The following is a 56353-nucleotide window of genomic DNA, read 5'->3' as shown; positions in this document are numbered from 1 at the left end:
AATTCACCGAGGTAGAAATCGAGCACTTTGTCGGCCTGCGTCTGCAGGGTGCTGCGCAGGATGTCGGCCGTGACAAAGGGATTGCCGTCGCGGTCGCCACCTATCCAGCTGCCGACCTTCATGAAATTGGGCAATTCCGCATCTTCCCAGCGGGCATCGCGCTGGGCCAGCATCGTTTCCAGCGAGGAATACAATTTCGGCAGTTCGCGCAGGATGGTGTGGTCGTAGAACGACAGGCCATTGGCCACTTCATCCATGACGGACAGTTTGCTCGTACGCAGCAAGCGCGTCTGCCACAGCGTGACGATGCCGCGGCCCAGCGCTTCTTCGTTTTGCTCCGCCTCTTCCGGCGTCATTTGCACGCGGTCGCGCTCGCTCAACAGGCGCGCGATGGCCATCTGGCAATTCTGGATACTCTTGCGCTGCACTTCCGTCGGATGCGCCGTGAAGACGGGGCTGACGAAGGCATCTTCAAAGAAGGTTTCCAGCGCATCGGCCTTGCCCGCGTCAAATACGTTGCCGACGGCATGGCTGAGGCTACCCTGGCGCGGCGGCGAACCGGCGATCAAATGGGCGCGCGTGCGGCGGATGTGATGTTGATCTTCCGCAATATTGGCCAGCAGCGAGAAATAGCTGAAAGCGCGCGTCAGTTGCGTGGTTTCTTCCTGCGACAGCGCTTGCAGCGCGTCCGACAGCTGCGCGCGCGCCGCTTCATCATTGTCGCGCCGGAAACGAATGGCCAACTGGCGCACATGTTCGATGCGCTCGAAGGCGGGGTCGCCCAGGTGGCTGCGGATGGCGTCGCCCAGCAGACGGCCCAGCTGGCGGATATCGCTGCTCAGCAGCTCGTCTTTCACTTCATTCATTTGCATGGTATTCATTTCCCGGGGCGGCCACGGCGGCACCGCACAGATTGCGTAGTACGCGCTTCCCGGCCCGGGAAACGCCCATCATCCATTTTGTAGTAAATTTACCTTATTGTCTCACCATCCTCTTGATTTTCATCAATAAAAGCCACGCCCAAAGGGTCGCGAAGGGCCTACAAGCTGTTTAGCAGGGCAATAATATGAAAATTTACTACGCATTTACGCGAAAGGCAATCAACTTTTGTCTTTCCAAGCTGAAAAAGTGATGGCGCAAGTCACATGGCGGTGGCAATGGCCAGGCACTCTCCTGTATGCTGGCGGCTTGAAACAAGGATGTAATCCACATCTTTACAAGCGAACCTCATGCGACTGACTGCCTATACCGACTATACCCTGCGCACCCTGATGTATCTGGGCGTGCACCGCGACCGCCTCGTGACCATCCAGGACATCGCCGACCTGCATGCGATTTCAAAGAATCACTTGATGAAAGTGGTGCACCAGCTGGGCCTGTCAGGCATTGTGGAAACGGTGCGTGGAAGGAATGGCGGTCTGCGCCTGGCGCGCGATCCGGCCGAGATCAATATCGGCACGGTGGTGCGCGAGACGGAAAACGATTTTTTCATGGCGGAGTGTTTTAACAAGGAAAACAATACCTGCCCGCTGACGCCAGATTGCCTGCTGAAAGCCAAGCTGGGCCAGGCCACAGCTGCCTTCCTGGCCGTGCTCGACACGGTGACCCTGGCAGCCATCCTGGAGCCCGCAGGCAATGCGCCGGCAGCAGCGGTGGGCGTGATTCCCCTGCACCTGGCAAAGTAAGCCCGAAGGCAAGCACGCCAGGCGGTGCGCTAAAACAACAATGCCCGGCAAGCCGGGCATTGTTCATTTCTAACGCGACAGGATCAGTTTAGTGCGCGCTGGCACCGGAGGCGCCGATACCCGTTTCCGAACGCATTTGCTGCGCTTCATAGCCGGCGCGGTCGATGCGCGCGCGCGGGCTCTTGTCGAGCACCGAGAACAGCCAGATGCCGACAAAGCCTGCCGTCATCGAGAACAGCGCCGGCGAGGCGTACGGGAACAGCGCTGCCGGATGACCCAGCACGTCGACCCACACGGACTTCGACACCACCGTCAGCGCGACGGCCGTGGTCAAGCCCAGGAAGCCGCCTATGGTGGCGCCCCGGGTAGTGCAGTCTTTCCACAGCACCGACATGAACAGTACGGGGAAATTGGCCGAGGCGGCGATGGCGAAGGCCAGCGAGACCATGAAGGCGATGTTCTGCTTTTCAAAGGCGATACCCAGCACCACGGCGATAATGCCCAGCACGATCGTCGTCACGCGCGACACTTTCAATTCATTGGCGCCCGTGGCCTTGCCCTTCTTGATGACGGTGGCATACAGATCGTGCGATACGGCCGATGCACCGGACAGGGTCAGCCCCGCCACGACGGCCAGGATGGTGGCAAACGCGACAGCAGACATGAAGCCGAGGAACACATTACCACCCACGGCCTTGGCCAGATGCACGGCCGCCATGTTATTGCCACCCAGCAACTTACCGGCAGCATCCTTGAACTCGGGATTGGTACTCACCAGCACAATGGCGCCAAAACCGATGATGAAAGTCAGGATGTAGAAGTAGGCGATCCAGGTGGTGGCCCAGAACACGGACTTGCGCGCTTCCTTGGCGCTAGGCACCGTGAAGAAACGCATCAGGATGTGCGGCAAGCCGGCCGTACCGAACATCAGCGCCATGCCGAAGGAAATGGCCGAAATCGGGTCCTTGATGAAGGAACCGGGGCCCATGATGGCTTCCTTGGTGGCATGCACGTCCACCGACTTGGCGAACAGCGCTTCCGGGCTAAAGTTGAATTGCGCCAGCACGGCCACGGCCATGAAGGTGGCGCCGCCCAGCAACATCACGGCCTTGATGATCTGCACCCAGGTGGTGGCCGTCATGCCGCCAAACAGCACGTAGATCATCATCAATGTACCGACCAGGACGACGGCGATCCAGTATTCCAGGCCGAACAGCAGCTTGATCAGCTGGCCTGCGCCCACCATCTGCGCGATCAGGTAGAACGCCACCACGACCAGGGTGCCGGACGCCGAGAAAATGCGGATCGGCGCCTGCTTGAAGCGATAGGCGGCCACGTCGGCAAAGGTATAGCGCCCCAGGTTACGCAAGCGCTCTGCCATCAGGAAGGTGATGACGGGCCAGCCGACGAGAAAACCGATGGCGTAGATCAAGCCATCGTAGCCGTTCAAGAAGACGGCGGCGGAAATGCCGAGGAAGGAAGCGGCCGACATGTAGTCGCCCGCAATGGCCAGGCCATTCTGGAAGCCCGTGATGCCGCCGCCGGCCGTGTAGAAATCGGAGGCCGACTTGGTCTTCTTGGCTGCCCACTTGGTGACGAACAGGGTAAAGATGACGAAGGCGGCGAACATGGTGATCGCCGTCCAGTTGGTGGGTTGCTTGACTGCCTGGCCCAGGTCGGCGCCGGCCGCCAGCACGCTGTTGCTGGCGCCAGCCAGCAAGGTCAGGGCTGCGAGGCAGGCGAGCTTGCGTTGCGTCAATGGAGCGCTGTTCATGCTTGCACCCGTGCCTGGATGGCGCTGGTCAGATCGTCGAATTGCTTGTTGGCGCGGCGCACATAAATGCCGGTGATCACCACGGTAAACACGATGACGAACAGGCCGATCGGCATGCCCCAGGTCATCACGCCAGTGCCCGTTTTAGTGGCAAGAAATTCCTTGTTGAAGGCGATGAGCAGGATGTAGCCGTAGTACACCAGCATCATCAGGCCCGTCAGCGCCCAGCCGAAGCGTGAGCGCACCCTGAGCAATCGATGATAATTAGGGTCGCTCTTGAGTTTTTGTACCAGATCGTCATGCATGTGTTGCCTCCTGTTATGTGAGCGTGCTCTTTTCTTTTCGAGCTTGCATTCACAATACGGCGCGAGACTTACCCGCCCCTTACGGCAGCGTTTTTTTCTCGCAGGAGCAACACGGGGCAGGCAAGGTCAATTCAGCGCGGCGGCCGGTCCGAAGAACTCATGGTGCGTCTGCTGTTCCGGCACGCCCAGCTCGCGCAAGTATTGTTTGACGGCGCGCATGAACGGCTGCGGCCCCAGGAAATAGGCATCGACGTCGCGCGAGGCCGGCAGCCAGTGCGCCAGCTGCTCTTTATCGAGCAAGCCGACGGCGTCCGGCGCGACGGCGCCCGGCACATCTTGCTCGCTGCCATGTTCCGCGTAGCAATAATAACGCTGCAGCTGCGGGTGCTGTGCAGCCAGTGCGTCGATCTGCGCACGGAACGCATGCACGCCCTGGTTGCGCGCCGCATGGATGAAATGCACGGGGCGCTTGCCGCGCAGGGCCGCCGTCAGCATGGCCAGGGTCGGCGTGATGCCCACGCCGCCACTGATCAGTACCAGAGGTTTTTCGCTGTCGCGCAGCACGAAGTCGCCCGAGGGCGGCGTCAGCTGTACCGTGTCGCCCGCCTGCACATGGTCGTGGAAGAAATTGGACACCTTGCCGCCCGCTTCCCGCTTGATGCTGATGCGGTACGTCTGGCCGTTGCTGGCGGCCGACAAGGAGTACTGGCGGCGCATGGGCACGCCATCGACGCTGGCCAGTACGCCGATATACTGGCCTGGCGCAAAGTCGAGCACGGGCTGGTCATCGGCGGGCGCCAGCAGGAAGGAAGTGATCTCGCCGCTTTCCACCGTCTTGCTGCGCACGGTAAAGTCGCGTGCGCCGCTCCAGCCGCCGGGCGCGGCCGCCTGCGCCTTGTAAATGCGCCCTTCCTCGCCGGCCAGGATGTCGGCCAGCTGGCCATAGGCCGCGCCCCAGGCGTCGATGACGGCGTCGCTGGCCACCTCGGCGCCCAGCACTTCTCGGATGGCTTGCAGCAGGCTGGCGCCCACCAGCGGATAGTGCTCGGCGCGGATCTGCAAGGCCACGTGCTTGTTGACGATGGTGGCCACCAGGTCGCCCAGCGCAGCGAGTTTATCGATATGTTTGGCATACATCAGCACGCCATTGGCCAGCGCGCGCTGCTGGTCGCCGCTGTGCTGGTGCGCCTGGTTAAAGTACGGCAGCACTTCGGGATGGTCGCGGAACAGATTCTTGTAGAAATGGCGGGTCAGCGCTTCACCGCCCTGTTCGAGGATGGGGACGGTGGCCGTGATGATGGCGCGTTGTTCTTGGGTCAGCATGTAAAACTCCTGTATGTCTATTAATTAGTAAGCGGTCTCAGGCCAGCGTTTCAACGGCTGGATATAACTCGGTGTCTTCGCGCCGCATGCGCTGGTACAGCGCGTGCAGCACGGTATTGGCTTCGCTGCGGAACGCTTCCGGCTCGGCGGCCAGGCGCACGGGCGTATTCCAGCGACCGGCAAAGTCCAGGTAGGCACCGGCGATGCCGTGCATTTCATGTTCGTACTGGCGCCCCAGCCGTGCCACCTTGGCCACACCGCAGGCCTGCGCGGCCGGATACAGGTAGCGCTGCTCGACGGCCAGGTGCAGCTTGATCAAGCCGCTCATGGCGATGATCTGTTCGGCAATCGCCTGCGCACGTGCGGCGACACCGCCGCGCGCCAATTGGCGCAAGTCATCGATGGCGGCCAGGATGGCCAGGTGCTGCTGTTTGAACTTGTCGATATTCATGGCGTATTTTTCTTGTTGAGAGTTGCCAGTGTAGCGGAGTTCGTTTAAACATGCAAATTATATGCATGTTTAAAACTTCCGTGTTTCCTGCGGGAATCTGGATCGACATGCGCCACTATGTGCGGCACAGAACACAAGCCACGGCCCTCCCTGCCTATAATTTATTCATCACAGCGCGTGCCCGTTTGCGGCCGTGCCGCACCCTCCACTCCAGCCAAGGACGAGCATGAAAATCAAGACGGGCACGGGCCAGGCGCAGCAACTGGCCGGCATCATCAACGAGCACCACACGGAACTGCTGGAAGGCTGGATGGCCGGCCTGATCGCCCGTCTGGTACGACGCGACAAGATCGCGGAAAACGAGCTGCGCCAGCAGGCAGCGCAATTGCTGCCGCTGCTGGCGGGTGCGCTGGAAAGCGGCGACTCTTTCGACATCGAAGGCGGCGCCTGGGACGACACGCGCGCGCTGCTCGCCGAAATATCGCAATCACGCGTGCGCCAGGGCTATTCGCCGATCGACACGGCCAGCTTCATGTTCGCCCTCAAGGAGCCGCTGTTCGCTTACCTGCGCAAGGAAATCACGGCGCAACCGCAGGAACTGGGGGACGCCATCGTCAGCACCAGCAAATTATTCGACGAGCTGGGCCTGCTGACCATTGCCATTTACCAGAAGGCGCGCGAACAGGTGATCTTGCGGCAGCAGCAGGAATTGCTGGAACTGTCCACGCCCGTGGTGCAGCTGTGGCAAAACGTGCTGGCCCTGCCCCTGATCGGCACCCTCGACAGCGCCCGCACGCAGGTGGTGATGGAAAGCCTGCTGCAAAAGATCGTCGACACGGGCGCCCTGATCGCCATCATCGACATCACTGGCGTGCCCACCGTCGACACCCTGGTGGCGCAGCACCTGCTGAAAACCATCGCCGCCGCGCGCCTGATGGGCGCAGACTGCATCATCAGCGGCATCCGCCCGCAGATCGCGCAAACCATTGTGCACCTGGGCGTCAACCTGGAAGACGTGATCACCAAGGCCACCCTGGCCGACGCCTTTGTCGTGGCCCTGAAACGCACGGGCTCCAGCATCACCTACCAGCAGCAACAACACTGAGGCGCCTATGGAAAGAATCCCCATTTTACGCATGGGCCGGCTGCTGCTGGTGACGATCCAGGTGGACATGCATGACCGCCTGGCGATGACCTTGCAGGACGACCTGACCACGCGCATCGTGACGGACCGCGCCACGGGCGTGCTGATCGACATTTCCGCGCTCGACATCGTCGACTCCTTCATCGGCCGCATGATCAGCAACACGGCGGCGATGGCGAAAATCCTCGACGCGCGCACTGTGGTGGTGGGCATGCAGCCGGCCGTCGCCATCACCCTGGTGGAGCTGGGCCTGGCGCTGGAAGGCGTGAGCACGGCGCTCAACGTGGAACGGGGAATCAAGCTGCTGGAACGGGGCGGCACATGCGCGTGACGGGGGCGCCGTGCTAGGCGCGCAAGCACAGGAACGCGCGCAGGCAGTGGCGCAGATCCTGCCCCTGCACAGCGATGAAGATGTCGTGCGGCTACGCAAGCAGGTACGCGACAGCATGGTCGCCATGGGTTTTGGACTGATCGAACAGACCAAGATCATCACGGCGGCGAGCGAACTGGCGCGCAACACCCTGCGCTACGGCGGCGGCGGCGAAGCGCGCATCGCGCGCGTCAGCGATGGCGCGCGCCAGGGCCTGGAACTGCGTTTCATCGATGCGGGGCCGGGCATCGACGATATTCCCCTGGCGCTGACCGATGGCTATACCAGCGGCGGCGGGCTGGGACTGGGGCTGGGTGGCGCCAAGCGCCTGGCCGACGCCTTTCACATCGACACGGCGCCCGGCGTGGGCACCACCGTCACCATCGCGAAATGGAAGCTGTTTTGAACCACCTTGACCAAGCCCCTGACATTGCCAGGCAACGCAGTTTTCCCATCGGCGAACCGAGCGAGATCGCTGCGGCCCGCCGCGCCGGCAACGAACTGGCGCGCCGCATCGGTTTCGACGACGTGCGCACGGGCCAGCTGGCCATCATCATCAGCGAAGCGGCCACCAACATCGTCAAGCACGCGCAGCGCGGCGAAATCCTGCTGCGCAAGGTGCTGCGCGGCGGCACCAGCGGCATCGAAGTGCTGGCCATCGACAGCGGTCCCGGCATGGCCAATGTGCGCCAGCACATGCAGGATGGTCATTCCACCACGGGCACCTACGGCGTGGGACTGGGCGCGATACGCCGCCTGGGCCAGGAATTCGACCTGTACACGGCGCCCGGCAAGGGCACTGTGCTGATGGCGGTGGTCTGGGGGCAGCATGCCAGCAGCGCCATTCCCGCTCATCCGAACTGGCGGATCGGCGCCGTATGCCTGCCGCTGGCGTCGGAACAGGTGTGCGGCGACGCCTGGAACGTGGTCTGCGAGGGCCATGAATTGAGCCTGATGGTGGCCGATGGCCTGGGCCACGGCCCCCTGGCTGCGCGCGCCTCGGAATGTGCCAGCGCGCTGCTGGAACACGACACGCCCGGCCTGCCGCCCCTGCCCGCGTCCTTCATCGAACTGGCCCACGGCGCCCTGCGTACCACGCGCGGCGCAGCGCTGGCGGTGGCGCATATCGATAGCGCGCGCCGCGAATTGCGCTATGCGGGCGTGGGCAACATCGCCGCCTGCGCCTTCGATATGCAGGAGCGCTGGCATTTGCTGTCGCATAACGGCATCGTCGGCAGCAACCTGCGCAAGGTGCAGGAATTTTGCTATCCGTGGCAACTGGGCGCGACACTGATCATGCATACCGACGGCCTGCATACGCGCTGGGATCTGGAACAGTATCCGGGTCTGATGCACTGCCATCCCAGCATCATCGCCGCAGTGCTGTACCGCGATTTTTCGCGCGGGCGCGACGACGTCACGGTGGTGGTGCTGCGCGAACATGAGGACCACCAGGCTGTTACAGCAGAAGGGACAGGTGCGGCATGACACAACGCATATTGACAGCCCATATCGGCAGCGAACTCGATGTGGTGGGCGCTCGCCAGCGCGCGCGGCAGATTGCCGCCCTGTGCGGCTTCGGCGCGCAAGACCAGGTGCGCATCGCCACGGCCGTGTCGGAACTGGCGCGCAACGTCTACAACTACGCCGGCAGCGGAAAGGTGCATTTCGCCATCGATGGCCTGACGGCGCCGCAGGTGCTCAGCATCCGCATCGAGGACCAGGGCCCCGGCATCGCACAGCTCGAACAGATACTGGCCGGCACTTACCGCTCGCACACGGGCATGGGGCTGGGCATCCTGGGCGCTCAGCGATTGATGGACCGCTGCCACATCCGCAGCGCGCCGGGCGATGGCACGCACATCACCTTGCAAAAGCTGTTCCCGCGCGACGCGCCCCTGCTCGACGGGCAGGGCATCGGCGCCCTGTCCGGCAGCCTGCAGGCGCTGCCATCGGACATCACACTCTCCGAAGTGCAGCAACAGAACCGCGAGCTGCTCGCCACCCTGGCCGAACTGAAGACGCGCCAGGACGATTTATTACAGCTGACGCGCGAACTGGAAGACACCAACCGGGGCGTAGTGGCGCTGTTCGCGGAACTGGATGAAAAAGCCGACCACCTGCGCCGCGCCGACCAGATGAAATCGCGCTTCCTGTCGAACATGAGCCATGAATTCCGCACGCCGCTCAGCTCCATCCGTGCCCTGTCCAAGCTGCTGCTCGACCGCATCGACGGCGAACTGTCGGAAGAGCAGGAAAAACAGGTGCTGTTCATCCTGCAAAGCGCCGTCAGCCTGAGCGACCTGGTGAACGACTTGCTGGACCTGGCCAAGATCGAGGCGGGCAAGGTCGACGTGCATGCCAACAATTTTCAGGTCGCCGATCTGTTCAGCGCACTGCGCGGCATGCTGCGCCCACTGCTGGTGTCCGATTCCCTCTCGCTCACCTTCATCGACCCCGATCCGGCGCTGCACATTCATACGGATGAAGGCAAGCTGTCGCAAATCCTGCGCAACTTCATCTCCAACGCCCTCAAGTTCACGGAAGCGGGCGCCATCGTCGTCAGCGCCACGCCGCTGCCAGAGCAGAATGCCATCCGCTTTTCCGTCTCCGACACGGGCCTGGGCATCGCCGCCGAAGACGTGCAACTGATTTTCGAGGAATTCAGCCAGGTGGAAAACCACATGCAGCGCAAGGTCAAGGGCACGGGCCTGGGCCTGCCCCTGTGCCGCAACCTGGCCACCCTGCTTAATGGCACCGTGTCCGTGGAAAGCACGCCGGGCCAGGGTTCGCTGTTTTCCGTCGTCCTGCCCGCCAGCTACCATGCGCCCGAAGGCAGCCTGCCGCCGTGCGCGCCGGCAAACGACAACGGCAATGACCAGCGCATCGGCGTGCTCGTGGTGGAAGACAATCCGCCCATCCGCCTGCTGTATGAAAAATTCCTGGCCGGCAGCGAATTTCGCGTGATCCCCGCGCGCAGCGTGCGCGAGGCGCAGGAGCGCTGGGAACAGCAGCGCCCTGCCGCCGTCATCCTCGACATCCTGCTACACGGCGAAACGGCATGGCACTGGCTGGCCGAGCTGAAAAACGATCCGCTGCGGCGCCAGGTGCCCGTCATCGTCGCCACCGAGATCGACGACGTGCGCAAGGGCCTGGCCCTGGGCGCCGACGCCTACTATGTCAAGCCGCTGCTGCGCCAGCAATTGCTGGCGACCCTGCGCGCGCTGATAGGCAATCCACACCACCGGCAAGAGCCGGTTCCGCCGCAAGGCACAACCACCTGGGACAATGCGCATGCTACCGGATAACAATAGCGATGCTCTGATCCTGAACGTCGATGACAGCGACGGCGCCCGCTACGCCAAGTCGCGCATCCTCAAACGCGCCGGCTTCAAGGTAATCGAAGCCTCGAACGGGGGCGACGCGCTGCTGCGCGCCCGCCAGGACCGGCCCAACCTGATCCTGCTGGACGTCAAGCTTCCCGACATCAACGGCCTGGAAGTGTGCCGCCAGCTGAAAGCCGGCGCCGAGACAAACACCATCCTGGTGCTGCAGACGTCCGCGTCCTGTATCGGCACGGCCGACAAGATCCGCGCCCTGGACGGCGGCGCCGACAATTACCTGGTCGAACCGATCGAGGCGGATGAACTGATCGCCAACGTCAAGGCACTGCTGCGCCTGGGCCGCGTCGAGCGCGCACTGCGCGACGTGGACCGCCGCAAGGATGAATTCCTGGCCACCCTGGCCCACGAACTGCGCAACCCGCTGGGTCCCATCCGCACGGCGCTGGCCCTGCTGTGCAAGCTCGATCCCGTCGTGCCGGCCATGCAGGATAACGCGCGCCGCACCATCGGGCGCCACACGAGTCACCTGGTGCGCCTGGTGGACGACCTGCTCGACGTGTCGCGCATTTCGCAGGGAAAAATCTCGCTGCAATGGGAAAGGGTGAGCATGGCAAGCGTCATCCGCAGCGCGCTGGAAACGAGTTCGCACAGCGTCGAAGCGCGCGGCCATGCGCTCGATGTGAGCCTGCCCCGGGAAGAACTGTGGGTCTGCGGCGACGCCGTGCGACTGTCGCAGATCGTCGCCAACCTGCTGCTCAACGCAGCCAAGTTCACGGCGCCGGGCGGGCGCATCACGATTTCCGCCGCGCGCGAAGACGACAAGGTGCGTATCCGCCTGAGCGACAACGGCATCGGCATCGCCGCCGCCAGTATCGACAGCATCTTCGACCTGTTCGAGCAGAGCGGCCACGCGCCCGACCGGGTGCAGGATGGCCTGGGCATCGGCCTGTCGCTGGTGCGCAAGCTGGTGACCTTGCACGGCGGCCAGGTCAGCGTGCACAGCCCCGGCGTGGGGCTGGGCAGCACCTTCGAGGTCGTTCTGCCGCTCGACGCCCAGGTGCCGCCTCCGGCCATCGCGCCAGTGCCGGAGACGGCCAGCGGCGGCAGCCAGCGCATCCTCGTTGTCGACGACAACTGCGATGCAGCCGACACCCTGGCCGAATTGCTGGAAATGTACGGCCACACGGTGCGCACCGCCTATACGGGCGCGCAAGCAATCGAGCGCACCCTGGAATTCACGCCCGACATCGTCTTTCTCGACATCGGCCTGCCCGACATGAGCGGCTACGAGGTGGCAGGCAAGCTACGCCAGTTGCCGATACCGCAGCAATTCCTGCTGGTGGCCCTGACCGGCTATGGCCAGGAACACGACCGCCAGACGGCCCTGCAGGCCGGTTTCAATGAGCACTTCGCCAAACCCGTCGATTTCGGCAAGCTGGCCATGCTGGGACTGCATATCGGGCCATGACGCTGGACTGGCAGCGAGTTGGTCTTTTATATAACGCTTCGGCTATAATCGGCAGTGCGAAACGCGACTGTTTCGGGCCACCTGGGATGAACAATTGCGGCAACAACCGATGTGTAACGGCGCTGCTGTGCCTTTTCTTCCATGGCTGCGCCCCCGTGCTTGGGTGGCCGCCTTGGCCGCCACGGCCTTGTTGGCGGTGCCCGCCAGCGCCGAAGAAGGCTTGCCGGCCAGGCTGGTATGCCATGACGATCTCTTCGTACCTTACTTCATGCAGAAGCACGGCCGCCTCGAAGGATTGAACGTGGATGTGCTGCGTGAGGCGGCAGCCCGCCTGGGCATCGCCATTGAATTTCGCGCCATGCCATGGCGCCGGCTCGAAAGTGAGCTGGCCAGGCCGCAGGGCACGGTCGATTGCGCCTTCGCCATGAGCCGCACGCCGGCACGCGAGCAGTACCTGGAATTTGGCAAGGTAGCGCTGCAGCCGACCGAATATGCGCTGTTCGTGCGGCGGGACGACACGCTGCCGGCCGTGGGCAAGCTGGACGACCTGGCCGGCAAAGTGATAGGCGTGCGCGCTGGATTCCGCCTGCCCGAAGCCATCGCCGCCGGCGTCGCGCAGGGCCGCTGGAGCATCGCCGAAGTACCGACGGATGCCGCCAATTTCCAGAAACTGGCGCTGCGCCGCATTGATGCCGTGCTGGCGGACGGCGTCGTCGGCCAGTACACGGTCAAACAGCTGAAACTGCAAGGCATCGTCCGCGTGGCGCCGCAACTGGCCCGCTTCGACACCTATATCGTGTTTCGCAAGAATAAAGGCTCGCCCGCGCTGGCCGCCGCCTTCGACCGCGCATTCCGGCGCATGCGCCAGGATGGCAGTTTCACGCGCATCACTTCCGCCTATCTGGGCGCACCGCTTCTGGAACCTTGACATGACAACCCGCACGCCGCTGCTGCGCATCACGATGATACTGGGCGCCCTGCACGCCCTGCTGGGCTGGCTGCTACTGCCTGCGCTGCCCGTCGGCCTGGCCGGCTGGCTGCTGGGCGGCCTGGCCTTGCTGGCTTCGACCATGTTGATGCCGATGACCATCTTCGCCCGCGCCGTCACGGCCGATGCGCGCCTGGCCGACCGTTTGAGCTGGGCCGGATCGCTGTGCATGGGCTTTTTTTCCTCGCTGTTCGTGCTCACCGTGCTGCGCGAACTGCTCATGCTGATTCCCGCCAGCCGCCCCCACGCGCAGGCGTCCGCCATGGCGGCCCTGGCCCTGGCGCTGCTGGCTACCATCCTTGGTTTCATCAACGCCCGCAAGGTGGCGCGCGTGCGCGAGGTCGACGTGCCCATCGCCGGTTTGCCGGCCGCCCTGCAGGGTTACACCATCGTGCAGCTGAGCGACATCCATGTGGGCGCCACCATCAAGCGCGCCTACGTGGAGGCCATCGTCGCGCGCGCCAACGGCCTGCAGGCGGACCTCATCGCCATCACGGGTGACGTGGTCGACGGCACGGTGGCCCAACTGGGCGCGCACACGGCGCCGCTCGGCGACTTGAAGGCGCGCCATGGCGTCTACCTCGTCACGGGCAACCATGAATACTATTCGGGCGCCGCGCCCTGGGTGGTGGAATTTCGCCGACTTGGCTTGCGCGTGCTGATGAACGAACATGCGGTCCTCGAACACGGCGGCGCGCGCCTGGCCCTGGCCGGTGTCACCGACTACAATGCCGCCTCCTTCGATACCGCCCAGGCTAGCGACCCGCAGGGTGCCATCGCCGGCGCGCCAGCCGGAATCCCGCGCATCCTGCTGGCGCACCAGCCGCGCAGCGCGCCCGAAGCCGAAGCGGCTGGTTACGACCTGCAATTGTCGGGCCACACGCACGGGGGACAATTCTGGCCGTGGAATTTGTTCGTGCCGCTGCAGCAACCGTACGTGGCAGGCCTGCACCGGCGCGGCCGCCTGTGGATTTATGTCAGCCGCGGCACAGGCTACTGGGGTCCGCCGAAACGTATAGGCGCGCCGGCGGAAATTACGAAGCTGAGGCTAGTAGCGGCTTAAGCTTCACTCCTCCCAGCTGGCCATCCATGCCTCGAAACGCGCTACCACCGCCGGTGGATTCAAGCGCGCCAACGCGCCTTCCACTGGCTCGCTGTCGCTGACATCTAACAGCAGCACGGATTCGTCGCGCCGCGCGCCCGTGCCGAACACGCCTTCGGCGTCAACCTGCGCCAGCGCCGCGATGCAGGCGTCGAACACGCCCGTGCGGAAAGTGGCGAAATCTACATCGAATGGCAAGTCGCGGTGCGCCTGCAACAACAGGCGGTAGGCGCTGTCGAAGTAGGCGCCGCCGTCGTCATGCGCCCATTCGGCCGGATTCCACAGCATCTCTTCTGCATATTCCGAGGCGGCCAGCGCTTCGCGGCTGTTGGCCATGGGGCCGATGGTCATGGCGCTGTCGTCGCTCACCAGTGCGAAAGCGTTGATATGCTGTTCCGGATGCGCACGGCGTACGGCATCGACGGCCAGGCGCACGGCACCCGCCACCAGTGTTTGCAGCAGCACGTAATCAAACACGGCCGGGTCGATGACGCTCTCGCGCGCCAACGTATAGCCATCAGCCAGAGCGCTGCGGCAATGCACCTGGTAGGCGGCATGCGCTCCAGCGACACTGGCGTAGTCCTTGCGCGTCTCTTCGCCCCATGTCTGGACCGCGCCGGCTGCCGTCCATACGGTCGCGCCAAACACGCGCGCTTCCTGGAAGCGGGCCGGCTGATCGCCGTCAAAGGTGTAAAACAGGCTGTAATTGCTATACATAAGTGCTTCTTATTGTTTAATCGGGCCGCATCTGCGCGGCGAAATCGCGCTGGCGGAACTGCTCCAGCAAAAACTCGACGAACACGCGCGTCTTCGCCGGCAAGAGCTTCTTGCTGGCATAGTACACGGACAGGGGGCCTGAATCGGCATGCCAGCCGGGCAGCAAGCGGATCAAGGCGCCGCTGCGCAAGTGCTCCAGCGCGTGCGCCATGGGCAGCAGCGCCACGCCGACGCCCATGACGGCAGCCTGCGCCATCGCGTCCGGGTCGTCGAAGATGGCGCGCGGGCGGTATTCGGCCACGCCTTCGCCGCCCGAGCCATTACGCAATATCCAGCTGCGCAGTCTCCCGCTGCCGGCCGAGCGGCGCGCCACGCCGTCGAAGTGCGCCAGGTCCGACGGATGCACGGGCATGACCTTGCCCTGCATGAAGGCGGGCGACGCCGTGGCGACGACGTGGACGTGGCCCAGTTCGCGCGCCACCACGCCCGGCGCCAGCTCGATGCCGCCGCCGATGGCCACATCAAACCCTTCGCCGATCAAGTCCACTTGCCGGTTATCGAAATGGCAGTCGGGAACCACGCCCGGGTAGCGGGCGATGAAGTCGCCCAGCAGCGGCACCACGTAGCTGCGCCCGAACGACGGCGCCATGCTGATCTTCAGGATGCCGGCCGGCTGGCCGCCCTCTTCGGCCACGCCAGCGATCGCCTCGCGCAAGGTGGACAGGGCGCCACCGATCTGCTGTAGGAAGCGCTCGCCCCCTTCCGTCAGGGTCAGGCGGCGCGTGCTGCGCTGGAACAACCGCAGTTCCAGGCTCGCTTCCAGCCGCGCCACGTTCTTGCTGACGGCCGCCGGCGTCAGTCCCAGGCGGCGCGCGGCCGCTGAAAAGCTGCCCAGCTCGGCAGACAGCACGAAGGATTGCAAGTGATTCAGGGCGTCCATGCACCTATTTTACCCGCTCATTCGATAGTTATGGTTGAAAGTGATTGTAGCGATTCATGGCTACCGCGCAGGCAATGGAAGGCAGATACTAACCTTCTCGACTCCTCACACAGAAAGCACATCATGCAAACCCAAGCTACCAGCAGCACTTCCCTGCCACTGCAAAACAAGATCGCCTTCGTCACGGGCGGCTCGCGCGGCATCGGCGCCGCCATCGTGCGCCGCCTTGCCAGCCAGGGCGCCAACGTCGTCTTCACCTATCAAAGCTCGGCCGCCGAAGCGCAGGCGCTGGCCGCCACGGTGGAAGCCAGCGGCGGCCAGGCGCATGGCGTGCAGGCCGATGCGGCCAATGCCACAGCCCTGACGGCCGCCATCGACAAGGTGGCCGCGCAGTTTGGCAAGATCGATATCCTGGTCAACAACGCGGGCGTGTTCCTGCCCGGCGCCATCGACGACTTTACTCTGGCAGACTTCGACAAGACCTTGAACGTCAATGTGCGCGCCGTGTTCGTGGCCATCAAGGCAGCCGTGGCGCACATGCAGACGGGTGGGCGCATCATCAATATCGGCAGCACGAATGCGCACCGCATGCCGTTCGGCGGCGCGGCTGCCTACGCCATGAGCAAATCGGCGCTGAGCGGCCTGACGCAAGGCCTGTCGCGCGACCTGGGCCCGCGCGGCATCACCATCAACAACGTGGAACCGGGCCCCGTCGCCACGGATATGAACCCGCCCACGGGCGACTTCGCAGACCTGATGCACGGGCTGATGGCCCTGCCCCGCCACGGCACGGCCGATGAAATCGCCGGCATGGTGGCTTACCTGGCCAGCGCAGAAGCGGCATTCGTCACGGGCGCCGGGCTGAAGATCGACGGCGGTTTTGCCGCCTGATCCAGTCCGAGCATCAGCGAGCGGTGTGCCGCTATGCCCGCCATGGCGCCATCAGCCACCGCGAACGCCACGCTGCCGGCCATGCGCCCCGCATCGCCACAGCAAAAGACGCCGGGCACGCTGCTGGCCTTTTGCTCGTCGGTGCGCACGAACGGGCCCGTGGCTCCCTCTTCCAGCAAGCAGCCCAAGTCGCCAGCCAGGGAACTGGCCAGGCGGGTACGGGTCGCCACGAAAAAGCCGGCCATCACGTGGCGGCTGCCGTCCGCCATCAGCACATCGGCCACCCCGTCGATCTGCGCCACAGGCGTGCGCACCAGCTTTACGCCACGCGCATCCAGTTGCGCCAGCTGCGCCGCGTCGGGTTCGAAGGCGCCATTCAGAAAAAAGGTGACCGTGCCCCAGTCCGGCAGCATCAGGGCATGGTGCATGGACAGGGGCCCGGTGGCCAGCACGCCGATGGCGCCCTGCTCCAGCTCATAGCCGTGGCAATACGGGCAGTGAAAGACGCTGCTGCCCCAGCGTTCGGCCAGGCCTTCGACGGTCGGAAATTCGTCGATCACGCCGGTCGCCAGCACCAGGCGGCGGCCGTGCACGACACTGCCGTCCGCCAGGCTCACGTCAAAGCCATCGCCGCTGGCCACCGCCTGCCAGGCCGTGCCGTCCAGCCATGTGACGGTGGCATACGCCAGCAATTGCGCCTTGCCTTCGGCCGCGATGGCGGCCGTCCCGCTGCCGTCGCGGGTCAGGAAACCGTGGGAATGGCTGGCGTAGCGGTTGCGGCGCTGGCCGCCATCGATCACCAGTACGCGGCGGCGGGCGCGCGCCAGTTGCGTGGCGGCGGACAGGCCAGCATAACTGCCGCCGACGATGATGGCGTCGAACGGGGCGCAGGTCGTGGCGCCGTTCGCGCCCTGGGGTTCAGAAATGTGCATGAGGTGCTCCTAGGTGTATGGCGTATTGTTGGCTGAAACGTTCGGCCAGGTCGGCCAGGGTGACGGCGCCGAAGCGCTGGATCAGCAACGCCTCGGCTTCATCAAAGGCGCCGGCCAGCGACTGGTTGACCACTTGCTCCACCAGGCAGCCCGGCTGATCGACGCGATTGCCCATGGCGAAGATGGTGGGCGAACCCACGGCCACGTAAATGTCTTGCAGGGTCACGCCGTGCAAGTCGCAAACGATGCGCCAGCCGCCGCCATGGCCCTTGACCGACGCCACGTAACCGCGCTCGCGCAAGCCGGCCATTACGCGCCGCACCAGCACGGGGTTGGTGTCCAGATAGCCGGAGAGTTCATCGGACGTCATCGGGCGTCCCGCGTGGGCCATGTGCAGCAGCACATGGAGGATGGATGATAGTTTGCTGTCGCGTCTCATGTAACTAATGATAGTACATAATCCTCACACATGCAAACGAGTTGCAATACCGGGGCAAAAAAAGGGGCCAGACCCTGTCAGATCTGGCCCCCAGCCTTTGCCATGGTTTCAGGCTTACACCGCCTTGCTCCGCCGTCCCCGCCACCACAGCAGCAAGGCCAGCAGCACCAGCACGCCGACGATGATGCCCGCGCGGGCAAGGCCGATCAGGTTGGACGGCACCCCGCCGTTGCGCAAAGTCGTCACCTGTTCCGCCGTCACCTTGACGTCGGGATTGCCGTACATCTTCTGCACGTAATTGCCCAAGGTGACGATCTGCTCGTCCGACAGGGTCTGGCGGAAGGCGGGCATCAAATGTCCCGCAGTATGACTACCCTTGCCATCCTGCCGTTCCACGCCATCGAGGATCGCCATCACCAGGTTGTTACTGTTGCTGCGGCCGGTCACCGAGTTGTGGAACAACGGCGGCAAGCTGCCGTCGAAACTGCCCTCGCCCCTGGCCTGGTGACAGCTGGCGCACTGCGCATCGTACAGCTGCGCACCCGACATCTTGTTCAGGTTTTGCGGCAACGGCACGCCACGGATCGCGTTCAAATCGTCGCCAGCCTTGCCCCATTGCGTCACCGCTTGCGTGTCCGCCTTGTCGCGGATGGCGGGTACGGTTTTCAGGTAATGCGCCACGGCGTTCAAATCCGCATCGCTCAGGTGCTTCAGGCTATGGTCGATGGCTTCGGCCATCGGTCCGGCAGCCTGCGCCCTGTTGACCGCGCGCCCCGTGCGCAGGTAGCCGGCCAGCTCATGCTGGCTCCAGCGGCCGATGCCGCTGTTGACGTCCGAGGTGATGTTCGGCGCGTACCACGTGCCCAGGTCCGCGCCACCCAGCTCTTTCGACAGCTGTTCTGCCATCAGCACATTGCGCGGCGTATGGCAGGTGGTGCAGTGGGCCAGGCCTTGCGCCAGGTAGGCGCCGCGGTTCCACTCCATGCTTTTCGACGCATCGGCCACGAACGGCTTGGTATCGAGGAACAGCAAATTCCAGCCCGCCATCGACTGGCGGATATTGAAGGGAAACGGCAAGTCCGTCTGCGTTGCCGGTGCCGTATCCACCGCTGCCACGCCATGCATGAAATAGGCGTACAGGGCTGCCGTGTCGTCATCCGTCACCTTGGCATAGGCCGTGTAGGGCATGGCCGGGTACAGGTGTGCGCCATCGGCCCGCACGCCGCGGCGCAGCGCATCGGAAAACTGCTGCAAGGTATAGTTGCCGATACCATGCGTTTTCGATGGCGTGATGTTGGTGGCAACGATGGCGCCCAGCGGCGTGGCCAGGGCCAGGCCGCCCGCCATCGGCTTGCCGCCTGGTACGCTGTGGCAGGCGATACAGTCGCCCGCCGTGGCCAGGTAGCGGCCACGTTCGACTGCCTGCACATCGGCGCCGGGGGCGTCCGCCGCCAGCACCGGCAAGGCCACGAGGGACAGCAAGGCGGCACTGGCCGCCAGTCGGAAGCTTGCCATCATGCTGCCACCCCCTGTTCGTCGAGAATGTGCTTGACGGTGCGCAAGGCTACGGCCAGGCCGTTTTCCGTCGAATTGCAGGTGCCGGACGTGGGCAACACGCCGGTGCTGCACAGGAACAGGTTGGCGTGATCAAAGGTGCGGCCCCATTGGTCGCACACGGCCTTGGCCGGATCGGAACCCATCGACAAGGTGCCGCAGATATGCTGGTTGTTGGCAAACACGCCTTCCTTGCTGTGGCGCAAATTGGTGCCGCCCATCAGCTTGGCGATCTGCTCGAAATCCTGCTTCGAGCGTTCGTGGCCCCGCTTTGTGTAGTCATCGATCGCATAATGCGCCTGCGGCTTGGGGATGCCCATGGCATCCTTTTCGCTGCTCAAGGAGATGCGGTTTTCCGGGTTCGGCAGCACTTCCAGCACGTTTTTCAAGCTCATTTCGCGCGCCGAGCGGAAACGCAGCTGTTGCTCGAACTCGGCGCCAAATACGCCCTTGCCGATCAACTCCCTGGTCGCGCCATCCACGCGCGAGATGTTGGTGAAATCCAGGCGGTACGGCGAATGCTGGCTGCGGAAGTCGCCGTCACGCATGCTGTTGATGGAATTGGGGCTTTGCGGGCCCCGGCCCAGCCACAGGTCTTCATCGGCGTCGAAAGTGATCGAAGTGCTCGGGTGATCCATCAGGTTGCGGCCTACCATGTCGCTGCTGTTGGCCAGGCCGTTCGGGTATTTGTCCGAGGCGGAAACGAGCAGCAAACGGGGACTTTCGATGCCGTTGGCCGCCAGAATGAAGGTCTTGGCCGTGACTCGATGACTGTTCTTGTCGACGTCGTAGTACAGCGCGGCCGTGATGCGGCCCTGAGCGTCGTGTTCCAGCTTGTAGACGTTGGCATTGCACAGGATCTTGACGCCCGCGTCTTCGGCCTGCTGCGCGGCGATGCCGCCGTGGTATTGCGCGTCGATGGGGCAGATCGGCTGGCAGCTGTTGTTACCGCAGCAGGCCGGGCGGCCACCGTAGCTGACGCTGTTGCGCGCCACCGTGTTGCCGACCACCTTGAACGACGGGTCGAGACGCTCGCGGATGCGGCGCATGGCGTACGGCTCCGTCACGGACTCCATCGGAAATGGCTGCTTGCGCGGCGAACCCGTGTTCTCGGCACCCGAGACGCCCATGATGTCTTCCGCTTCCTGGTAGAACGGCTCCAGGTCGTCGTAGCTGATGGGCCAGTCCACGCCTACGCCATACAGCGTATGGATGCGAAAGTCGTTCGGCACATTGCGCCAGGCCTGCGCGGCCCAGTGCCACGAGGTGCCGCCGAACTGGCGGATGTATTCGGCCGGATACGGGTACGGGCCGGCCTGTACCAGGTAACCGTTATCCTTCGGCTGGTAGATAGGGTGCGGTGCCGTGGCCACCGAGGGATAGGGCGACATCCAGTCGCTGCGGCGCGTCGTGTTGCGGAAACGGGCGACGATTTCGCCGCGCGACACGCGCGGGCCCGCTTCGAGGATCAGCACCGAGGCGCCGGCCAGCGCGAGTTTGCGCGCGGCCAGCGAGCCGATGATGCCCGAGCCGATTACGAGGTAATCGGCAGTAAGTTGTTCAGCCATGATGGCTCCTTAAATTGGTTTTCTGGCCCAGCTGCCGTAGGCGCCGTAGGAATACGTGGGAGGTTTCAGCACATCGGCTACGACGGCGGCGTTCAGCGCCTGCTCGTAGGCGACGCAGACGGCCGCCTCGCCCGTGCCGACGATGCCCAGGTACCAGGCGCTGGCGATCTGGCGCGGCAAGGCCGCCAGCGGCAACTGCACCGGATCGAGCGCATCGAGCGCTTCCTGCAGGCCGGCCGCCTGCAAGCCCTGCGCATTGATCAGGGTCAACAGCGCGCGCACCTTGGCGGGAAAGGCGGCGTCCTGCGCCACCAGCGCGTCATACAGGCGCTTGGCCAGTACGGGGTTGAGCACCTGGCGCCCGACCAGCATGGCCGACACGCCCAAAAAGGCGCCCTGCTCCGCATTGGCGACCGGCTCGGCCAGCGCCCAGGGAATCAGTGCCGCGGCTGATGCCGACAGCAAGCCGGCCAGCACCATGCGGCGGCCGGGATTGAGAGGGCCGCGGCCCTCCTTGTTATGTGTAGCGTCCAATTGAAGCTCCCGTGAGTTCAGCAACCGTTCAGAAAGAATGCTTGAGACCGACCATCACCACTGTCTGGCCGCCATTCGACGATGGCGTGCCGTTTTGCGAATCGCCCACCGAGGCGACGGCGTCGACGATGGCGCCGCCCTGGCCCAGAGTCTGGCCGCGCGCCAGCTGGCGCGCTTCGATCAGGTAGATCGCCGTACGCTTGGACAGCGCATAGGTCTGCTCGAACGACAGCTGGCGGTAGCGCGCGCGGTCCGACACGCCATTGGCGCGGCTGGTGTAGGTGTCGCTGTAGCCGGCGGCTAGGAACCACTGCGGCGTCAGCTGGTAGCTGGAAATCAGGCCGGCCGTGTTGAAGATGGCGGTGTCGCGGAAGGTGGAGTGGCTGCCCGCCTGGTACTGCACGTTGCTGGCATTGGCGCCCACCATCCACTTGCCCATGGTATAGCGCGCGCTGGCGGCAATGAACGCTATGCTTTCCGCCGAGGCATAGCCCCGGTTGAGGGCCGAGATACCGAAGCTGCCCGATGCGTTGTCGCTCCAGCCAGCGCCATTCTGTCCATTTTTCAGTTTCAGATAGCCGAGCGCAAATTCGGCCGGCGAGGTGCTGTACTTGACGGCGGCGCTGAAGCTGCTGCCCACGGCATTGCCGTCGGCCGCTTCACCGAAGCCGTATTGCGCGCTGGCCTGCAGGCCGCGCCAGGCTGGCATATTGTAGGTGACGGAATTGCTGATGCGCACGGTCGTATCGAGGCCGTCGATATCGCCCGGGTGGGCGCCGGTCGCGCCCGTCAAGACATTGCTCGACGCCAGCGAGCCCACCAGCAGATAGTACGGCGTGTACTGGCGCCCGGCCGTCACGCTGCCGTAGGCCTTCGATTGCAAGCCCACGTAGGCCTGGCGGTTGAACAGGGAGCTGGCCGAACTCTGCGCGCCCGTATCGCTTTCAAAGCCGTTTTCCAGCAGGAACAGCGCCTTCAGGTCACCGCCCAGGTCTTCCACGCCCTGGAAACCGATCTTGCTGGCGGACAAACTGCCGCTGCGCATATAGGTATTCGACTTGCCTCCCTGGTTGCTGGCGTAGGCGGTGGCCGCATCAACTACGCCGTAAATGGTGACATTGCTTTGGGCGCAAACGTTTGCGCCGATGAGCGAAGTGACGGCCAGCGCCGCAGCGCGCATGCATATAGTGTTCATTTTTTCCTGATTTTCCTGTTTTGTTGTACGTCCAGCAAGCATTTCCACCGCGATGGCGGAACACACGCTGTGACGCTGCGTTGCCGCCCCATCCGGCGATGGGGGCATCCGCTGTTCTTCTTGATTTGGATCAAGTACAGCAAATTATACGCTTATTTGCTCACATGTAAGTGATTAACTATAAGGCGTAGTCTTATAGCAAAACATGGATAGCTCTTATAGCAAAACCGATAGATGCGCGGGCGCAAGCCCGGCAGAATGGGGAAAAGCGTGGAACAGGCGTGACAAAAGCAGCGGCGGCGCGTGTTAAAAAAACACGCGCGGCGGAAGGTCAGACAGGCAGAAAACGGGGGGGGCTGGACGATTCAGCGCAGGATGGCGGGCGCCACCGGCAGGGTTTCCAGGGCAATGAAGGCTTCCAGGGTACGGCGCATGTCTTCAAACACTTGCTTGCCGTAAGCCGCTTCCAGGTGTTCATATTGCAAGTCAATCAACTTGCCCATCTGCAGCAACAAGCTGGCGCCCGATTCCGACAGGTGCACCTTGCGGCGGCGCTGGTCGCCTTCAAACTTGCTACGCCCGATCAAGCCGATTTCTTCCATGCGCGCCAGGATGCCGCTCATGCTGGGACTGGAAATCTGGCAGATATTGCACAGCTCGCGCGGTTCCAGGGTGGGGCTTTCGTTCAGCGCGCGCATGATGCGCCACTGCTGCTCCGTCACGCCGAAGTGATTGAGGATGGGGCGGAAATGCTGGAGCAGGCTGTCGCGTGCCTTCAGCAGCAGTTGCGGCATGTTCGGATAACGGATCGGTAGCTGCAAGTGGAACTCCAGGGTGGCCAGCACAATGAGCGTAATTATACGACTCGCCCGAGGAGAATAGCGGCAAAAATGCCTTTCCCTGCCGCTCTTGATGCCATGGCGTCAGCCTCTGGCTTTTCTCCGCTCGGGAATAAAGTGTTCGCGCACGGCCTTGGCCAGCAGGCCAGGCGGCAGCAAACCCTGTCCCAGCAGGAAGTTGTTGAAGGCCAGGCGGTCGAATTTCTCGCCCAGCGCCAGCTCCGTTTCCGCGCGCAGCTGCAGGATGCGCGTATAGCCATAGAAATAACTGCCCGCCTGCCCCGGCATGTTGAAGGTATAGCGGTCCAGCTCCTGGCGCGCCATCGCTTTCGACAGCATCACTTCATCCGTCAGGATGCGGCCCGCTTCTTCACGGGTGACCTGCCCCAGGTTCAGCATCGGGTCGAGCATGGCGCGTGCCGCGCGCAGCATGCGGAACTGCAGCGCGATGAACTGGCCTTCGGCCGGTTCGTAGGGAATCATCTCCGCTTCCGCATACAGCGCCCAGCCTTCCACGTTGACGCTGTTGAACGCGTACAGGCTGCGCGCCTGCGACACGCCCCGCTCCACCATGGCGCTGAACTGCAGCTCGTGGCCGGGCCGGCCCTCGTGCGCGCTCAGGGTCCATGCCGCGCCCGCGAAGTTGAAATCGTCATATGCTTCGCCCTTGCCGCTGGTGGCCGGATTGCTGACGGGGAGGACGAACTGGCCGTGTTCTCCCGTATTACCGATCAGCGGAGGCGGACGCATGTGCGGCGCCGGCTGGGCCGCCGATTCGGCATTCGATGCCAGGCGCATGGTCATAGCGCGCGCAGGAATATCGACGACGCGCTGCTGGGCGATGCGCTCTTCCAGCTGCGTATTGACGCCCTTGTAGTGCGCTTCCAGCTGCTCGTTCGGGATGGAATCGACTTTCAGCGCGCGCAGCACCTGGCGGTAATCGCTGACGTCGACGCCCTTCAACGCCAGCCTGGCCGCCACCACGGGCGCCAGCGCCTGCATGGCGGCGCGCGTTTCCAGGTAGGCCACTTGCGCCCGTTCGACCAGCGCGCGCGGCTCGATGTCGATGCCCACCTGTTTCAGGCGGAAGGCGTACAACTCGGGCGCCATGCGGAAATCCGTGCGCGACAGGGGCAGCACCACTTGCTTCTCCCACGCCGCATATTCGTTCAACTGCTGTTCCATGGCCGCCAGCGCAGGTTCGGCGTCCGCGATCTGCATGTCGGCAAACAGCTTGCGGATGCCGGCGATATACGTCGGTACGTTTTCCAGCGACTGCTCCACCTGCAGGCGCACGGGACCGGCCAGGCCAGGCTTGCCGATTTTTTCCGTGAAGCGCGCCTTGGCCTGCTGCGTGATCGGCGTGCTGCCCGGGAACCGGCCCACATAGCGCTGCAAACGTTCGAGCGCCTTGGCGCGTCGCGCGGCCGGACGCTGCTCCTGCAACAAGCTTTGCATGCTGCCAAAAACCATTTGCGGCACATCGACCCACGGCAAGGTGTACTTGGCGTCCAGCTGGGCGCCGGTGATTTCCTGGTCCACAGCCTGCGTCAGAATCTGCAGATCCTGACGGACGCGCTCATCTTTTTCCATCGCCAGCTTTTGCTGCAATTGGGCGCGCGCCTGCCGCATGGCTGCCACATAACGTTCGGTGATCTTCGGCCCCAGGTCGGCGGCCAGGCCGTCGTACTGCGCCAGGCCTGTGTCGGAAGCGTTTTCGGGCGAGAACTGCGCCTGCGCCGTCAGCACGATGGCCGCGTTACGGTTGCTGGCCTCGACCCAGGCCGATTCGGCGCCAGCCGCTGCAGGGGCGGCGGCCATGGCGGGCATGGCAAACGCTATGGAGAGTGCTGCGGCAAGCACGGTCTGGTGCAATTTCGGCATAAGGTACATCGGGGTTTCCTTCCTGGCAGAATCGGCGAACAAAACGGCGAACGAAGCGGCCAGTATCGGCGAGCGCCAGGGTGCTGTCAATCGGACGGGGACAGGCCGCGCCAGGCGACCCGTCCCGCGCCCGTCAGTACGCCAGCCCGTCGCCAAACTTGTACAGCGGATGGGCCGTGTCATACGGCACGTCCGATTTCTGCATCTGCACTTCGGCCATCGACGACGGCAACTCGAACGGCAGTTTGCCTTGCGGCTTGGCCTTGCCCGTCAGGACATCGAACAGCGCGCCGTCGCTCACGCCAAAGTTGGCGAGAATGGCGCTGGCCTTGTCCTGCACGTTGCCGAGGATGGCCGGACGGTCCAGGTACACCGTCACCACCGTCTTCGGCGCGTATTTCGCCGCGTTCTTGATCGCCTCGTAGTCGGCATTGCCATCTACGTAATCAAGGCGGCCTTCGTGCTGCATGCTGCCGAAGATGTAATTCGGGTGCAGGGTTTCATAGGGCGCGGCCACGCGCAGCAGGGCCACGTCCGCTTCCTGCGGCGTGGCCACCACCGTGTAGCCGTACTGCTTCGCCACGGCCGCATCGATGCCATACAGGTAGACTTTCTTGACGCTGGCCGCCAGCGGCAAGACCTTGTCCTTGTTTTCCAGCAAGACCAGCGAACGGCGCTGCGCATCCAGGCCAGCCTCGACGAATTCCGCCTTGCCCACCGTGGTGGATGCCTTGGCCGCATCGACAAACGGATGCTCGAACAGGCCTTGCTTGAATTTCTGGATCAGGATGCGCCGCGCCGAGGCGTTGATGCGCGCTTCCGTCAACTGGCCACGCTGCACGGCTTGCGTCAGGTACGGCGCTTCCGTCACGCCGCCAAACTGGTCCATCCCCGCCGTGACGGCCTTCACGTAACGTTCGGCCTTGGTGGCGTCTTCCATGCCCCACGGCGTGCCAAAGCCGATGAACGAAGGCGCGACGCCCGGCGGCGTGCCGTTGCGGCAGTTGGCGTCGCAGTCGGAGGTGATGCCCCAGTCGGACAGGATCACGCCTTCGAAGCCGTATTTGCCGCGCAGCAGATCGGTCAACATGGTCTTGCTGAAACCGGCCGCCACCTGCTCCAGGGTGATGCCGGCTATGGTGATATTACCGTCTGGCAGGGCGTACGTCGGCATGACGGAAGCCGCCTTGGCGGTGAACGCCCCTTCGAAGGGCTTCACGTGGTAAGCGAAGTTGTTGCCCGGGTAGGTCATGTAGCGGCCATAGTAATTGTGGCCGTCAAAGCCCTCTTTCGTGGCGCCGTAGCCTACCCAGTGCTTGACGACGGCCACCACGCTGCCGTCATGCAAGCCCGTATTGCCGTCTTGGAAGCCCTCGATATAGTGCTGCACCATGCGCTTGGCCAGGTCGGCGTCTTCGCCAAACGTGCCGTTGATGCGCGACCAGCGCGGCTCGGTGGCCAGGTCCGCCTGCGGTGATAGCGCCTGCGTGATGCCGACGGCCAGGTATTCCTGGCGCGCGATATCGCCGAAACGGCGCACCAGCGCATCGTCGCCGATGGCGGCCAGGCCCAGGGTTTCCGGCCACTGCGAGAAGCCCTTGGTGCCGGCGCTGGCGCCCACCGTGTACTGGAAATGGTGGCGCGGATCCGTGCTGATGGACACGGGGATGCCATGGCGCGAGGTTTCGCTCAGGGCCTGCACCTTGTTGTACTGGGCCGCCATATTGGCCGTATCGCCCGCCATGCGCGTAATAAACGTGTTGACGTACTGCTTGACGATCAGGTCTTGCAGGGCCGCCAGGTCATACGCGCCGCCCAGGCCGATGCCGGAAGGGTCGGACACGGTGGGCGCCGTGCCGTGCATCATCAGGCCAGCCTTTTCATCGAGGCTCATGCGCGACAGCAGGTCGTCGGCGCGCGCCTCGGCCGTCAGGCGCCAGTCTTCGTACGGCTCGATCTTGCCGTTGCGGTTCATATCCTTGAAGGTATAGCCGTCGACCTTGAGCTGGGTGTAAGTAGTGGCGCCGAACGCGGGCTGCGTGTAGCCCTCGCTTCCGGTATCGCTGCCGCAAGCGGCCAGGGCAAACGTGGCGACGCAGCCGGCAACCACGCGGGCCATCGGTTTCAAAGTGCAATTCATCATTATCTCCAAGACTGTTTTTGTAGGTATAGGGCGCGGCAGCAAGGCCGGCCGAAAACAATATAGCGTGAGAATGCGTGAGTTTCTTGACCGCGCAGCACCCGTTTTATACCCGCGAGAACAATTTTTGGTTAGACGGCATGACAAGCAACAATCTCCTACAAAGTGCTAATATTTGTGAAAAAATACTACAACAAGCAGGAGACACCCTTGCACAAACCCGACACGCGCACGGTTTCGAACCGCATTGCGCAACAATGTGCGCGCGCCATGCAGGCTGATGGCCACGATCCCGCCGACTTTTTCCGCCATACGGGCATCACGCCGGCGCAACTCACGGAACCTGGCGGCCGCATCAACGCCGAGCGGCACCGCCGCATGACGGCCTACGCCCAGCAGTTGCCGCAGCACCGGGCCATTCTCGATCTCGACGTGACGCACTGGTTCGCGCATTACTCGGGTATCGCCCACGTCTGCTTCAACCGCCCCACCCTGCGCAGCGCGCTGCACGAGCTGCTGCACTTGCGGGGTCTGATCGGCGAATTCGATTTCATGCTGATGAGCGAGAGTGGCACGCGCATCGAGATCGAATACCTGTCCGAGTTCTGCCCCATGGGGGGGGCCATGCAGGCGCTGGCCAATTTCCGCATGTTGTCGCTGGTGGCGCGCGCCTACGACGATGGCATGGCAACCGCCTTCCGTGCCAGCTTCCAGGGCAAGGCGCCATGGTTCGCGCCAGCCATTGCCGAGTGTTTCGGCGCCGCCGCCACCTTTGGCCAGGCGCGCAATACATTGACATTTGACGCGCCGGCGCTGGACCGGCCCTTCGCCCAGTTCAACGCCATGCTGGCGCCGCACGCGCTGCGGCACGCGCAGGGGCAATTGCAGCAGTTGCAGAGGGCGCAGCTGTTTTCGGCCCGCGTGGAGCAAGCCATCATCGATTTACTGGGCCAGCAAGGTGCGGGCGATACCGATGGCGCCTCGCTGCTGCCCGCCCTGTGCGACGGCCTGGCGATGAACCGCTGGACCTTGCAGCGCCAGCTGCAGCAGGAGCAGACCTCGTTCCGCGCGCTGGAATTGCGCGCCAAGAGCCGAGAATCGCGCCGTTTGCTGCGAGAAACGAGCCTGAGCGTGGCGGAAATCAGCGACCGCCTGGGCTTTTCCTCGCAAAGCGCGTTTACCCGCTTTTTCAAGAACCAGTTCGAACTGCCGCCAGCGCGCTACCGGCAGGATGCCGCCGGAGCCTAGAGGAAGAGACAAGCAACAAGCAAAACGGCAAACCACGAATGGCCCTAGTCGAGGAGACGGGTTCCCCGCGTCTCCGGCCCGCTGTTCAAGCTATACAGCCTGCGGCCGTATTCTGAACCAGATCGCATACATCGCCGGCAGAAACACCAGGGTCAGCACCGTGCCGGCAAACGTGCCGCCGATCAGGGTGTAGGCCAGCGTTCCCCAGAAGACCGAATGGGTCAGCGGAACGAAGGCCAGGATGGCCGCCAGGGCGGTAAGGATCACCGGTCTGGCGCGCTGCACGGTCGCTTCGACGACGGCATCGAAAGGCGCCAGCCCGGCCGCCTCGTTATGGTGGATCTGGCCGATCAGGATCAGCGTGTTGCGCATCAAAATGCCCGACAGTGCGATCAAGCCGACCAGCGCATTGATGCCGAACGGCTGCTGGAACAGGATCAGCGTGGGCACGACGCCGATCAAGCCCAGTGGACTGGTCAGGAAGACCATGACCATGGCCGAAATCGAGCGCACCTGCAGAATGATTATCAGCAAGGTCAACGCCAGCATGATGGGGAACAGGGGCAGCATGGCCTTCGTCGCCTTCGCCGATTCCTCGATCGAGCCGGCCTGCTCGATGCGGTAGCCGCCTGGCAGTGTATCGATGATGGACCGCAGCTGCGCCGTGATGGCGCCCGACACGTCGGGCGGCTGCATGCCGTCGGCGATGTCGCCGCGCACGGTAATCGTCGGCTGGCGGTCGCGCCGGCGCATCACCGGTTCTTCCCAGCGTACCTCGACCGTTCCCACCTGCGACAGCGCGATGCGCTCGCCGTTGGCGCCAGCCAGGGTCAGGTCGGCGATACGGGCCGGGTCCTGGCGCATGTCGCCGGCCGCGCGCGCCACCACCTGCACCGTGCGGATATCTTCACGCACGGCGGTGACGGCTACGCCGCTGAGCAGGAACTGCAGCTGCTGCGCCACGGCGCCTGAGCTCAGCCCCATGGCTTGCAAGCGGTCCTGCTGCAGGCTGAAATGCAGGGTGGGCGTGCGCGTGCCCCAGTCAGTATTGACGGTGCGCATCATGGGACTGGCCTGCATCACGCGCTGCACCTGGCCGGCGATGGTGCGCAGCACCTCGGGGTCCGGGCCGCTGACGCGGTAGGCGACGGGAAACGGCGAGTATGGGCCGAACACCAGTTGTGTGACACGCACGCGCGCCTCCGGCGCCAGGCCTGCGGCAACGGCCACGCGCAAGCGCTGCTTGAGGGTGTCGCGCGCTTGCTGGCTGTCGGTGCGCACGACGATCTTGGCAAACGAAGGATCGGGCAATTCCGGCCCCATTGCCAGGTAAAAGCGCGGCGCGCCCTGGCCAACATAGGCCGTGACGATCTTCGCCTCGGGCTGGCGCGCCAGCCAGGCTTCCACTTTCACCGCCGCACCGCTGGTCTGCCCGATCGCGCTGCCGTAAGGCAGTTGTACTTCGATCAGCACTTCAGGACGGTCGGAGATGGGGAAAAACTGTTTCTTGACGATGGCCATGCCCAGCACGGCCAGCACGAACAGGCCGATCACGGTGGCGAACACCAGCCATTTGCTGGCGATCACGCGGCCCAGCAGGCGGCGAAAGCGGTGGTAGCGCGGCGTGTCGTACAACGCATCATGGCCGCCGGCGACCTTTTTCAGCTCGGGCAGGAGCTTCACGCCCAGGTAAGGTGTAAACAACACAGCCACCACCCACGAGGCGATCAGGGCGATGCCGACGATCCAGAACATATTGCTGGTGTACTCGCCGGCGCTGGAGCGGGCAAAGCCGGTGGGCATGAAGCCGACGGCCGTGACCAGGGTGCCCGCCAGCATGGGCGCGGCCGTATGGCTCCAGGCATACGCGGAGGCGGCAATGCGGCTGTAGCCCTCCTCCATCTTGACCACCATCATCTCGATGGCGATAATGGCGTCGTCCACCAGCAGGCCCAGGCCCAGGATCAGGGAACCGAGGGTGATGCGGTCGAAATTCTTGCCTGTCGCGGCCATCACGATGAACACGACGGCAAGGGTCAGCGGCACGGCGGCGGCAACGACGATGCCGACGCGCCAGCCCATGCTGACAAAACACACCAGCATCACCACCAGCAGCGCGGCGAGGAACTTGAGCATGAATTCATCCACCGCCGCGCCGATATTGACAGCCTGGTCGGTGACCTTGGCCAGGCTCATACCCAGCGGCATTTCAGTGCCGATGGCCGTCACTTCCCGCTCCAGCGCCTTGCCCAGGTCCAGGCCATTCCAGCCATCGCGCATGACCACGCCCAGCAGCAGCGCCGGCTCGCCGCCATTGCGCACCATGAAGCTGGCCGGGTCCTCGTGGCCGCGACGCACGGTGGCGATATCGGACAGGGCCAGCGTGCGGCCCTGCGCCACCACCGGCGTGTCGCGGATCTTTTGCAGCGCGTCGAGCGCGCCGTCGAGGCGGATGAACACTTGCGGCCCCCGCGTCTGGACCGAACCGGCTGGCGTGAGCGCATTCTGGCCGTGCAGCGCCGCAAACACGTCTTGCGCCCTGACGCCCAAAGTGGCCAGGCGCTCCTGAGAAAACTCGACATAGATGCGTTCGGCCTGCTCGCCGATGATATTGACCTTCTTCACGCCCGGCACGTGCAGCAGGCGCTGGCGCAAGGTTTCAGCCTCGCGCACCAGCAGGCGCTGCGGCTCGCCCCGCGCCTTGAGCGCAAACAGGGCAAAGGTGACGTCCGCGTATTCGTCGTTGATCATGGGACCGATGACGCCGGACGGCAGGTTGGCCGCCTCGTCGCCAGCCTTCTTGCGCGCCTGGTAGAACTCGGCCTGCACCTGGTCGGGCGGCGTGCTGTCGAGCAGGGTCAGGGTGGTAAACGCCAGGCCGAGCGTGGTATAGGTTTCGGCGCGCTCGTACCAGCGCAGCTCCTGCAGGCGCTTTTCGATCTTTTCGGCCACCTGGTCCTGCATTTCGCGCGCGCTGGCGCCTGGCCAGGCGGTGACGATGGTCATCACCTTGACCGTGAAGGCCGGGTCTTCCGCCCGTCCCAGCTTGAAGAAGGACAAGAGGCCGGCCAGCGATATCAGGCAGATCAGGAACAGCGTGACGGAACGCTCGCGCACGGCCAGCGCCGACAGGTTGAAACCCCCGCTCATGGCCGCGCTCCCGCACCCGCTTGTTCAAGTGCGACCTGCTCGCCGTCGCGCAGCAGGTGAGCGCCCAGCGCAACGATGCGTTCGCCGCTTTTGAGCTGGCCGCTGACGTCGGCGCCGTCATCGTGCAGGCGGCGCACCTTGACGGGCCGCCAGGCCAGCCGCGCCGGCTCACCCTGGATCAGCCACACGCCCGGCCCCTTGCCCCCATCGTGCAGGGCCGCGAGCGGTACCCGTACGGCATCGCCGGCATCGGCGCTACCGGCAATGCGCACCGTGACGGTGGCGCCCAGTGGCGCGCCCGACAGCGCTGCATCGAGCACATAGCGCGCCTCGAAGGTGCGCGTTTGCCGGTCCGCATTCTGCGACAGCTGCCGCAGCGTGGCTGGCACGCTGGCGCCCGGCCTGCCAAATAGCGTGGCCTGGGCGGTCGAACCAAGCGACGGGCGCAAGGTTTCCGGCAACTGGATCGCCGCTTCGCGCCGCCCGTCATGGGCCAGGCGCACCGCCGGCTGCCCGGCAGCGAGTACCTGGCCCGGTTCGGCCAGCGTATCCGTCACGATGCCATCGGCATCGGCCACCAGCACTGCGTAGCGCAGCGCATTGCGCGCCACGTCGGCCTGGGCCTCGGCTGCCTTGAGCTGGGCAGCCGCGGCGTCGGCCAGCGCCCTGACCTGGTCGTACGCTGATGCCGAGATGGCGCCGGTGCCGCGCAAGTCGCGGTAGCGCGCCTCCTCGTCGGCCGACTGGCGCGCGCGGGCGCGCTCGGCCGTGACCGCGTCCTGGCGTGCCTGGGCCAGCAGTTGCAAGTCCTGCGCATCCAGACGCATCAAGGCTTGGCCACGCCGCACGGCCTGGCCGGCATCGACCAGGCGCTCCTGCACCTTGCCGGCGATCCGAAAACCCAATTCGCTTTGCACGCGTGGCGCGACGACGCCGGTAAAGGTACGCGCACCCGACTCGGCACCCTGCACCGTTACAGCGCGCACCAGCGGCATGGCGGTACGCGGATCGGCTTGCGCCTTCTCGCCGCAGGCGGTCAGGCCCAGGGACAAGGCCAGGGGCAAGGCGGAGATGACAGCAGATGAGGCAAGACGGCGCCAGCGCATAAGAATCCCATGAACGAATTGAACAGGGTTCTCATTCTGGTACTGGTGACCAAATAAGTCAACAGTCACAAACCGGCATTGTGACTAGGGTGACAAGCTGCGCAACACGAGGCTGGACAATTGTGCCGGCGCCGTCTCGCTCGTCTCCAGGCTGTGCTGCAGCAGCAAGGGATTGATGCAGGGGCGCATCACCAAGTAGATCGCGCTTGCTGTTTCGTCGAGCGGCGTCTTGCGCTCGAAGTCGCCCGTCTTGCGGCCCTGCTGCAAGATATCCTGCAGCAAGGCGCCCATGGCCAGCTCATAGGCCTGCACCGTCGGCCAGCGCCCGGTGGCGGCCGAGGCGGCGATGTCGTACAGCTTGCGGTCCTGGAAGAACAGCCGCAGGCTGGCCTCGACACTGGCCTTGAACATGCGCCGCAGCTTCTCTGGCGGCTGACCGGCGGCATCCACCGCTGCCCTGACCTCGGTTTCAATCTGGCGCAGGCAGTTGCCGCAGATATGTTCGCCGATAGCTTGCTTGGACTCGAAGAACTTGTAGATATAAGCCTTGGAAAAGCCGATGGCCTTGGCCAGGTCGGACACGGTGGTCTTTTCGTAGCCATACAGGCTGAAATATTCGGTGGCGGCGACGACGATCTGATCGCGCACGTCGTGGCCGGCCGGGCCGCGCGCGGGCGACGGAATTGCTGGATGAAGTGTGGTGTGGTTCATGGCCACAGCTTAACGCGCCGCGCCAAAATGCACAATAAGTGACCAGAATGTATTATAGTCACGCTCATTTTCTTTTTTTAACGAACAGGACAATCCCTATGCCCATCCCAGCCCTTCTGCGCCTCCCCTTCGTGCTGTGTGCCGCCGGCCTGGCCGCGGGCTGCACCGCCGGTGCCGATTACCACCGGCCCGCACTGCCGCAAGCGGCGCAGTATCTGCACCAGTCGGCAGTCGGCTTGCGCCAGAACGCCGATACAGCCGAACTGCAGCAGTGGTGGACGGCGTTTGGCGATCCGTACCTGACTCGCCTGGTGACGCTGGCACTGGCGCAAAACCTCGACCTGGCGCAGGCTGCAGCCAGGGTGCACCAGGCGCGCGCAGTGCTTGGCGCGGCCGATGCCGCATTGCTGCCCTCGGCCAATCTCGAAGGCCAGACCGCGCGCGCCTATCAATCGGTGCAGACGCCACTGGGCAAGGTGCTCGATGCCACGCCCGGGTTCGCGCGCGCCGGCAGCGCGCACGAAGTCAACCTGGAAGCGTCATGGGAACTCGACCTGTTCGGCGGCCTGCGCCGCGAACGCGAAGCGGCGCGCGCCGACTACGAGGCGACGGCAGCGGGATGGGCGGCAGCGCGCCTGGCCGTGGCGGCACAGACGGCAGACTTGTACTTGACCATCCAGGGCCTGCAAACGCGGCGCGATCTGGCACGCAAGCAGGTCGACACCCAGGCGGCGGCGCAGGACATCGCGACGCTGTTGTACGGCAAGGGGCTGGTGAACGAGCCGACGCTGCGGCAAGCCGAGGCGGCACTGTCGCAGGCGCGCGCGGCCATGCCGGGCCTGGAAACGGCGCGCGAAGTGGCACTGCATGCGCTCGACGTGATGCTGGGCGCGGCGCCCGGCACCCATGGCCACGAACTGCCCGCCAGCGGCATCATCGCGGTCGCGCCACGCATCACGGCCGGGGGTACGCCAGGCGACCTGCTGCGGCGCAGGCCCGACCTGATCGTGGCCGAGCGGCGCCTGGCCGCAGCGAGCGCGCGCACCGGCGCGCAAGTGGCCGAATACTATCCAAAACTGAGCCTGGGCGGCCTGCTCGGCAGCACCACCGCCGGCGGCTCCCTGTTTGCCAGCGGGTCCGGCCAGGCTGCGGGCGTACTCGGCATGCGCTGGCGCCTGTTCGATTTCGGCCGCATCGCTGCGCAGATCGACGCCGCCCGGGGCCAGGAAGCCGAGTTACTGGCGGCCTATCGGCTGGCCGTGCTGCGTGCCGCGGAAGACGTGGAGAATGCCTGTTCGGCACTGCTCGGGTACGAACAGCAGGCAGGCCTGCTGGCGCAAAGCGTCGATGCGCTGCAGCGCGCGCGTGCCTCTGCACTGGCGGTCTTTCACAAGGGAGCGATCAGCCGCCACGATGTGCTGCAGGCCGACGCCCAGCTGTTGCGGGCCGAGGATGCGCACGCGCAGGCGCAAACGGCCGCCGCACGTGCAGCGGTCGCCACCTACAAGGCACTGGGCGGCGGCTGGCAGGCGCCAGCGCCTGCGGCCCTTGCTGCGCGTTAAAGCCGGGACAGCGCTCAGAAAAAGTGGCGCATCCCCGCCATCACGCCATTCTGCGTGCGGCCCGCGCCCACGGTGCCGCCCGCGTCCAGCGCCACGGCGGCAGCGCCATCGTTGTCCATGCGGCCGATGGCGCTGTAGACGGCCGTGCGCTTGGACAGGTGATACGTCAGGCGCACGGTGGCCAGGGTGGCATCGTTGGGACTGTGCTTGACGGCCAGCCTCGCGATTTGCCCGTCGAGGACCAGCGCGGGGGCGACCGGCCAGGCGGCGCCGACATACAGCAGTTGCGAGTCGACTTGCCCCGTGGCGGCGCGGATGGTACGGTCAATGATGCCGCCGCCGATTTTCAGCTTGTCAGCCATGGCGTAGGCGCTGGCGATCACGCGGCGGTCGAAGTTGCGGCTCGATGTGAGGCCGTTGGCCGCGCCCGCATTGCCGTACATGATGTCGTACGACGCCGTGGCGCCGTAGCGGCCTGTGTCATAGCCCAGCAAGGCAGTGATTTGGCGGCAGGCCTTTGCATTGCCCGCCACTTCGCCCGCACAGCCCGTGGCCGCCGGCCCGCCCGCTGCCGAGGCATCGCGCCCCAGGCTGTAGGTGGCGCCCACCGTCACGTCGGAAAACGTGCCCAGGTAGCCGATGGCGTTGTCGCTGCGCGCATTCGGCAGGTACAGATCAAGGCTGCTGATGGAAAACAGGGCCGGGCCCATGATGTCGGACTTTTGCGTGGCCCAGAACGACATATTCATTTGCCGCCCCAGCATCACGCTGCCATAGCGCCCCTTCAAGCCCACGTATGACTGGCGGCCGAACAATCTCCCGCCCTGCCCCGCGATGCCCGTATCGACGCCGAAGCCCGATTCCAGCGCAAAGATCGCTTGCAAGCCGCCGCCCAGGTCTTCCACGCCCTTCAAGCCGAAGCGCGATGGCAATGAACCCGTCAAGGTGGGTATCTTGGTGACGCTGTCGCCGGCCGCGTTGGCATTCGTCGTGTAGGCCACAGAGCTGTCGAGCACTCCGTACAGGGTGACGCTGCTTTGCGCGTGGGCGCTGGTGCTCACGCCGTGGGCGCACGCGCCCAGCAGCGCCATGGTGATGGCGTTGATTTTTCTCATGCTTGTCTCCGTTTTTTGTGGTTTTTATTCTGCGTCTGGCTGCACATCGGGGTGCGCCTGCTGAAAAGCCGGCAGCGCCTCGCAATGCGCGACGATGCGCAGGATCGTCGGATACGGCGCCAGGTCGCACTTGAATCGCAGCGCGTTGTATACCTGCGGCACCAGGCAGCAGTCGGCCAGTGTCGGCGTGTCGCCATGGCAGAACATGCCCGTATGTGCGCTGCTCGCCAGCTCCGCTTCCAGCGCGGCCAGGCCCAGATGGGTCCAGTGCTGGTACCACGCATTCTTCTGTTCCTGCGACAGGGCCAAGGGCCCCGTCAGGTAATTGAGCACGCGCAGGTTGTTCAGCGGGTGGATGTCGCAGGCGCAGACCATGGCCAGCTGGCGCACGCGGGCGCGGCCCGGCGCGTCGGCCGGCAGCAGTTTTTGCCCCGCCCGTGTCTCGTCCAGGTATTCGATAATGGCCAGCGATTGCGTCAGCACGGCGCCGCCGTCCTCCAGCACGGGCAGCAGCTGCTGCGGGTTAAGGCTGGAAAACGCCGGCGTGAACTGCTCGCCGCCATTGCGGCTCAGGTGCACATAGGCCGTATCGGCGTGGAGGTTCTTCAGGTTCAGCGCGATGCGCACGCGGTAAGAGGCGGAGCTGCGGTAATAGCCATGCAATTTCATACGGTGCTTTCAGTCAGGGTAGCTGGAACGGCGGCAGAGCGATTCCGGACGCGCATCAAACGGCCCATGGCCAGCAGCGCCAGGGACGCCAGCACGGCCGGGATGGCCAGCAGGAAGAAGATGGTTTCGTTATCGAGTTTCAGGGTCAGCATCAGGCCACCGGCCATGGAGCCCAGCACGGAGCCGCTGCGGCCCACGGCGGCGGCCCAACTGACGCCTGTGGCGCGGCTTGACGTGGGGTAGAACGCGGCGGCCAGCGCATTGGCACCCACTTGCGAACCGCTGACGCCAAAGCCCACGCCGAAGACGGCCAGCACCAGCAAGGCGAGGCTGCTGCCCGACAGGGCCACGACGACGATGCAGCCGGCGGCCGCCAGGTAGGCGATGCTCAGCACTTTATGGGGGCTATAGCGGTCCATCCAGCGGCCCAGCAGGATGGCGCCCACCGTGCCGCCCACCTGGAACATCACCGTCACCAGAGAGGCGTTAGACAGGGACAGGCCATTGCCGTTAAGCAAAGTCGGCATCCAGCTAGAGAGCAAATAGATGATGAGCAGGCTCATGAAGAACGTGGACCACAGCAGCAAGGTGCCACCAATCACGCCGGGACGGAACAGTTCCGCCATGGGGGAGCCGGCGAGTTTTTTGTCGCTGACCACGAGGCGCGGCAAGGCGGCCAAGGCGGGCGCGATGCGGCGCACGATGTTCAACACCTGGCTACCGTCGCGTCCTTTCAATACCAGCCAGCGCAGGGACTCGGGCAGCGCCAGCAGCAGCACAGGCACCAGCAGCAGGGGCAAGGCACCGCCCAGCATCAGCACCCCGCGCCAGCCGATCAGGTGCAGCAGCTGCGCCGAAGCCAGGCCGCCCAGCGCGGAACCGATGGTAAAGCCGCAGAACATCATGGTCACGAGGCCGGAACGGCGCTGCTGCGGGCAGTATTCGGACGTCAAGGTCACCGACGTCGGCATGGCGCCGCCCAGGCCCAGCCCCGTGAGGAAGCGCAACACCAGCAGCATCGTCAGATCCGTCGACCAGGCCGACAGCAGGCTGGCCGCGCCGAAGAAGGCGACGGACACGATCAGCACAGGACGGCGGCCGTAGCGGTCCGCCAGGGGACCGAATAAAAATGAGCCAGCCATCAGGCCAAACAGCCCGGCGCCGAACAGGGGCGCCAGCGCGGCGGGGGTCAAACCCCATTCGGCGCGGATGGCAGGCGCGATGAAGCCGATCGAGGCCGTGTCGAAGCCGTCGATGGCGACGATCAAAAAGCATAGCCAGAGAATCAGCTTCTGGTAGCGGGAAAACGGGTGACTGTCGAGGAAGTGCTGGACGTCGGTGCTGGCATTGCTGTTCATGCTGTCTCCATTCTTGTTGGTGGCATTACCGGGCTGCGCGATCTGTGCCGCGCTGGCCCGGGGATGTTTATTGCACGGCGACGGTGATCGGCGTCAAGCCGGCGATGCGCGCCTCCATGGTTTGCCCGCTGGTAACGGCACCCACGCCTTCGGGCGTGCCCGTCATGATGATGTCGCCCGGCTGCAGCTCGAACAGGGTCGACAGATTGGCAATGACTTCATTGACGGACCAGATCAGGTGAGTGAGGTCGCTCGTCTGCACGACCTTGCCGTCCACTTCCAGCACAATGGCACCCGTGGTGATCTCGCCGGACGCGGCGATGGGCGTGAGCGCGCCAATGGGGGCAGAATAGTCGAATGCCTTGCCGATTTCCCACGGGCGCCCCTGTTCGCGCATGCGCATCTGCAGGTCGCGCCGCGTCATGTCCAGGCCCACGCCATAGCCGAAGATGTGCGACGGCGCATCCTCCAGGGCGATATTGCTGCCGCCTTTGCCGATAGCGACCACCAGTTCGATTTCATGGTGGTAATTCGACGTCTGCGCCGGATATGGCACGGTGGCCGTCACGCCGGGCGGCACGGGCACGACGGACTTGTCGTCGTTCGGCTTGCAAAAAAAGAAAGGCGGTTCGCGGTCCGGGTCAAAACCCATTTCGCGCGCATGGGCGGCGTAATTGCGGCCCACGCAATAGATGCGGCGCACGGGAAACTGGCTATCGGTGCCGACGATGGGCAGGCCGGCGATGGCTTGGGGGGCGAAGATGAAGTTGGTCATGTCAAAGTCCTGTCTGAAAAATCAATCGGTCAAAAACTGCTCGCGCAGCACGCCCATCGCTTGCTGCACGGGGCGGTCGGAAAAACTGAACAGCACCACGTCTTCCTGCGGGCAATCGAAGGAAACGGCGGCCCATGAAGGCACGACGAAGGTGTCGCGCGGGGCGAAGTCGAATAGCTGCTCGCCTATCGTCACCTTGCCGCGGCCTTCGACCACGCTGTAGACAGTGCCGTCCGTGCTGCGCGCGCGCTTGCCCGCAAACCCTTTGGGCAGCAATTGCATGAAGGTGGCCATGGTCGGCATGGGCGAGCCACCCGTCAGGGGGTTCACATATTTGAGCTTGTAGCCGTGCCAGCAGTCGATGGCGTCCGTGCGCGACAACAGGTCCAGCGCTTCGCGCGAGCGGGCATACGGGTAGTTGAAGATGGGCGACGTGGCGCCCTCGTGCAGCCGCTTCACGGGCGCCATGTTGTAGCCGTAGCGGGCGAAGCTCTGGCCTTCCGGGCGGGTGACGGTCTGGCTGTCTTCCGTGTCGTTTTCCGCGAAACCGGAATCGAAATAGCGAAGCATGGGAATGTCGAGGCCATCGAGCCAAACGACAGGCTCGCAGACGCCATCCACACCCAGGTTGCCATGATCATGCCAGGTCCACGAGGGAGTAATGATGAAGTCCCCCGGATGCATGGTGGTGCGCTCGCCCGCCACGGTCGTGTAGGCGCCCTGCCCGCTCACGACAAAGCGCAGCGCCGACTGGCTGTGACGGTGCGACGGCGCCACTTCTCCGGGCAAAATCAGCTGCAAGCCCGCGTACAGCGATTGCGTAATCGAGGAGCGGCCCGGCAAGGCCGGGTTTTCCAGCACGAGGACGCGGCGCACGGCTTCGTGGGCCGTAATCACCTCTCCGGCGCGCGCCAGCTGCGGCGCGATGTCGGCATAGCGCCACAGGGCGGGAGCATACGGCGCCGTCGGATGGGGCGGCACCAGGGTGTGCAAGGATTGCCACAGCGGCGACAGATGCATGCCGCTCAGGGCTTCATATAAAGCCTCGCGTTCGGGCGTTTGATGGGAAGTCATGCTGCGTCCTTCTCGGTGGTGGCCAGGCAGGTTTGCGCCGTCCAGCCATACAGCCAGGCCAGCGCCTCATAGAATTGCGCGGGCGTGCGGCCGCGCCACAGGTCGTTACGCACCAGGCGTTCGACGCCTTTGGCGTGATACAGACGGCCCATTTCGCGCGCCGACAGCACGACGCGCGCGGTGCGGGCGATGCGCGAGGTTTGATACAGCTGGAAGGCGGCGGCCATGTCGAAATCGCAGGCGCGCACGGCCTCGCCCAGGGTCACGGCATCTTCCAGCGCCATGCAGGCGCCCTGCGCCAGGTATTGCAGCATCGGGTGGGCCGAGTCGCCCAGCAAGGTCATGCGCTTCGTGCTCCAGTTGGCGACGGGGTCGCGGTCGGCCGTGCTCCAGCGTTTCCACGAGGTGGGCTTGTGCAGCAGCTGGCGCGGCTGCGCGTGGACGCCGTCGAAGTAGGACAGCACTTCTTCCTTGCTGCCGTCCTTGACGCTCCACGCTTCCTGATCGCGGCTGTGGAAGGTCACTACCAGGTTGTATTGCTCTCCATTGCGCAGCGGGTAATGCACGAGGTGGCAGTTCGGCCCGGCCCAGACGACGGGCGCGTTCCAGCGCAAATCGGCAGGCATGTCGGTGGCCGGCACCACGGCGCGGTAAACCACGTGGCCGGAGACGCGCACCGCATCGCCCACGATACGCTCGCGGATCACGGACTTGACGCCGTCGCAGCCGATCAGTACATCGGCGCGGAAGCTGCGTCCCGCCGCATCGACCACGGTGACGCCCGTGTCGTCTTCCGTCACGTCCCTCACCTGCGACGACGTCACGAACGTGATCAGCGGCGAGGTGCGCACCGCGTCGAGGATGGCGCCGTGGATGTCGGCCCGGTGGATAACTGCGTAGGGATTGCTGAAGCGTTCACGGAAGGCCGCATCGACGACAAAAGTGCCTACCTCGGTCGCGTCGACGGCATCCATCATCACCAGGCGTTCCGTGAAGACGGCCTTGGCACGCGTGCGTTCTCCCACGCCCAGCGCGTCCAGCGCGGCGAAGGCGTTGGGCGCCAGCTGGATGCCGGCGCCGATCTCGCCCAGGGTCGATGCCTGTTCCAGCACGGTGACGGCCAGCCCCAGGCGCGACAGGGACAGGGCGGCGGCCATGCCGCCAATGCCGCCGCCGACGATCAAGACCGACGGTTTGTGGGAAGCTTCCATTTCTTTCCTCCAATTGATCTGTGTGCTTGCGCGATGCACGTTTGACGTGCTCTTGGTATGACAAGCAGTGTGCCGACAGCTCAATATTTGGTAAAGCGATGGAATACAATAGCAACAATCAGGTTTTTAAATAATGATAGGAAGGCTAACCCATGTCGCGCTTCGATATCGAACTGCTGTTCATCTTTGACGAGATCTATAAAAGCCGCAATGTGACGCGCGCGGCGGAAAACCTGGGCTTGCCGCAGTCGACCGTGAGCATTGGCCTGGGCAAGCTGCGCACGCATTTCGGCGACCGACTGTTCGCGCGCACCTCGAAAGGCATGGAGCCGACACCGCGCGCGCAAAACGCCGTGCAGGACGTACGCGCCGCAATTGCCGCCTGGCAGCACGCACTGGCCGACCAGCCCGTGTTCGACCCGGCCGCCAGCACGCGCGAATTTGCCATCTGCATGACGGACATCAGCGAAATCGTGCTGCTCCCCACGCTGCTTAACCATCTGCAGCAGATCGGGCCTGGCATCACCCTGGACGTGTCAAAGATCGCCACCGACACGCCCGAGCGCCTGGAAGGAGGCGAAGTGGACCTGGCCGTGGGCTTCATGCCGCACCTGGAATCGGGGTTTTATCAGCAGAAGCTGTTCGACCAGCACTTTGTCTGCCTGGTATCCAGCAGCCACCCGCGCATCCGCGACAGCATCACCGTGGAACAATTCCTGCAGGAGGGGCATATCGAAGTGAAAAGCTCGGGCACGGGACATTCCATCGTGGAAAAGGTCCTGGCGGCGGCTGGCGTGCAGCGGCGCATCGTGCTGAAACTGCCCAGCTTCCTCGGTGTATCGCGCATCGTCGCCGAAACCCAGTACATCGTCACGGTACCTTACCGCTACGCGCTGCAAATGCAGGACCACGAAGCGTTCCGCATCCTGCCCCTGCCCGTGGCGCTGCCCAGCTTTTCAGTCAAGCAGCACTGGCACGAGCGCTACCATGAAGATGCATCGAACCGCTGGCTGCGCCAGACGATGGCGCAGCTGTTTGGGGCTGGCGACGCCACAACCTTGCCTATCGGATAATTTTTCCGCATACTGCCACACCTAGCCTTTTCACTGCCTTCCACTATGCCCATCAGCCTGCGTGCCGTCACCGCCGACAATTTTGACATCATCAGCGAACTGCCTTTGCTGCCACAGCAGCGCGACTATTTGGCCAGCAACGACTATTCCATCGCGCAAGCGAGTTTCCATCCCGCCACCATGCATACGCGCGCCGTGTATGACGATGAGGAGGTGATCGGTTTCCTGATGTTCGTCTCGCCCGACGACGACGATCCGCCCGGCCACTACCAGATCTGGCGCTTCATGATCGATCACCGGCGCCAGGGACAAGGCCATGGCCGGGCCGCCCTCGCCCTGGCGCTGGCGGAAATCCGCACGCGACCGGATGCGCGCAGCATCGAAATCTGCTACAAGCCTGGTAATTCCAACGCGAAACAGTTCTATGCGAGCATGGGTTTCGTGGAAAAAGGCATGGATGCCGATGACAATGACATGCTGGCCGTCATTGATCTGGCCTAACTGAGCTGACCTTCGGGGAAGGCATGCGCTGGGAAATGCCGCCGATCATGCGGCGTAGGTGTAGCTTGATTGTCTGGCTGCGGCGGAAACTGTTTCGGCGCAGCCAGACTGGGCATGGCAGGCAAGAAAGGGCAAGATGCGCTAAGCTGCATCCGCCCCATCACTTAACAAGGACCACCATGACCCTGATCGTCGTCGCCACCATCGATGCCCAAGCTGACCATATCGACGCCGTGCGCGCCGCCCTGGAAGCAGTCGTACCGCCCAGCCGCGCGGAAAGCGCCTGCCTGCGCTACGAGTTGCACATCGACAACAAGATTCCCACGCGCTTCATCATGCTGGAAGAATGGGCCGACCAGGCGGCGCTGACGGCGCATTATGCGACGCCCCACTTCAATACGCTGGTCGCCGCCGTGGGCGACAAGGTCGTCAAGATCGACGTGGCTGAGTTGAGCAAGCTGAAATAAGGGCAAGCGCGTGGCCATAAAGAAATGTTGCCATCTATAATATGGCAACTATTCCTTATGGCCATCATGACACCATTTTCCAAGATACGCGGCGCCGCAGCGGCAGCCGCCTTGACTCTCTGCACCGGCGCCTCGGCGCAAGCGCCCATGCCCAAGCTCGCGGGCGAGTACAACTTGCTCTCCTCGACGACAGTGCCGCCCAGTACCTGGGGCTATTCCAAGGCCCGTGTTTCAATCAAGCAGCTCGACGACCGTCACCTGCTGATCCTGCTCGCCTGCGAATGGAAACGCGAACCGAAGGCCGTCTGCGGCGATTATTTCTATGCCCAGTGGCGCGACGAGGGCCTGTACCTGCAGGATATGAACACCTTCGCCATGCGCCTGTATTTCGATCCCGCCTCGCGCAAGCTCACCATCATTTCGCGCGGCGCCGACGCCAAGCAGAGCGTGCGGCACGAGGTCTTCGGCACGACGACCGCGCCGCTGGTCGACACCGCCCTCGTGCGGCGCATGAAGCGCGAGCAATCGAATGCAGACAGCAAGGAAAACCGGCGCGTGTTCGGGCCCTACACCAAGTGGGACTACCAGGAAAACCGCATCGAATTCCAGCGCCAGGACTTGACGGCACCATGATGTCGCGCCTGATCCAGCCCATGCGGCGCCAGCTGCTGCGCCTTGCCGGCGCCCTGCTGTGCTCTCCCATGCTTGCGCGTGCGGCCGATGACGGCCTGCCCGTCGCCGTGCGCCAGCGCATCCTGTCCACCCTCGACTCTCCGCTGCCCAAGGTGCTCAATGTGCACCATCTGGCGCTGATACGGCGCTTCAACATCGGCTGGTCGCCCGTGGAAAGCGGCGCGCCCATGCTCAATCCGGCCTACCCGCTGGGCAAAGGCGATACCCTGGCGCTGGCCATGCAAGCCATCGCCAGCAAGGATGCGGCGCTGGCCGCGCAGCGCCTGATGGAAGCGTCGCAAATGCTGCCCCACTTCGTGCACATGGCCGATCTGAAACCGGGCAGCTATGCCAACGGCAAGGCGCCCTTCGTCCTGACCGGACAACATGTGACATTGCTGCGGCAGCAGTCATGGATGTCTCTGGAAATGCTGGGCATGGGCGCGGCCGAGGATTACCTGGCCGAGGGCTACTGGCCCACCCCGTCCGTCGACGGCAAGCGCCCGTATGGCGACTTCACGAATTACCCGGTCGAGATGGCGCAAGCGCTGGGCCTGCCCGTGCGCCAGCAAGCGGACGGCAGCCTGGCCATCACGCCCGCGCTCCGGACGGAGCTGAAGGTGCTGCACCAGCAAACCATGCCTGCACTGCAAGTGTTCGTGCGGCAGGCGGGGTTGAGGCGCAATACGCTCTGAGCGTGCCGGGCCGGATTGCCCGGTTTTACAGGGAATCGAGCCTGGCCAGCATACTGGCCGCCTGCTGCCGGAAATCCGCTATCGTCGCCGCGTCCATTTTCTCCAGCTGGCGATACGCCATGCCTATGCGGGGATTGCGCTCCAGGGTGTCCGCGTTGCGATGAAAAAAATCCCAGTACAGGGCATTGAAGGGGCAGGCACGCTCGCCGATGCGCGCCTTTTTATCGTAATGGCAGCCTTTGCAATAATCGCCCATGCGGTCGATATAGGCGGCGCTGGAGACATATGGCTTGGTGGCCAGCAAGCCGCCATCGGCGAACTGGCTCATGCCGACGGTATTGGGCAACTCCACCCATTCGAAAGCATCGATATAAATACCCAGGTACCAGCCATGCACCCTGGCAGGATCCAGGCCGGCAAGCAGCGCGAAATTGCCGATCACCATCAGGCGCTGGATATGATGCGCGTGTGCCTGCTCCAGTGACTGGGTGATCGCCTGCGACAGGCAATGCATCTTCGTCTTGCCATCCCAGAACCACGAAGGCAGCGGGCGCGTGTGGCCAAAGAAGTTCTTCTCCGCATAGCCGGGCATATGCGCCCAGTAAACACCACGCACATACTCGCGCCATCCGAGTATCTGGCGGATGAACCCCTCCACCGCAGCCAGGGGCGCATGGCCGGCGTGATAAGCCGATTGTGCCCTCGCGACGACTTCGCGCGGCTTGAGCATTTTCACGTTCAGCGCGAACGACAGCAAAGAATGAAACAAGCGCCATGCCTTGCTGCTCATCGCATCCTGGAAATCGCCAAAATGCGGCAATGCATGGGCGATGAAGGCATCGAGCTGCTGCAGCGCTTCGTCCCGGTTCAGCGCCCATGGCAGCCGGTCGGCCTGGGGAGCGCCAAAGCTTTTCACGCCTGCGGCGACGATGGATTGCCATAATTGCCCATGATCGTGCAGCGTGCGCGGGTCTTGCGGCTCGGCGGGCGTACCGCGCCAGGGCTTGCGGTTATCGTGATCGAAGTTCCATTGGCCGCCCACGGGTTTTTTCGCGTCTTCCATCAGCACCTGGTGCGTGCTGCGCATCTGGCGATAGAAAAACTCCATCAGCCATTGCTTGCGTCCGGCAAAAATATCGGCCACCTCGTTGCGGGCCGTATAGAAATGGTCGCTGTCGACCATCAGCCAGGGGATGGTCGAGCGTCGTCCCGCCTGGTAGAGCTGCTGGTCAAGGCGCCATTCGTCCGGTGCCTGGTATTCGAAGGCGCCGGCGTCATAACGGGTAATCAGCGCTTCGATATTCTCCGGTATCGAGCGCGTGCTTGCCGCCTGGTCGATGGCGATGTAATGGACTGTGTGGCCGAGCTGGCGCAGCTGGCGCGCCAACTCCCGCATGGCTGCGAAGATCGCCAGGATTTTCTGCGCATGATGCAGCACGTAATCCGTTTCTTGCCGCACTTCCATCAGGACATAGATGGTGGCGTCATCGACTTCGGTGAACCAGCGATGCTGCGCATTGAGCTGGTCGCCGAGTATCAGGCGCAGTGTGGGCTTGTGTGAGGTCATGATTATTCTTTGCAATGGTTGAATTTGCCATGGCGGCGGCGCCTACCCTTGCGGCACCGGGACCGGGACCGGCACCGGCGCCGGAGCGGGTTGCGGTGCCGGGGATGGCGCCGGCTCCTGCACCGCCTTGCCATGCGACTCCTGTCCACCCTCGCCTTCGGCCGGCATGGCCAGCGGCGCTGGCGGCGCGCCTTCCTGCAGCAAGTTGCCCGGCTCTTCCACCGGCTCATCCTGTGGCTCCTCGACCACTTCCACATGGCGTAGCGGCGGTGGCGGCTTGCCGCCGGGGAAGATGGCGTCGCGCGACAGCTTGCCCGTATCGAGCGCCGTCTTGAAGAAGTCGCCCACCACCAGCACGGCGTTGTGGCCGCCCTGGCCCCAGTAATTGCTGCGCATGGTGACCCTGGCGTCATTGAAACCTACCCAGGCCCCGCCCACCAGTTCCGGATGCATCAGGATAAACCAGCCATCCGCATTGTTTTGCGTGGTGCCGCTCTTGCCAGCCACGTCGGAGCGGATGCCGAAGCGGCTGCGGATGGCCGTGCCCGTGCCGCGGTCGATCACGCCGCGCATCATGTCCGTCAGGGTGGCGGCCGATGCCGCCTGCATGGCGCGCGTGGGCTTGTCTTCGCCAAAACGGGCGATGACCGTCCCTTCGCGGTCTGTGATGTGCGTCACGACGAACGGCAGTCGCGCCTCGCCCTGGGCCGCGATGCTGGCGTAGGCGTTGACCATTTCCAGCAAGGTGACGGGACTGGTGCCCAGCGCCAGCGACGGCACTTTTTCCAGCTTGCTGTCGCGGATGCCCAGTGCGCGCGCCAGCTTGATGATAGGCGGCAAGCCGACATCCTGCATCACTTGCGCCGTGATGGTGTTTTTCGAGTAGACGAGACCGTCTCGCATGGTCATGTCGCGCCCCGTGGTGCCGCTCATGTCCGTGGGTCGCCATATCGTGCCGTCGGATGCCTTGATATCCATCACGGCATCGCGGTAGACGTGTTCGGGACTGAGGCCCTTTTCCAGCGCCGCGCCATACACGATAGGTTTAAAAGTGGAACCGGGCTGGCGTGCCGCCTGCGACACATGGTCGAATTGTTCGCGCGCAAAGTCGCGGCTGCCTACCCAGGCGCGCACGGCGCCCGTGGCCGGATCCATGGCCGCAAAGCCCGCTTCCAGGCGCGTCTTCGACTTGCGCAGGGCCGCCATGAAGGCGCGGTCGCCTTTCAGCTGCGCCAGCGCTGCCTCTGGCGTGCCGCCGGCGGCCGTCAGCTTGCGGTAGTCGCCCGACTCGCGCACGAAGGCGTCCAGCAGGGCCGGATGCGATTTCCAGAAGTAATCGAACGGCACGCTGCCGCCCTGCATGCCCGCATACATGCCCGTCGAGGTAGACGACGGCACCCCGGCGCGACTCCATTCCACGTCGGCAATGGCCTGCAAGGCGTTCGCCTGGCGCTCGACGGCGCGCTCGGCCGCCTGCTGCAAATCATGGTCGAGCGTGGTGTGCACCACCAGGCCATCGCGCTCCAGGTTGTAATCGTTCTCGTCAGCCCAGTCGATCAGCCACTTGCGCACATAGGCCGTGAAGTGGCTGTCCGACTGCGCCCGCTCGCTCTGGCGTTCGAAATGCAGGCGCAGCGGACGCTTGATCAACTGCTGGTAACGCGCTTCGTTGATAACATCATGTTTGCGCATCTGGCCCAGCACCACATTGCGCCGCTGCAGGGAACGCTCGGGATTGCCGACGGGATTGTAGTAATTCGTACCCTTGAGCATGCCGACCAGGGTGGCGCTTTCCAGGATGTCGAGGCGCGACGCGGGCTTGTCGAAATACGTACGGGCCGCCATTTCGATGCCGTAGGTGTTGTACAGAAAAGGTACCGTGTTCAGGTAGGCTTCCAGGATTTCCGTCTTGCTGTAGGTGGCCTCGATCTTCAGGGCGGTGATCAGCTCCTTCAGCTTGCGGTTCAGGTTGCGCGAGCGGCCAATTTCCTCGGGGAACATATTGCGCGCCAGCTGCTGCGTGATGGTGGAACCGCCCTGGGGGTTGCCCCCGGCCGTGTGCAGGATGGCGCCGGCCGTGCGCGTGAAGTCGATGCCGTGGTGTTCGTAGAAACGGTGGTCTTCCGTCGAGATCAATGCGCTGATCACGTTCGGCGAAATCTGCTTCAAGGTGACCCGCTCCTGCAAGCCCTGGTCGAAACGGCCCAATTCCTTGCCATCGGCGCTGACCATGGTGCTCGGTGCGGCCGCGCGCGCCTGGCGCAAGTCGTGGATGCTGGGCGTCAAGGGGACCAGCAGCAGCATGTACAGCGTCACCAAGCCCAGCACAGCCAGGAAAGACCATAGCCCCAGCACCAGCGCGCGTCGCACGGGCGGCAAGGTCATCAAGTGCGCGTGGCCGCGCCGGTACAGCGCCACCGCCTTGACCCACGCCAGCCCCGCCACGCGAACGACCTGCGCGCGCGCCTGTATCAACGCCTGCCGTGCTTTTTCCTGAAACTGCTCCATGCCTGATGCCATGCTTGTAACCTTGTCTGATGCCGGATGATCCGTTTCAGCAAGTATATAGGGCGGGCAATGTGGCGGGATGGAAATAAGTAAGCGGAAGTACGCAAGATGACAGGATTATTGCCAATACATAAAACAATCAGTTAATATCGGCTGGCACTCCCGCCACACTCCCTGATGGACGCCGCCATGCCAACTCTGTCTGCACGCCAGCAACTGCAAGCCATCTTCCTTGCCTCCTGCGGCTTTGCCGTGTTTTGTTTTGGTATCCGGCTCGGTTATCAACTGGTCCATCGGCTTCTCTCGGGGGCCTAAGCGAGACAGGCATCGAGCCGCGCCAAGGTGATGCCCACGTACTCGCCCACGCAGCGTGCGTCCCGCGTATAAAAAGCATCATCCACTAGCAGCAGGCCGCAGTCGCACACGACGGGGTCGACGCTGATCACCTCGCCCAGCGCCAGGTAGCGCCAGCCTTCGAGCCGCAGCAGGCGCTTTTCGCGGCCAGGATTGGCGCTGAAAATGCCGTCCCAGTCATCGCGCTCGCTGGCCATGGGCCACAGTTCGGCCTGGAACTGCGTGCCGGCGTCCATTTGCCCGCCGCCGAACTCGTCCATCACGTGCAGACGCTGGCCGCCCACCTCGATCACGGCTTCCAGATAGTCGCCCTCGGTCACAATGAAGGTGGCGGCAACGATGCTGGCCGTCACTTCTGCGCCTGCTCCAACAGGGCCGGCAACTCTTTCAGCATGGCGTCGCGCGTGCGCAGTCCCGCCGATGGCAGGCCTTTCTGCTCGTCCTGCACCAGGCGCGCGAAGACGATGCTGCGCTCGCCCTTGCTGGCCCAGCCCACGAACCAGCCATAGCCATGCGCTTCGTCAAAGCTGCCGTCGGCCTTGCGCGGGAAGGCCGCACCCGTCTTGCCATGCACTTGCCAGCCGCCCACGTCTGCCAGGCGCGTCAGGCGCTGCGTTTCCTGCATCGCCTGCTTGCTCACAGGCAACTGGTAATTGACCAGCTTGCGCAAGAAACCCAGCTGTTCCAATGGGGAAATTTTCAGCGAAGAGCTGATCCACGAGCGCTCCAGGCTATTGTCCTTGCCCGGGTCGCCCGAGACGTCCGCATTGCCATAGCGCAAAGCCCTGGCGTATTTCTGGAAGCGCTCGGCGCCCAGCGCCTGCGTGATCTGCTGCGAATACCAGACGACGGAATACTGCATCCAGCGCGACGGGTCCGTATCCTGGCGCCACGCTTCACCGCCCCAGTCCACATAGCCCTGGCGGTATGGCAAGCTGGGCTTGTGCTCATCCTTGAGGAAACCTGCGTCATAGCCCATCAGGCTGAGCGCGATCTTGAACGTGGAGGCAGGGGTAACGCGGTCGATGCAATTGCCTTCTTGCAGCAAGACGGCGCCCGTCCTGGCGTCGGCCATGGCGGTGCAGATGGTGGCGGCCTGGGCTTGCGAGACGGCCAGAGTGGCGCCTGTCAGGCCGAGGATGAACTGGAAAAATGCGCGATATTTCATGGGCCTCCGGGGTTGGGGGAGTAGAACAAAGCGAAATTGTACCGGGCAGCGCGGCGCGATGCCAGCGGCCATCGATCACCGTGGCCCTGTGACCCTGCAAACTAGCGCCCTGCCTGCGCGCCCGGTTGGCGTTCCCGCTTCAGGTGCTCCTCTTCCAGCTCGTCCATGCCCAGCTTTTCCTCGTCGATCAGCGCATGGTCGCGCCGTTCGCGCTCGAGTTCCTCTTCCAGGCTGGCTTCGCCAGGCTCCTGCGTGATTTTCTCCGGCATGCGGTCTTCCTCCACGGTGGTTGAGTGAAAAGCTCAGGCAAGCTGGCCTGCCTGTGCCACGGCATCGTGCGGATGCAGGCTTTCCATATGCTGTACGGTAACACGCGCCTGCGCATAAGGTGGTACAAGCGCCGCCTGCACGCGGCGGGCCGCGTCTTCCACATACATCAGATTAGCACCATTGAGGCGCGCGAAAGCCTGCTCGTCGGCCCGTTTCACGGCCGTCTGCAGCGGCGTCGCCAGCGCTGCCTCTACAAGGTCGATCAGGGGAAACAGGTTCAGCTCCGCCTGTTCCGTCAATGGCACGGTGACCGTCGCCGTGCTGCGCTGGCTGTGCGGCGTGGCCAGGCTGGCGTGCTCCCGCAGCCAGGCGCGGGCAGCAGCGGCGTCGACGCTTCCTCTGCCGAACTGCACCGCAAAGGCGTCGGCCAGCAACTGCCGCGCCAGCGCCGCCGAACATGGACAGGTCGACGAATAGCCGATCTCCACCGTCAGGGACAGGGCAAAGCCCTGCGGGGAGCAACTGGACTGCAGACGCACGGGATACGATTTCCAGCCCGACAGTCCCGCCGTCAACAGCGCCGGCTGCCGCCGCAGCACGGGGAAGGCCAGCGCCATGCGCGCCTGCGTGCTGCCGCAATCGGCGTGACTGTCCACCATGCGCCGCAACACGGCGGCCAGCGCGCCTGCATCGAGCGGCTGCGCGGCGGCAAACGCATCGAGCAGCAGATACAGGCGTGACATGTGGATGCCCTTGACGTGCGGGTCGGGCAAATCGACTTGCACGTCGGCCCAGGCATGCACTTGCTGCGCCTGCCCACCCTCCTCCAGCCACAGCGGCAAGGCGATGCCCTGCATGCCCACCCACTCCCGCGGCAAGGGGCTGCCCAGATGGGGACCGGCCGCCACGTCAGGCAGGGGCGAGGAAAGGCAAGTGCGCTTCATGGTGATGGCTCCATATGCAAACAAGTTGCATATGATGCAGAAAATCACCCTCTTTTGCAAGTTAATTGCATTACCGAAGCAGGTGCACGCACAGCCTGGCGTCAGCTCAGGCAGCCTTGCGAAACGTCAGATTGATGCGCTGCGCGCCCAGCAGCGCGTGTTCGCCCTCCTTCAGGGGCGCCACGCCATGGAAGCGCAGGCGGTCGGCGCCGCCCCACACCACCACGTCGCCATGCTGCAGGGCGATGCGCGCCGCCTTGTCACCGCGCTCGGCGCCGCCGAACAGGAAAGTGGCGGGCAAGCCCAGCGAGACCGAGACGATGGGCGCGTTGAAATCGCATTCATCGCGGTCCTGATGCAGGGCCATGCGCGCGCCAGGCGCATAGCGGTTGACCAGGCAGGCGTCGGGCGTGAAGCCCGGATAGCCGGCTGCCAGCGCCGCCTGCCGCGCCAGGCGCAGGAATACGGGCGGAATTGGCGGCCACGGAAGGCCGCTGGCCGGATCGAACCGCGCATAGCGGTAGCCGCGTCCATCCGTGATCCAGCCCAGGGGGCCACAATTACTCATGGCAACCGACATGCGCAAGCCCCCCGGCGTGGCCATGTGGCGCAGGGGCGCCGCCAGCACGATGGCGTCCAGCGCCGGCAGCACCTCGTCCAGGTAAGGCAGAGCGAAGCCGCGCAGCAGAACCGACGCGGACGTGCCGGGCACCAGCGGCGCCGGGCCGGCCTGGGCGTAGTCTTCATCGGCAAACAGGGACAGGTTCATGCAGCCTATTGTAGGCCTCACATGGAAAAAGCGCGCGCGCCTGGCCCATGGTGCGCTACAGTAGCGTTTCCAGCCACTACCACCCGCCACCACGATGGATCATTACGCCGATTTGCTGCACACCCTGGCGCAACAGGAAGAATCCCTGCAATTCGAACGCTTCGACAATGACGCCGCGCTGGCCGTGGGCCTGTGGATCGTCGAGGAAGTGCGCCGACGCGGCAAGGCCGTCACTGTCAACATCACGCGCAACGGTCAGATCCTCTTCCACCACGCCATGACGGGCGCCACGGCGGACCAGGCGGACTGGATACGCCGCAAGAACAATACGGTACAGCGCTTTTGCCGCAGCTCCTACTACATGGGTATCTCGTACAAGAGCCGCGGCAGCACCTTTGAAGACGTGAAATACCTCGATGACATCGAGTACGCGGGCCACGGCGGCGCCTTTCCCCTGTTGATACGCGGCGTGGGCCTGGTCGGCACGGTAACCGTCTCCGGCCTGGCGCAGGCCGACGACCACGCGCTGGTGGTGGCCGCGTTGCAGGCGCAGCTGGATACGCAGCTGACTCGGTAATCAGGCGGCCAGCGCCCTGCGCAAGGCCGCGCGCGCCAGCAGCCGCGTGGAGTCCAGGGTCGGCAGCGGCGAATTGGCATCGCTGATGATCAGCGGGATTTCCGTGCAGCCAAGGATGACGGCGTCGCAGCCCTGCTCCCCCAAGCCAGCGATGATGGCCTGGAAGCGTGCCACGCTGTCCGGTTTGACCACGCCCGGCACCAGTTCTTCCATGATGATGCGGTTGATCTCGCTGCGCGCATCCTCGTCGGGCCGCACGCAAGCGATGCCGTGCGCCGCCAGCATGTCCGGATACACGGCGCTGTCGACCAGCCAGCGCGTGCCCGTCAAACCGACTCGCTGGTAACCACGCGCAGCCGCTTCGGCGGCCACGACATCGGCGATATGCAGCCAGGGCAGCGGCGAATGGGGCGCCATCAGGGCAAACGCCTGGTGGATGGTGTTATCGGGGCAGATCAGGAAATCGGCGCCGGCGGCGGCCAGCTTGTGCGCCGACGCCAGCATCAGCCCGGCCACGCCGGCCAGGTCGCCCCCGTTCAGGCAATCCACATAGCGCGCCAGCGACGGCGTGTGCAGCGTCACTTCCGGGTGTTCATACGCGCCCAGCGCATGCGCGCCCTCTTCGCAAATCGTGCGGTAGCACAGGGCCGCGCCTTCGGCCGAGCAGCCGACGATGCCGATATGTTGTGTCATGTGCTCTTCCCTTTCAATTAAATGCGCTGGCCGCCGTCGATGGGAATTTCCGCGCCCGTGATGTACGAGGCGCGCTCGCTGCACAAAAACTCCACCAGGTCGGCCACTTCAGCCGTCGTGCCCAGGCGGCGCAGGGGAATTTGCGTATCGACGATGTGCGAGGTGCCGGGCGACAGGATCGCCGTGTCGATCTCGCCCGGTGCGATGGCGTTCACGCGCACGTTCAGCGGCGCCATGTCGTTGGCCATTTCGCGCGTCAGCGACGCCAGGGCCGCCTTCGAGCTGGCGTAGGCGGAGCCGGCGAACGGGTGCACGCGGTAGCCGGCAATCGAACACAGGTTCACGACAGAGCCGTGCGCGTTCGACAATTCCTGCGCAAAGCCGCGCGTCAGCGCCAGCGGGGCAAAGAAATTCGTGTTGTACATTTCCTGCCAGGTCTGCATGTCGGTGGTCAGCGAATTGACGCGCGAGCCGCCCGGCCCCTTCGGCGACACGCCCGCGTTGTTGACCAGCGCGTGCAGTTTCGAGTCGCCCAGCATGGGGCGCAGCGTATCGACCATCTGCCCGATCTGGCTCAGGTCCGACAAATCCATGCACACATGTGTGTTGTGCTCCTGGCTGCGCGGACAGCCGCCGGGAATCGGGCTGCGCGACACGGTGATGACCCTCCAGCCCAGGCTGCGGAAGCGTTCCGCGACGGCATGGCCGATGCCGCGGCTGGCGCCCGTGACGATGGCCGTTTTCTGTTCAATCTTGTGCTTGATATGCGTCATGTTCATCCTTGTCTTGTAGTGTTGCGCCGGCGTGGATGCGCTCCTGGCGCATGACATAGGCCAGCATTTGCGTGCCGCCGTCGAGAATGTCCTGTTCGATGGCGCGCCGCGCGGCCGCGCTGTCGCGCTGGCGCAGCGCGCTGATGATGGCGTGGTGATGACCGACACGCATGTCGGGCGAAAAGCTGGCGTAGCCGGCGGCAATCAGGGGCGCCGTTTGCATCCACAAATGGTCGACAAAGCGTTTCAAGGTCGGCATGCCGGCAGCTTGCGCCAGCGCCAGGTGAAACGCCTGGTTGCATTGCAGGGCCGCAGGCAGGTCGTGCCGCGCGATGGCGACTTCATTCGCTTGCAGCAGGCGTTCCAGGTCGGCCAGGGTGGCGCCGTCGATGCGCTGCGCCGCTTCAAACGCGCCCAGCCCTTCCAGTTCCAGGCGCAGCGCGCGGATTTCCAGGTAGCGCGCCACGCTGAGCACGGGCACGCGGAAGTCGCGCGGCGAGCGCAGCACCAATGCCTCTTCCTGCACCAGCTGCAGCATGGCGTCGCGCACGGGCGTGACGCTGGTGCCCAGCTGCAGCGCCAGCTCGCGGATGCGCAGCCGGTCATTCGGCTGGAAGCGCCCCGCCGCCAGCGCGTCGCGCAGCGTCGCATATACGGATTTTCCCAGATTGACGTGCACCAGGCTGTCCAGCGGAGAGTTCATGGGTATTTTGAGTAAGTGCTTTGAAATTGGCATTATGATGCATCATACATCAACATGAAAACAAGCGTTTTCCCATGCGTGCGCAAGAGACAGGAGGCGCCGCAAGAACGTACAATCAGCCGCCACCGTATCGAAAGGAGCGCACTTGAACTGGGACTATCCGCACGCCCACACCCTGCCCGTCATGCCCGTAGCGGCCGACATCGACGGGCTGCAGCATACGAACAATGCCGTCTACGTGCGCTGGTGCGAACATATTGCCTGGCATCACTCGGCCGCTCTGGGGCTGGATCTGGACGATTACCGGCGCCTGGACCGCGCCATGGCGATACGCCGCGGCGAATACGATTACCTGCTCCCCACCAGGATGGGTGAAGCGCTGACCCTGGCCACCTGGCTATGCGCCAGCGATGGCCGCTCCAGCATGGAACGGCGCTTCCAGCTGATCCGCGACAGCGACGGCGCCACCGTCGTGCGCGGACGCTGGGAATTGATCTGCATCGAACTGAGCAGCGGCCGCGCGCGCCGCCTGCCGCCCGAGTTTCTGGCCGTGTACGAACCTGCCATCGTCGCGGCGCGCCAACCGGCGCAGGATTAAGCGGTCAGGCGCGCCGGCTCCAGCGCGATCAGCACGAGCAAGATGCCCAGCGGCACGGCCAGCGCGGCAAAGCCCACGGCCAGGTAGGCAAAGGCGGCCAGGATGGCGCCCACGGCAAAACCCAGCAGGGGCCAGAAGAATTTGAGGCAGCGCTCGCGCGTGGCGCCATCAGCAGCGCCGCGCAGCACGTCGACCGTATCGATCACCAACTGCGTCACATTGCCTGTCATCATGGACGTGGGCGCCAGGTGCGCCAGCAGCAGCCGGCTGATGGCGCTATGCGCGCCCATGGCGGCCGCGCCGAACAGTCCTGCCGTCATGGCCAGCGCGCCCGGCTCCGCAGCCAGCGGTTCGGCCAGCACGCCAGACACCATGAAACCGAGCAGCAGCGCCAGCTCCAGCAGCAGCGTCAGGCGCAGCGCCGGTCCGCCGCGGCGCTCGGCCGCCACGCTCAA

General features: G+C 64.3%; 55 protein-coding genes (2 of these 55 running past the window's edge). 19 read left to right on the top strand and 36 right to left on the bottom strand.

What is annotated here, in order from left to right; all coding sequences use genetic code 11:
• Positions 1-872: the 5' end (the start) of a phosphoenolpyruvate carboxylase gene (ppc, locus tag C8C89_RS16395; RefSeq protein WP_208327710.1), read on the bottom strand. Its footprint begins 1882 nt before the window's first position; only the first 872 of its 2754 coding nucleotides appear in the window; its start codon is at positions 870-872; the stop codon falls past the left edge of the window.
• Positions 873-1229: 357 nt separating this feature from the next.
• On the opposite strand from ppc, the gene C8C89_RS16390 reads away from it, so the two are divergent.
• Positions 1230-1685 carry an Rrf2 family transcriptional regulator gene (locus C8C89_RS16390; RefSeq protein WP_133991078.1) on the top strand — a complete coding sequence of 152 codons (456 nt, stop codon included), beginning with the start codon at positions 1230-1232 and terminating at the stop codon, positions 1683-1685.
• An 88-nt stretch (positions 1686-1773) separates the two neighbouring features.
• On the opposite strand, the gene C8C89_RS16385 is transcribed toward C8C89_RS16390, so the two are convergent.
• The 4 genes from C8C89_RS16385 to C8C89_RS16370 all read right to left on the bottom strand — a co-directional run bounded on the left by C8C89_RS16385 (position 1774) and on the right by C8C89_RS16370 (position 5538).
• Entirely contained in the window at positions 1774-3459 is a 1686-nt protein-coding gene (locus tag C8C89_RS16385) for a cation acetate symporter (protein ID WP_208327709.1), read from the bottom strand.
• A complete protein-coding gene (locus C8C89_RS16380; protein ID WP_101481516.1) occupies positions 3456-3764 on the bottom strand; it encodes a DUF485 domain-containing protein in 309 nt (102 codons plus the stop codon). Before C8C89_RS16380 ends, C8C89_RS16385 begins: the two co-directional genes overlap by 4 nt.
• Positions 3765-3890: 126 nt before the next feature.
• Entirely contained in the window at positions 3891-5087 is a 1197-nt protein-coding gene (hmpA, locus tag C8C89_RS16375) for an NO-inducible flavohemoprotein (RefSeq protein WP_133991076.1), read from the bottom strand.
• 37 nt (positions 5088-5124) lie between these two features.
• Complete coding sequence (locus C8C89_RS16370) at positions 5125-5538, bottom strand: hemerythrin domain-containing protein (protein WP_133991074.1); 414 nt, start codon at positions 5536-5538, stop codon at positions 5125-5127.
• 226 nt (positions 5539-5764) lie between these two features.
• Here C8C89_RS16370 and C8C89_RS16365 point away from each other — a divergent pair, with 226 nt between their 5' ends.
• The 8 genes from C8C89_RS16365 to C8C89_RS16330 all read left to right on the top strand — a co-directional run bounded on the left by C8C89_RS16365 (position 5765) and on the right by C8C89_RS16330 (position 13915).
• Entirely contained in the window at positions 5765-6643 is an 879-nt protein-coding gene (locus C8C89_RS16365; RefSeq protein WP_101481519.1) for an STAS domain-containing protein, read from the top strand.
• Positions 6644-6650: 7 nt separating this feature from the next.
• Positions 6651-7013 carry an STAS domain-containing protein gene (locus C8C89_RS16360; protein ID WP_101481520.1) on the top strand — a complete coding sequence of 121 codons (363 nt, stop codon included), beginning with the start codon at positions 6651-6653 and terminating at the stop codon, positions 7011-7013.
• 10 nt (positions 7014-7023) lie between these two features.
• The gene (locus C8C89_RS16355) at positions 7024-7458 is read left to right on the top strand and encodes an ATP-binding protein (protein ID WP_243858041.1); all 435 of its coding nucleotides are present in this window, start codon (positions 7024-7026) and stop codon (positions 7456-7458) included.
• The gene (locus C8C89_RS16350) at positions 7455-8540 is read left to right on the top strand and encodes an ATP-binding SpoIIE family protein phosphatase (RefSeq protein ID WP_243858040.1); all 1086 of its coding nucleotides are present in this window, start codon (positions 7455-7457) and stop codon (positions 8538-8540) included. The genes C8C89_RS16355 and C8C89_RS16350 overlap by 4 nt, the downstream gene beginning before the upstream one ends.
• A complete protein-coding gene (locus C8C89_RS16345) occupies positions 8537-10360 on the top strand; it encodes an ATP-binding protein (RefSeq protein WP_133991069.1) in 1824 nt (607 codons plus the stop codon). Before C8C89_RS16350 ends, C8C89_RS16345 begins: the two co-directional genes overlap by 4 nt.
• Positions 10347-11864 carry a response regulator gene (locus tag C8C89_RS16340; protein ID WP_101484572.1) on the top strand — a complete coding sequence of 506 codons (1518 nt, stop codon included), beginning with the start codon at positions 10347-10349 and terminating at the stop codon, positions 11862-11864. Before C8C89_RS16345 ends, C8C89_RS16340 begins: the two co-directional genes overlap by 14 nt.
• Positions 11865-11991: 127 nt before the next feature.
• Positions 11992-12792, top strand: coding sequence for a transporter substrate-binding domain-containing protein (locus C8C89_RS16335; protein WP_166674765.1), 801 nt, complete (start codon positions 11992-11994; stop codon positions 12790-12792).
• Between the two features lies 1 nt (position 12793).
• On the top strand, positions 12794-13915 hold the full coding sequence (locus C8C89_RS16330) for a metallophosphoesterase (RefSeq protein ID WP_133991065.1): 1122 nt from the start codon (positions 12794-12796) through the stop codon (positions 13913-13915).
• Between the two features lie 3 nt (positions 13916-13918).
• On the opposite strand, the gene C8C89_RS16325 is transcribed toward C8C89_RS16330, so the two are convergent.
• Entirely contained in the window at positions 13919-14671 is a 753-nt protein-coding gene (locus tag C8C89_RS16325; protein WP_133991063.1) for a DUF4303 domain-containing protein, read from the bottom strand.
• A gap of 16 nt (positions 14672-14687) precedes the next feature.
• Positions 14688-15611, bottom strand: coding sequence for a LysR family transcriptional regulator (locus tag C8C89_RS16320; RefSeq protein WP_133991062.1), 924 nt, complete (start codon positions 15609-15611; stop codon positions 14688-14690).
• Positions 15612-15734: 123 nt separating this feature from the next.
• On the opposite strand from C8C89_RS16320, the gene C8C89_RS16315 reads away from it, so the two are divergent.
• Positions 15735-16502: an SDR family oxidoreductase gene (locus tag C8C89_RS16315; protein ID WP_133991060.1), complete on the top strand. Its 768-nt coding sequence runs from the start codon at positions 15735-15737 to the stop codon at positions 16500-16502.
• Here the strand turns inward: C8C89_RS16315 and C8C89_RS16310 are convergent.
• The 9 genes from C8C89_RS16310 to C8C89_RS16270 all read right to left on the bottom strand — a co-directional run bounded on the left by C8C89_RS16310 (position 16430) and on the right by C8C89_RS16270 (position 27590).
• Positions 16430-17434: an NAD(P)/FAD-dependent oxidoreductase gene (locus C8C89_RS16310; RefSeq protein ID WP_133991058.1), complete on the bottom strand. Its 1005-nt coding sequence runs from the start codon at positions 17432-17434 to the stop codon at positions 16430-16432. The genes C8C89_RS16315 and C8C89_RS16310 overlap by 73 nt on opposite strands.
• A complete protein-coding gene (locus C8C89_RS16305; protein ID WP_133991056.1) occupies positions 17421-17873 on the bottom strand; it encodes an Rrf2 family transcriptional regulator in 453 nt (150 codons plus the stop codon). Before C8C89_RS16305 ends, C8C89_RS16310 begins: the two co-directional genes overlap by 14 nt.
• Before the next feature lie 114 nt (positions 17874-17987).
• Entirely contained in the window at positions 17988-19391 is a 1404-nt protein-coding gene (locus C8C89_RS16300) for a cytochrome c (protein ID WP_133991054.1), read from the bottom strand.
• Positions 19388-20995, bottom strand: coding sequence for a GMC family oxidoreductase (locus tag C8C89_RS16295; RefSeq protein ID WP_133991052.1), 1608 nt, complete (start codon positions 20993-20995; stop codon positions 19388-19390). The genes C8C89_RS16300 and C8C89_RS16295 overlap by 4 nt, the downstream gene beginning before the upstream one ends.
• 9 nt (positions 20996-21004) lie before the next feature.
• The gene (locus C8C89_RS16290) at positions 21005-21529 is read right to left on the bottom strand and encodes a sorbitol dehydrogenase family protein (RefSeq protein ID WP_243858039.1); all 525 of its coding nucleotides are present in this window, start codon (positions 21527-21529) and stop codon (positions 21005-21007) included.
• 28 nt (positions 21530-21557) lie between these two features.
• Positions 21558-22724 (bottom strand): porin, encoded by a 1167-nt coding sequence (locus tag C8C89_RS16285; RefSeq protein ID WP_101481533.1) that lies wholly within the window; start codon positions 22722-22724, stop codon positions 21558-21560.
• A 365-nt stretch (positions 22725-23089) separates the two neighbouring features.
• On the bottom strand, positions 23090-23545 hold the full coding sequence (gene hpaR / locus C8C89_RS16280; protein WP_243858038.1) for a homoprotocatechuate degradation operon regulator HpaR: 456 nt from the start codon (positions 23543-23545) through the stop codon (positions 23090-23092).
• 102 nt (positions 23546-23647) lie between these two features.
• Positions 23648-25447 carry a DUF885 domain-containing protein gene (locus tag C8C89_RS16275; protein WP_133991050.1) on the bottom strand — a complete coding sequence of 600 codons (1800 nt, stop codon included), beginning with the start codon at positions 25445-25447 and terminating at the stop codon, positions 23648-23650.
• Positions 25448-25580: 133 nt separating this feature from the next.
• On the bottom strand, positions 25581-27590 hold the full coding sequence (locus tag C8C89_RS16270; RefSeq protein WP_208327708.1) for a glycoside hydrolase family 3 N-terminal domain-containing protein: 2010 nt from the start codon (positions 27588-27590) through the stop codon (positions 25581-25583).
• A gap of 207 nt (positions 27591-27797) precedes the next feature.
• On the opposite strand from C8C89_RS16270, the gene C8C89_RS16265 reads away from it, so the two are divergent.
• On the top strand, positions 27798-28835 hold the full coding sequence (locus C8C89_RS16265; RefSeq protein ID WP_133991048.1) for an AraC family transcriptional regulator: 1038 nt from the start codon (positions 27798-27800) through the stop codon (positions 28833-28835).
• Positions 28836-28925: 90 nt separating this feature from the next.
• Here C8C89_RS16265 and C8C89_RS16260 read toward each other — a convergent pair whose 3' ends face one another.
• The 3 genes from C8C89_RS16260 to C8C89_RS16250 all read right to left on the bottom strand — a co-directional run bounded on the left by C8C89_RS16260 (position 28926) and on the right by C8C89_RS16250 (position 33802).
• A complete protein-coding gene (locus C8C89_RS16260; RefSeq protein ID WP_133991046.1) occupies positions 28926-31985 on the bottom strand; it encodes an efflux RND transporter permease subunit in 3060 nt (1019 codons plus the stop codon).
• Positions 31982-33091: an efflux RND transporter periplasmic adaptor subunit gene (locus tag C8C89_RS16255; protein ID WP_133991044.1), complete on the bottom strand. Its 1110-nt coding sequence runs from the start codon at positions 33089-33091 to the stop codon at positions 31982-31984. Before C8C89_RS16255 ends, C8C89_RS16260 begins: the two co-directional genes overlap by 4 nt.
• Positions 33092-33175: 84 nt before the next feature.
• On the bottom strand, positions 33176-33802 hold the full coding sequence (locus C8C89_RS16250; protein ID WP_133991042.1) for a TetR/AcrR family transcriptional regulator: 627 nt from the start codon (positions 33800-33802) through the stop codon (positions 33176-33178).
• A gap of 98 nt (positions 33803-33900) precedes the next feature.
• On the opposite strand from C8C89_RS16250, the gene C8C89_RS16245 reads away from it, so the two are divergent.
• On the top strand, positions 33901-35364 hold the full coding sequence (locus tag C8C89_RS16245; RefSeq protein ID WP_133991040.1) for an efflux transporter outer membrane subunit: 1464 nt from the start codon (positions 33901-33903) through the stop codon (positions 35362-35364).
• A gap of 14 nt (positions 35365-35378) precedes the next feature.
• Here the strand turns inward: C8C89_RS16245 and C8C89_RS16240 are convergent, their stop codons facing one another.
• The 6 genes from C8C89_RS16240 to C8C89_RS16215 all read right to left on the bottom strand — a co-directional run bounded on the left by C8C89_RS16240 (position 35379) and on the right by C8C89_RS16215 (position 41566).
• Entirely contained in the window at positions 35379-36479 is a 1101-nt protein-coding gene (locus C8C89_RS16240; RefSeq protein WP_133991038.1) for a porin, read from the bottom strand.
• Between the two features lie 24 nt (positions 36480-36503).
• Positions 36504-37148 (bottom strand): maleylacetoacetate isomerase, encoded by a 645-nt coding sequence (gene maiA / locus C8C89_RS16235; protein ID WP_133991036.1) that lies wholly within the window; start codon positions 37146-37148, stop codon positions 36504-36506.
• Positions 37145-38506, bottom strand: coding sequence for an aromatic acid/H+ symport family MFS transporter (locus C8C89_RS16230; RefSeq protein ID WP_133991034.1), 1362 nt, complete (start codon positions 38504-38506; stop codon positions 37145-37147). The genes maiA and C8C89_RS16230 overlap by 4 nt, the downstream gene beginning before the upstream one ends.
• A 67-nt stretch (positions 38507-38573) precedes the next feature.
• Complete coding sequence (locus C8C89_RS16225) at positions 38574-39281, bottom strand: fumarylacetoacetate hydrolase family protein (protein ID WP_133991032.1); 708 nt, start codon at positions 39279-39281, stop codon at positions 38574-38576.
• 21 nt (positions 39282-39302) lie between these two features.
• Entirely contained in the window at positions 39303-40355 is a 1053-nt protein-coding gene (gene gtdA / locus C8C89_RS16220; RefSeq protein ID WP_133991030.1) for a gentisate 1,2-dioxygenase, read from the bottom strand.
• Positions 40352-41566 (bottom strand): 3-hydroxybenzoate 6-monooxygenase, encoded by a 1215-nt coding sequence (locus C8C89_RS16215; RefSeq protein WP_133991028.1) that lies wholly within the window; start codon positions 41564-41566, stop codon positions 40352-40354. The genes gtdA and C8C89_RS16215 overlap by 4 nt, the downstream gene beginning before the upstream one ends.
• A 152-nt stretch (positions 41567-41718) precedes the next feature.
• On the opposite strand from C8C89_RS16215, the gene C8C89_RS16210 reads away from it, so the two are divergent.
• The 5 genes from C8C89_RS16210 to C8C89_RS16190 all read left to right on the top strand — a co-directional run bounded on the left by C8C89_RS16210 (position 41719) and on the right by C8C89_RS16190 (position 44974).
• On the top strand, positions 41719-42639 hold the full coding sequence (locus tag C8C89_RS16210; protein ID WP_101481547.1) for a LysR family transcriptional regulator: 921 nt from the start codon (positions 41719-41721) through the stop codon (positions 42637-42639).
• 45 nt (positions 42640-42684) lie between these two features.
• Positions 42685-43140, top strand: a complete 456-nt coding sequence (locus tag C8C89_RS16205) for a GNAT family N-acetyltransferase (protein WP_133991025.1) — start codon at positions 42685-42687, stop codon at positions 43138-43140.
• Between the two features lie 179 nt (positions 43141-43319).
• Positions 43320-43607 (top strand): putative quinol monooxygenase, encoded by a 288-nt coding sequence (locus tag C8C89_RS16200; RefSeq protein WP_133991023.1) that lies wholly within the window; start codon positions 43320-43322, stop codon positions 43605-43607.
• 66 nt (positions 43608-43673) lie between these two features.
• The gene (locus C8C89_RS16195; RefSeq protein WP_133991021.1) at positions 43674-44240 is read left to right on the top strand and encodes a hypothetical protein; all 567 of its coding nucleotides are present in this window, start codon (positions 43674-43676) and stop codon (positions 44238-44240) included.
• Complete coding sequence (locus tag C8C89_RS16190; protein WP_133991019.1) at positions 44237-44974, top strand: hypothetical protein; 738 nt, start codon at positions 44237-44239, stop codon at positions 44972-44974. Before C8C89_RS16195 ends, C8C89_RS16190 begins: the two co-directional genes overlap by 4 nt.
• Positions 44975-44999: 25 nt before the next feature.
• Here the strand turns inward: C8C89_RS16190 and C8C89_RS16185 are convergent, their stop codons facing one another.
• The 7 genes from C8C89_RS16185 to alkB form a co-directional block, all read right to left on the bottom strand.
• Positions 45000-46541, bottom strand: coding sequence for a cryptochrome/photolyase family protein (locus C8C89_RS16185; RefSeq protein ID WP_133991017.1), 1542 nt, complete (start codon positions 46539-46541; stop codon positions 45000-45002).
• A gap of 42 nt (positions 46542-46583) precedes the next feature.
• Positions 46584-49061, bottom strand: a complete 2478-nt coding sequence (locus C8C89_RS16180; RefSeq protein ID WP_133991015.1) for a transglycosylase domain-containing protein — start codon at positions 49059-49061, stop codon at positions 46584-46586.
• Between the two features lie 299 nt (positions 49062-49360).
• Positions 49361-49756, bottom strand: a complete 396-nt coding sequence (locus C8C89_RS16175) for a hypothetical protein (protein WP_133991013.1) — start codon at positions 49754-49756, stop codon at positions 49361-49363.
• Entirely contained in the window at positions 49753-50571 is an 819-nt protein-coding gene (gene blaOXA, locus C8C89_RS16170; RefSeq protein WP_133991011.1) for a class D beta-lactamase, read from the bottom strand. The genes C8C89_RS16175 and blaOXA overlap by 4 nt, the downstream gene beginning before the upstream one ends.
• 101 nt (positions 50572-50672) lie before the next feature.
• On the bottom strand, positions 50673-50840 hold the full coding sequence (locus C8C89_RS27025) for a hypothetical protein (protein WP_166674764.1): 168 nt from the start codon (positions 50838-50840) through the stop codon (positions 50673-50675).
• 33 nt (positions 50841-50873) lie between these two features.
• Positions 50874-51785 (bottom strand): GTP cyclohydrolase FolE2, encoded by a 912-nt coding sequence (folE2, locus tag C8C89_RS16165; RefSeq protein ID WP_166674763.1) that lies wholly within the window; start codon positions 51783-51785, stop codon positions 50874-50876.
• A gap of 106 nt (positions 51786-51891) precedes the next feature.
• Positions 51892-52554, bottom strand: a complete 663-nt coding sequence (gene alkB / locus C8C89_RS16160) for a DNA oxidative demethylase AlkB (RefSeq protein ID WP_133991009.1) — start codon at positions 52552-52554, stop codon at positions 51892-51894.
• A gap of 94 nt (positions 52555-52648) precedes the next feature.
• Here alkB and C8C89_RS16155 point away from each other — a divergent pair, with 94 nt between their 5' ends.
• Entirely contained in the window at positions 52649-53131 is a 483-nt protein-coding gene (locus C8C89_RS16155; RefSeq protein ID WP_133991007.1) for a heme-degrading domain-containing protein, read from the top strand.
• On the opposite strand, the gene C8C89_RS16150 is transcribed toward C8C89_RS16155, so the two are convergent.
• The 3 genes from C8C89_RS16150 to C8C89_RS16140 are packed head-to-tail and all read right to left on the bottom strand — an operon-like array spanning position 53132 to position 55300.
• Complete coding sequence (locus C8C89_RS16150; protein ID WP_133991005.1) at positions 53132-53824, bottom strand: amino acid racemase; 693 nt, start codon at positions 53822-53824, stop codon at positions 53132-53134.
• Between the two features lie 17 nt (positions 53825-53841).
• Positions 53842-54597, bottom strand: coding sequence for an SDR family oxidoreductase (locus C8C89_RS16145; RefSeq protein ID WP_101484576.1), 756 nt, complete (start codon positions 54595-54597; stop codon positions 53842-53844).
• Positions 54572-55300 carry a GntR family transcriptional regulator gene (locus C8C89_RS16140; protein ID WP_101481558.1) on the bottom strand — a complete coding sequence of 243 codons (729 nt, stop codon included), beginning with the start codon at positions 55298-55300 and terminating at the stop codon, positions 54572-54574. Before C8C89_RS16140 ends, C8C89_RS16145 begins: the two co-directional genes overlap by 26 nt.
• Positions 55301-55445: 145 nt before the next feature.
• On the opposite strand from C8C89_RS16140, the gene C8C89_RS16135 reads away from it, so the two are divergent.
• Positions 55446-55898 (top strand): thioesterase family protein, encoded by a 453-nt coding sequence (locus C8C89_RS16135; RefSeq protein ID WP_208327707.1) that lies wholly within the window; start codon positions 55446-55448, stop codon positions 55896-55898.
• Here C8C89_RS16135 and C8C89_RS16130 read toward each other — a convergent pair.
• Positions 55895-56353, bottom strand: the 3' portion of a protein-coding gene (locus tag C8C89_RS16130) for a YoaK family protein (protein ID WP_101481559.1). Its footprint extends 225 nt past the window's final position; only the last 459 of its 684 coding nucleotides appear in the window; the start codon falls outside the window, past its right edge; its stop codon occupies positions 55895-55897. The genes C8C89_RS16135 and C8C89_RS16130 overlap by 4 nt on opposite strands.

The organism is Janthinobacterium sp. 75 (assembly GCF_004365495.1).
In the GTDB taxonomy this organism is placed as follows: domain Bacteria; phylum Pseudomonadota; class Gammaproteobacteria; order Burkholderiales; family Burkholderiaceae_D; genus Janthinobacterium.
This window is presented reverse-complemented; position numbering and strand designations above follow the sequence as displayed.

Bases quoted from the DNA above. Each gene is read 5' to 3' on its own strand.
- C8C89_RS16215 (WP_133991028.1), bottom strand. From the start codon at position 41,566: ATGGAAGCTTCCCACAAACCGTCGGTCTTGATCGTCGGCGGCGGCATT.
- C8C89_RS27025 (WP_166674764.1), bottom strand. From the start codon at position 50,840: ATGCCGGAGAAAATCACGCAGGAGCCTGGCGAAGCCAGCCTGGAAGAG.
- C8C89_RS16285 (WP_101481533.1), bottom strand. From the start codon at position 22,724: ATGAACACTATATGCATGCGCGCTGCGGCGCTGGCCGTCACTTCGCTC.
- maiA (WP_133991036.1), bottom strand. From the start codon at position 37,148: ATGAAATTGCATGGCTATTACCGCAGCTCCGCCTCTTACCGCGTGCGC.
- C8C89_RS16195 (WP_133991021.1), top strand. From the start codon at position 43,674: ATGACACCATTTTCCAAGATACGCGGCGCCGCAGCGGCAGCCGCCTTG.
- C8C89_RS16255 (WP_133991044.1), bottom strand. From the start codon at position 33,091: ATGCGCTGGCGCCGTCTTGCCTCATCTGCTGTCATCTCCGCCTTGCCC.
- C8C89_RS16380 (WP_101481516.1), bottom strand. From the start codon at position 3,764: ATGCATGACGATCTGGTACAAAAACTCAAGAGCGACCCTAATTATCAT.
- C8C89_RS16240 (WP_133991038.1), bottom strand. From the start codon at position 36,479: ATGAGAAAAATCAACGCCATCACCATGGCGCTGCTGGGCGCGTGCGCC.
- C8C89_RS16360 (WP_101481520.1), top strand. From the start codon at position 6,651: ATGGAAAGAATCCCCATTTTACGCATGGGCCGGCTGCTGCTGGTGACG.
- C8C89_RS16225 (WP_133991032.1), bottom strand. From the start codon at position 39,281: ATGACCAACTTCATCTTCGCCCCCCAAGCCATCGCCGGCCTGCCCATC.
- C8C89_RS16330 (WP_133991065.1), top strand. From the start codon at position 12,794: ATGACAACCCGCACGCCGCTGCTGCGCATCACGATGATACTGGGCGCC.
- hmpA (WP_133991076.1), bottom strand. From the start codon at position 5,087: ATGCTGACCCAAGAACAACGCGCCATCATCACGGCCACCGTCCCCATC.
- C8C89_RS16320 (WP_133991062.1), bottom strand. From the start codon at position 15,611: ATGGACGCCCTGAATCACTTGCAATCCTTCGTGCTGTCTGCCGAGCTG.
- C8C89_RS16250 (WP_133991042.1), bottom strand. From the start codon at position 33,802: ATGAACCACACCACACTTCATCCAGCAATTCCGTCGCCCGCGCGCGGC.
- C8C89_RS16270 (WP_208327708.1), bottom strand. From the start codon at position 27,590: ATGATGAATTGCACTTTGAAACCGATGGCCCGCGTGGTTGCCGGCTGC.
- C8C89_RS16325 (WP_133991063.1), bottom strand. From the start codon at position 14,671: ATGTATAGCAATTACAGCCTGTTTTACACCTTTGACGGCGATCAGCCG.
- C8C89_RS16205 (WP_133991025.1), top strand. From the start codon at position 42,685: ATGCCCATCAGCCTGCGTGCCGTCACCGCCGACAATTTTGACATCATC.
- C8C89_RS16145 (WP_101484576.1), bottom strand. From the start codon at position 54,597: ATGACGCATATCAAGCACAAGATTGAACAGAAAACGGCCATCGTCACG.
- C8C89_RS16300 (WP_133991054.1), bottom strand. From the start codon at position 19,391: ATGATGGCAAGCTTCCGACTGGCGGCCAGTGCCGCCTTGCTGTCCCTC.
- C8C89_RS16385 (WP_208327709.1), bottom strand. From the start codon at position 3,459: ATGAACAGCGCTCCATTGACGCAACGCAAGCTCGCCTGCCTCGCAGCC.
- C8C89_RS16190 (WP_133991019.1), top strand. From the start codon at position 44,237: ATGATGTCGCGCCTGATCCAGCCCATGCGGCGCCAGCTGCTGCGCCTT.
- folE2 (WP_166674763.1), bottom strand. From the start codon at position 51,785: ATGAAGCGCACTTGCCTTTCCTCGCCCCTGCCTGACGTGGCGGCCGGT.
- C8C89_RS16315 (WP_133991060.1), top strand. From the start codon at position 15,735: ATGCAAACCCAAGCTACCAGCAGCACTTCCCTGCCACTGCAAAACAAG.
- C8C89_RS16305 (WP_133991056.1), bottom strand. From the start codon at position 17,873: ATGAGACGCGACAGCAAACTATCATCCATCCTCCATGTGCTGCTGCAC.
- C8C89_RS16155 (WP_133991007.1), top strand. From the start codon at position 52,649: ATGGATCATTACGCCGATTTGCTGCACACCCTGGCGCAACAGGAAGAA.
- C8C89_RS16295 (WP_133991052.1), bottom strand. From the start codon at position 20,995: ATGGCTGAACAACTTACTGCCGATTACCTCGTAATCGGCTCGGGCATC.
- alkB (WP_133991009.1), bottom strand. From the start codon at position 52,554: ATGAACCTGTCCCTGTTTGCCGATGAAGACTACGCCCAGGCCGGCCCG.
- C8C89_RS16390 (WP_133991078.1), top strand. From the start codon at position 1,230: ATGCGACTGACTGCCTATACCGACTATACCCTGCGCACCCTGATGTAT.
- C8C89_RS16370 (WP_133991074.1), bottom strand. From the start codon at position 5,538: ATGAATATCGACAAGTTCAAACAGCAGCACCTGGCCATCCTGGCCGCC.
- C8C89_RS16140 (WP_101481558.1), bottom strand. From the start codon at position 55,300: ATGAACTCTCCGCTGGACAGCCTGGTGCACGTCAATCTGGGAAAATCC.
- C8C89_RS16185 (WP_133991017.1), bottom strand. From the start codon at position 46,541: ATGACCTCACACAAGCCCACACTGCGCCTGATACTCGGCGACCAGCTC.
- C8C89_RS16340 (WP_101484572.1), top strand. From the start codon at position 10,347: ATGCTACCGGATAACAATAGCGATGCTCTGATCCTGAACGTCGATGAC.
- C8C89_RS16200 (WP_133991023.1), top strand. From the start codon at position 43,320: ATGACCCTGATCGTCGTCGCCACCATCGATGCCCAAGCTGACCATATC.
- C8C89_RS16275 (WP_133991050.1), bottom strand. From the start codon at position 25,447: ATGCCGAAATTGCACCAGACCGTGCTTGCCGCAGCACTCTCCATAGCG.
- C8C89_RS16180 (WP_133991015.1), bottom strand. From the start codon at position 49,061: ATGGCATCAGGCATGGAGCAGTTTCAGGAAAAAGCACGGCAGGCGTTG.
- gtdA (WP_133991030.1), bottom strand. From the start codon at position 40,355: ATGACTTCCCATCAAACGCCCGAACGCGAGGCTTTATATGAAGCCCTG.
- C8C89_RS16310 (WP_133991058.1), bottom strand. From the start codon at position 17,434: ATGCACATTTCTGAACCCCAGGGCGCGAACGGCGCCACGACCTGCGCC.
- C8C89_RS16230 (WP_133991034.1), bottom strand. From the start codon at position 38,506: ATGAACAGCAATGCCAGCACCGACGTCCAGCACTTCCTCGACAGTCAC.
- blaOXA (WP_133991011.1), bottom strand. From the start codon at position 50,571: ATGAAATATCGCGCATTTTTCCAGTTCATCCTCGGCCTGACAGGCGCC.
- C8C89_RS16150 (WP_133991005.1), bottom strand. From the start codon at position 53,824: ATGACACAACATATCGGCATCGTCGGCTGCTCGGCCGAAGGCGCGGCC.
- C8C89_RS16260 (WP_133991046.1), bottom strand. From the start codon at position 31,985: ATGAGCGGGGGTTTCAACCTGTCGGCGCTGGCCGTGCGCGAGCGTTCC.
- C8C89_RS16210 (WP_101481547.1), top strand. From the start codon at position 41,719: ATGTCGCGCTTCGATATCGAACTGCTGTTCATCTTTGACGAGATCTAT.
- C8C89_RS16365 (WP_101481519.1), top strand. From the start codon at position 5,765: ATGAAAATCAAGACGGGCACGGGCCAGGCGCAGCAACTGGCCGGCATC.
- C8C89_RS16345 (WP_133991069.1), top strand. From the start codon at position 8,537: ATGACACAACGCATATTGACAGCCCATATCGGCAGCGAACTCGATGTG.
- C8C89_RS16245 (WP_133991040.1), top strand. From the start codon at position 33,901: ATGCCCATCCCAGCCCTTCTGCGCCTCCCCTTCGTGCTGTGTGCCGCC.